Genomic DNA, 41,097 nt, shown 5'->3' with positions numbered 1-41,097 from the left:
GATTGTCGAAAATATGAAATCGATGCTAAATATCAAAAAATAATGCCCTTAGCGTCCAATGTTAAGGGCTTGCAATAATTAATTATTATATTTTCCTAAAAACACTATAGCGTTATTACCAGAAACAAATAATGAATAATATTTATTAGATGAAACAGGTTTGGCACCTTTGCTAGTCATGTTATTAAGTTGATCTTTGTTTTCGTTCTCATTATCATAACCATGTTTTGTTTGTGAGAGTCCTTTATTTATCAATTGGTAAGATGCTAAAAACTCAGTTGCTGGGGACAGGAAATGTTTTATTAATGGTTTGTTTTCTGCCAATAATTTTGCTCTTTCGCTCAGGTCCAACCCTCCTACGGTTCCAATGGTAGCGATGCTTTCATAACCGGCAATATCTTTAGCAATTATGCCGAAAATGTCATATTTATATTGTACATTCATAGCGTTGCTTAATTGAGCACTGAACGCCAATGAAGTTATAGCCGGAATCAATGCGAAATGTTTTAGGCGAGGGGCGAAATACATGATTGGTATGGCAATTATAACCATAAGGGCTGAAAATGAAACTAACGTTCGAGGTAGCACAGGTGCGTCCTGAAGTAAAATGGTTGGCCTCATAAGTGAAATAATGAATATAAAAAATGAGAAGGAACCATAGAGAATGAAAGATACTATATTTTTTACGTGTACGGTAGGAAACTAGCATACACACACAACCAATTATTATTGGGATTATGAAGTAAATATAAGTAAGGTGGCAAAAGAAAAAGTAAACTAATTTTTTTAAAGATATTAATGTTCTAGTGAGATGTTCTATTCCATCTCTATTAAAGTGAATTAACTCTGCACGAGCGTTGTGTTTTGGGGAAAAGAAAAGATAGTAAATGCAATAACATTATGAAAATAAAGCCGTTTTTTTGATTGTGAATGCTATTGATTCTTTGAGTGTTATATGTTGCTTTGCTGCAATGATGATGAAGTCAATAGCAAGCAAACCAATAAAAATATTAGTATATGGCTGATATAGAGTTAAAGAAAGTACACCTGTTATTATTTTTATTGATGTTTCCATTGTTAATTTGTTGTTTTTATATGTGTAAGCTATGATTCCAAGGAAAAAAGCAACTGACATGCCCAAACTATCGTATCTATATGCTATATTTTGCGGAATGAATGGGTTGAAAATTAAAAGTGTAGAAACTAGGTTCGCATTACTCAATAAGCGTTGATGGTTGCGACCAACTGGTGGTTATTTGAATATGAGAATACTGAATAGCTATCAGTTGTCGAAGATTCTGCATGTTTAACTTAACAGATGATATATTAAATCTTTAACTAACTAATCGTAAGACTCTTCAAATATTTATTCAATCAGACGACTCAATTGATCTTTTTCTTTTTTGACTCTATCACTGTTTGATACATTCACTTCCATCGACTTTACCTTACATTCTTTACTGTTTCAGTATGGAAAGTGGTATGAGGATTTTCTTACTATTATTATCATATTGAAAAATTCTGCAATGTGTTGTTTTTTTAATTTATGAATCAGAACCAATGAAATTAAGATGTTTGTCTTTATGCCTCGATTAGTTCAAAAAAAAATTTTAAGTTTCGTTATTATCCTGAAAAATAATTTTCAGGATAATATAATGAGTGATATTGATTTCGTTGTCTTATGGGTTGACTCTCTTGACCCAACCTGGCAGGCTAGTTTTGCCCAGTATAAAGGGGAGGCCAATGACTGTACAAGTACCACCCATCCGTCGCGATTCAGAGATATGGGCATATTTAACTATTGGTTCAGATGCGTGGAAAATTATGCGCCGTGGGTTAGAAAAATCCATCTGGTCACTTGTGGACAAATTCCGTCATGGTTGGATACTAGGCACGAGAAATTGAATATTGTTTACCACAGTGACTTTATTCCCGAAGAATATTTACCAACATTTAATTCTAATGCTATAGAGTTAAATCTGCATAGAATAAAGGATCTTAGTGAGAAATTTGTTTTATTTAATGATGATATGTTCATCACATCACCATTAGATGAGGGATTTTATTTTGAAAATAACTATCCTAATGATTTTCTTATTATAAAAAAGAACTTACCGAACAGCATAGATGATATAGTCATGTCTTCATCCGATTTTTTAAATTTGAGTGTTATTAATAGTTACTTCAACAAAAAAAAGGTGGTTCGAGAAAATAAAAACAAATACTACAGTTTGTGCTATGGTAGACGTATAATAAAAAATTTCTTAAATAGGAAAGAACGTTTATTTGAGGGGTTTTATAGTCGTCATCTTCCACAACCATTTTTGAAAAGTACTTTCGAAGAATTATGGGAGCATGAAGATACATTATTAAAAAATACTTCATGTGAAAAATTTAGAGCACCATTATGCGTAACCCAATATTTATTCAGATATTGGCAGTTGGTTAATGGGAAATTTAACCCTAAAAACCCAAAAGATAGAGGGGTCTATTTTAATTTATTATCTGAAAACATAAGCGATGCCGTTACCGCTTTATCGAATGGTACGGCACAGACATGCTTTAATGATACAGAGAAATTACAAGATTTTTATGGGGTTACAGCAGTTCTAAAAAACGCATTTGAACAAGAGTTAAGTCAAAAGTCAGGTTTTGAGCTTTAATCATGCCCGGTAGATCGAGTGGAAAACGAGACGCTAGGTAAGTTGATTCTATAGCATAAATTAGTTGTAAAGTTGCATAGTGATAGGCGTGCTAGTCAATATATTCAGCAATCTCAATCAGAGTATTACCTGAACGCAATCAAAAGGATATAATTCTTTAATCCGACACAATAATGAATAAAATTATATCATTGTGTCGGATTAAATAGGAATGCTATTTGCCGCGGAGCAAGATCTTAAATCTTAGCATGAAGGTCTGTAAATCTTTTTTTCCATACATTTTAAATAGATAGAACCATCTGTTTTTTCCAAGGTGGTTTAGTTGTACTAACTGCGGATTTAAGTAGTAGCACATTATGAAAATACCTTGATCATCATCTACAATATTATTTTGTAGTGTTTTTATTTGGCAGTAACGGACTAATTTATAGAATTCTTGCCATTTTGCTTGAGTCGCAACAATGGCCCCGCCAATGATAAATGAGCGATTATTGATCATATGCTCAAAAACATCGTCAATCGTTTTCGGATTAAGACCTCGTTTAATTGTAAAAAAGTTTACTTTGTTTTTATTAAATGGATAATCCCAGTGCGATAAACCTCGAGTAACCTCTGGGGTACGGCAATAACCGAAATCAATCCAGGCAATCATTTCATTGCTAACAAGATTCAGTTCTAAGGCTTTTTTTATAAAGTAGGCTTTTAGATTACAAACAAGTACATAGTCTGCAGACCAGTATTCAGGGTTAATTAGCTGACGTTTTTCGAGTTTGTCTCTAAAATCATCATCATGTTGGATTTTTTTAATTCTATCTTTGATGTTTTTAAATTTATTTTGAATGTCAAAGACAATGACAGTTGTTTTTTTTTCTGCTCTTATCTCTTCAATTTTAGGTTTAAGTTCACTGGATGTGAAAATGATCATTTCATTATCCAGAGTGGATAGGTTTTTAAAGTAATCAATATAAGTTTCAGCGGTTCTCTCTAAATGAGGGGAGTAACCTTTGCTGCTTGTCCAGGTTCCTCTCCCAATATCAAAAAAAGCCGTAACTATAGTGATCGATGAATTCATATTTTTCAATCCGTATACTTTATACTTGCTCACTAGGTATTTAAATTATAGAAATTTAATGTTTCTAGATGATTCTATTTTTTACATTGTATCAGTTACTGCCTAAGCCGGAAAGGTTAATATGTGTTTTACAAGAACGGGTGTTGCGTGGCAGCATTCAGATTCTGTATGCTCGGTAACCCCCCAAAGAGATTATGGAGGCATACCGGCTCAGGTAAGTAAGGCGTCGTTTATTACCGTGTAAGTTAGGTAAGTACAGGGCGCAAACAACTTTTATACAACTGATGATCAGCGTGCTGGGATGGGATAACAGGGCCAGAAAGCCCCGATAGTATGATGTGCAGATGCCGACATTATAGCGACGACTGTCAATCATTGAGGTCTGCTTATAGGCTGTAGTATAGATGAGATTCACATTGAATAATGTTATATAATCAGCCATTCGCGTAAAGCTCTTATTGAGATAATAGCGAGCACTCAACTCTACAAAGCATAGGCCTCAGTTGCTGTGGATTTTCCTATATCTAGTTAATTTCTACGGCAACTTGCTTTAGTCCACAATTCCAAATCATTGACAATGCTCCCGGACATCAAAAAGTTAGCCATACTGGATGGGAAATTACTCAAAGATAGCCCTCATATTCACCACTTTTCTGTTCGCTGTGCGTATGGGCATATTGATCTTACCCAGTAATAGTGGACACGAGATTATGTGAGTAACTCTCAACCAGAGGTGACTCACATGGCAAAACCAGTATCAACCATCAAAAAGATCCGCAAACAGCACTCGCCTGAATTCCGTCAGAAAGCCCTTAAACTGGCAGAGCGTATTGCTGTCGCTGCGGCCGCCCGCGAGTTCTCGTGTCCTGCAGACCTGGCGCAAGCCAGGGAAATGGTAAAAGAATCTGTGGCAATTTATAACCAGAGCAGCCGCATCTGGCCCTGAAATATAAAACGCCCGATAATGTTCATCAGGCATTTTACAGACAGAAAACAGTCAACTTATATAGGACTAGTCAAATAACCCTTACATAACGAACCGGGTTGCTGGTTCTAACCTGGTCAACATACGCGTGATAATTAGAACTGGTAGTTTAACGATACCCAGTAGTTACGACCCGGATTGACGTAGCCAGTCGTGGATTGTGCGGTCTGGAAATAGTCGCCCGCGTAGGTGCTGCTGCGGCCAACCTGATACAGTGTGACGTCGCTAAAGTCTTTATCCAGTATATTATTTACCGCCGTATTCAGCGTCAGTTCTTTGGTCAGTTTATAGGACATACCCATATCGAGAACTGTCCAGGCTTTTAAATTGGCCCCTTTATCGTCGTATACAGCTTTTTGGACTGCGCTGAGGTTGTCGTAATTTTCGGTAAAGCGCGGGGCTTTACCGCGATAGCGTGCGCTTAACCATGCATTCATATCCTCAGTAGCCTGCCAGTTCAAACGGGCGTTAGCCATGTGTTTGGGGGTATAGCTCAGCGGTGCGCCTTTGTTTTCGCCATCTTTTTGTTTGCTTTGTGTATAGGTGTAGTTGAGAGATAAGCTCAGCACGTCAGACCACAGCGGGAAGGTGCTGGCGAATTCAACGCCGTCTGTTCTCGCCTTGCCGCTGTTGGTATAGCTGTTGGTATTGTCATCGATGGAATACGAGACAATTTTATTTTTGTATTCGGTGTAGAAGCCAGTAACGTTGGCGTTCAGACCCGCGTCGTTCTCATAGTACAACCCGGTTTCATAGCTGGTGCTCTCTTCGGGCTTAAGGTCGGGGTTGCCGACCGTATTGACGGTTCCCTGAGCGGTCACACCGCTGATGCCGTTGTGCAGTTGGCTGAGTGACGGGGCTTTGTATCCGGTGGTGACACCGCCTTTCAGGGTCCATTCTTCCGATACGTCCCACACCATGTAAGCTCGTGGGCTAAGGTGTCCGCCAAAGACATCGTTATGCTCATAACGCGTGCCTGCGGTTAATGCCAGCGAGTCGAGAATATGCCATTCATCTTCCGCGTAGGTTGCCCAGGTTTTCTGGTGGAATGTCTCACCGGTATTGGCCAGCACCACCCCGTCTTTCATGCGGGCATCCCAGTATTCTCCGCCGAGAGTAAGTAGATGCGAATCGCCCAATGGCGTCAGCAGCACCGAGTCAAGGATGACGTTGGTATTCTTCAATTCACGAGCGTCACCGGCCCGGCCAGCGTTTTCCGGCGTGAGTGCGGATGAGACCAGTTGGCGGCCTTTGTTCTCAGTTTCATTCCAGCCCACAGATGACTTCCAGGTGCCAAATGTTAATGCGGTATCGTGACCTAACGTGAACTTATTACGTTCATAGCGCAGGGTTTTATCGTATCCGCCGGTGAGATTACCCAACTGCCCGTCATCATTGTCGTAGCGCTGTCTGGCGGAGTCGAGATCCAGCCACAACGTATTATTTGCGCCGGTTTTCCAGTCCAGACGGGTACCGATGTTGTAGTTTTCCGATTCTGTAGGGTAAGGCACGCGCGTTGATGCGGTATCGCTCAGAGAGGTGACGCTGGAGCCTTGTCGTTGTGTCGTGCTGCCGCGTACCTGCATGTCCAGCACGCCAGCAATTAGCGGGCCACTTGTCCAGAAGTTGGCGACCGTGCTGTTACCCCATTTATTGCTTTCTTGCAGGTTAACGCCGGTATTAATGGACGTGCTCCATTTGTCCGTACTTCTCTTGGTAATGATGTTAACGACACCGCCGATAGCATCTGAACCGTACAGCGTCGACATGGGACCGCGGATCACTTCAATATGATCGATGGCTGCCAGCGGAGGCATAAAACTGGTATTCATGGCAGAGAAGCCGTTGGGCGTCACGTCACTGCTGCCATTTTGACGAATACCGTCAATCAGTATCAGGGTATAGCTGGCGGGCATACCGCGAATGCTGACTTCCAGACCGCCGGTTTTACCGGTGCTACTTTCAACATCCACCCCTTCAACGGAGCGCAGGGCTTCACCTAAGTCATTATATTTATTGGTTTGTAATTCTTGTTGAGAAATAACCGACACGCTGGCAGCAGCGTTGGTGATCTTTTTTTCGTAACCCGACGCGGTCACGACCATGACGTCATCGGCGAATGCATAAGTACAGCTGAATCCAAGACAGGACAGAACGACAGAGGCAACAGGTTTTAAACGCATAGTCAAACTTCCTTTGTTAAAAATTCAAAGGCAGTAAGATAATTGATGAAAATGATAATACAAATAATTATCATTACAAATTTACATAACTTGTCACTCTCGGTATATTTCTTGAATAAACATACATAAATTGTCATTAATTTTAGATAAGGAATAGCGACAAAATGTGTATACCGTTTTCACGGTAACTATTAGTTTTCATTTAATATAAAGCTGAATAAATAGAAGAAGAGGATAAAAATCACTGACAGTGAATCAATGCATACCACTAACTGAGAAGTTGAGTGCCGTATGATGTTTTTTTAAATTCGTCATACTTTTCTGCGCTGTATCATTTTTTTAGCCTAAGCGGTCCGCCATAATCCCTTCCCCAGGAGACCTCACAATGGGTACGTGCTGTTGTGCGGTACAAAAATAACGTAGAAACGGGATAAGGTAATGATTAACGGCAAGCTGGCACGGCTGACGTGTGCACTGACCCTCGCATTTTCATCCTCCCTTTTCGCTGCACAACAGGCGGCGGAAGGGCAAACATTGAAACTGGCAATTGGACCAGAACCCACGGAGGGATTCGACCCGATGCTGGGCTGGAGTCACGGCAGCTATCTGCTCCTGCATGCGCCTTTGTTAAAACAAAATGCTGATATGAGCTGGGGAAACCTGCTGACGGAAAAGGTGGAGACCAGCGCTGACGGTAAAACCTGGACGTTAACCTTAAAACCCGATCTTAAATTCTCTGATGGCTCCCCGCTCACGGCCGAAGATGTAGTATTTACCTTCAACAAAGCTGCGACAAGCGGTGGGAAAATTGACATGGGGAACTTCACCCATGCCCGCCTGAAAGACAATCGTACGGTAGAAATGACGCTGCGCAGTCCGCAGAGTACGTTTGTGAATGTGCTGGGCTCGTTAGGCATTGTTCCGGCAAAAAAATACGATGAAAAAACGTTTGCCAGAAATCCAATTGGCGCAGGCCCTTATCGGCTGGTGAGTTTTCAGCCGGGTCAACAATTGATTGTCGAAGCGAATCCCTGGTATGCCGGTAAGAAAAATGATTTTAACCGGCTGGTGTTTGTCTTCCTCGACGAAGATAACGCTTACGCGGCCGCACGCAGTGGTCAACTGGGGCTGGTGCGTATTGCGCCATCAATGGCCGTTGCACCTCAGCAAGACAATTTGAAACTGTGGGTTCGCAACAGTGTAGAGAACCGGGGGATCGTGTTCCCGATGGTACCGGCGGGTAAAAAAGATGCTAACGGCTATCCGATCGGTAACGATATTACCGCCGACGTCGCCATCAGACGGGCCATCAACTACGCTATCGATCGTAAGCAGCTAGCTGAACAGGTTATGGAAGGCCACGCTATCCCGGCGTACAGCGCGGTGCAGGGGCTACCGTGGCAGGGACCGTCGGTTGCGTTTAAAGATGGCGACAGTGACAAAGCGCGCGCGCTTCTGGAACAGGCTGGCTGGAAAGTTGGCCCGGATGGTGTGCGTGTAAAAGGCGGCAAAGAAGCCCGTCTGACCTTATGGTATGCGAGCGGTGACAGTACGCGTCGCGATTTAGCCGAAGCGGTGCGTGCCATGCTCGAACCCGTAGGCATTGCGGTGTCTCTGCAATCCGGAAGCTGGGAAACCGTTGAGCGCCACATGCATTCAAATCCCACGCTGTTTGGCTGGGGGAGTTTAGATCCGATGGAGCTTTTCCATCACTATAGCGGGCAGGCCGCGGGCATTGAGTATTACAACCCCGGCTATTACAGCAATTCTGTGGTTGAACAGCATCTGAAACAGGCCATTGATGCACCGGACTGGCAAAAAGCGGTGCCTTTCTGGCAACAGGTGGAGTGGGATGGCAAGCAGGGCGCAGGCGTTCAGGGTGACGCCGCGTGGGCATGGTTGCTGAATATCCAGCACACTTATCTGGCTAATCCGTGCATTGACCTGGGTAAAGGCGCGCCGGAAATTCACGGCAGCTGGTCTCTGCTCAACAATCTTGATGAATGGACCTGGACCTGCCGCTGATGAAGTCTGTTGTGGGACATTTTCTGCGGCTGATCGTATTGTTGGTGCTGGTCGCTGCTGGCACCTTCATCTTGCTCAGCTTCTCGCCGGTCGATCCGATTCGCGCCTATATTGGTAATGATCTCCTGCATGTTCCGCCTGAACAGTATGCGCGTATCGCTGCACGCTGGGGGCTGGATCAGCCGCTGTGGGAGCGTTTCGGGCACTGGTTTGCACGCATCTTACAGGGCGATCTCGGGTATTCGATGCTGTTTAATGCCCCGGTCGCCAGCGTGATCAAAGAACGTTTTGCCACCTCGTTTGCTCTGCTCTGTGGCGCATGGTTGATGTCGGGGTTACTGGGTACAGCAATGGGGTTCGTTGCCGGGCGCTTCCTGAACCGCTGGCCGGATAAAATGATCTGCCGCCTCAGCTATCTGCTCTCATCATTGCCGACCTTCTGGATAGGTATGTTGTTGTTGGCCGTATTTGCGGTGCGCTGGCCGCTGCTCCCGGTCTGCTGCGCGTGGGAGCCAGGCAACAGTGGCGATATGGCCACTTTTACTGAGCGTCTGCGCCATTTGGTTCTCCCGGTATGTGCCCTCAGTTTATTGGGGTTAGGGCAAATCACTCTTCATACCCGACAAAGCATTGCCAGCGTGATGAAAAGTGACTTCATTCGTTTTGCTCGCTCGCAGGGAGACAAGGGATGGTCGCTGCTGCGCCACCAGGTTCTGCGTCACGCCGTTACTCCGGCGCTGTGCCTGCAGTTTGCTTCACTCGGCGAACTGTTTGGCGGGGCATTGCTGGCAGAAAAGGTTTTTGCGTATCCCGGACTGGGGCAGGCCACCATTGATGCCGGATTACGCGGCGATGTGCCGCTGCTGATGGGGATTGTCTTGTTCAGCACCGTTCTGGTGTTCATCGGTAACTCGCTCTCTTCCTGGTTAGTCCATGTGCTAAATCGCGCGGTGGAGCGTCCCGATGCTCTATAATCCGACCCCAACGTTGATTCGCCTTCTGCTGTCTGCGGGGGCTTTACTCTTCATCGCCATTTACGGCAACGCTACGCTGGATAGCGCACTGAGCGTCAATCTGCTGGCCCGCCATTTGCCGCCGGATGCGCTGCACTGGTTTGGCACTGACAACCTCGGGCGTGATTTATGGGTGCGTTGCTTTCAGGGGGCGTTAACCAGTCTGCAAATTGGCATTGGCGCGGCGGTGTGTAGCGGGGTAATTGCCTTATTGATGGCGGCGGTTTCGCGTTTGCATCCGCGCATGGATGTTCTGATGAGGTTGGTCACCGACGCGATGTTGTCGATGCCGCATCTGCTGCTACTGATTTTGATCTGTTTTACCCTCGGCGGCGGTAAAAGTGGGGTGGTGCTGGCGGTTGCGTTGACCCACTGGCCGCGTTTGGCCTTGATCTTGCGCGCGGAGGCGGAACGCGTCGTACACAGTGACTACCTGATGCTGACACGGCGACTGGGACACGGTCATTTTTACTGCTGGCGTCATCACTATTTACCTGCGCTATTGCCGCAATGGCTGACCGGGACGCTGTTGATGTTCCCGCACGCGGTGTTACACAGCGCGGCGTTAAGTTTTCTTGGATTTGGGTTGGCGCCGCATGAACCGTCGCTCGGGCTATTGCTGGCGGATGCGCTGCGTTTTATCAGCCACGGCAACTGGTGGCTGGTGCTGTTTCCGGGGGTAATGTTGTTCAGCCTGGTGATGTTATTTGATCAGTTTGCCCGGGCAGTACATCGTTTGTGGTTAAGAGGTGACGCATGTTGAGTTTACAGCAGGTCTCGCTGGACGTGGCGCGCTATCGCTGGTACGGCGCGAGGAAATGGTCATCGCTACTCCAGGATATTTCTTTTGATATTGCCCCCGGTCAGATGGTGGCATTAGTCGGCGGCAGCGGGGAAGGTAAGAGTCTGCTGTTGCAGTGTCTGCTTGACCTGTTACCAGACAATCTGCGCGTTCAGGGCGCGATAACCCTCGATGGAAAAACGTTGGACCGTAATGACATCCGTGCATGTCGCGGCAATACTTTTAGTTACGTACCACAAGGGGTTCAGGCGCTTAATCCACTGCTGACGATTGAAAAGCATTTGAAAAGAGCGAGTCAGCTCTCCGGTCATCCCTGGGACGCGGGGGAGATTATACAGCTGCTCCAGCGTAGCCAACTGGATGCCAGCGTATTAGGTGCTTTCCCGCGCCAACTTTCCGGTGGGATGGCCAAACGTGTTCTGGCGTGCCATGCGTCGCTTAGTCAGGCGCAGTATATCCTTGCTGACGAAATTACTGCCTGGCTCGATGCGCCTTTAGCTAATCAGTTGCTGGGGCATTTGCGTGGTCTTTGCGATCAGGGCCGTGGCGTTCTATGGGTGACGCACGATCTCACGCTGGCTGCACGCCATGCGGACCGGATTGTTGCCCTGCATCAGGGGCGGGTATCAGATAACGTAAGTCGGGAACAGCTGTTACGTGGCGATGTCAGCGAACATTTGCAACGGCAATGGCGGGCGTTACCAGAAAGAAATCAACTTTTTGGAGAGTTGAATGCTGTGCTGTCGTGAAGTTGTTATTTGCCAGGGTGATAAGGTGCTGTGGCAAAATCTGACGTTCTCGCTGGCTGTCGGGGAACGCATGGGGATTTGCGCGCCCAGTGGAACCGGGAAAACCACGTTGGGGCGCGTGCTTGCTGGCTGGCAAAAACCAACCTCCGGTGACATTTTAGTGGACGATAAACCGTTACCTGTCGGGCAATATTGCCCGGTACAGCTGGTGCCGCAACATCCGGAACTGACGTTCAATCCCTGGCGAAGTACCGGTGATGCGGTGCGGGATGCCTGGCAACCGGATGCCACAACGCTCGCCCGATTACACATCAACCCGGAATGGTTAACCCGCCGACCAGGGCAGCTTTCCGGTGGTGAACTGGCACGTATTGCGTTACTCCGCGCGCTCGATCCGCGCACGCGCTTTCTCATCGCCGATGAAATTACCGCCCAACTTGACCCTTCTATTCAACGAGATATATGGACGCTGCTTCTCGAAGAGTGCCAGCGTCGTCCGTTAGGTATGCTCATCATTAGTCATCAGCAGGCATTGCTTGATCAGATTTGTTCGCGAATGTTGCCCTGGCCGTAGTCGTACTTTCTCAGTGTGGCCGACTTATCGATGCGATTGAATTTTGCATAACCTCGTTGATTAAATTGATATGTTATATTATAACAACTCACTCGCAACCATATTGAGGGTGAAATTTTGGCTATTCGTTTGGAAAAACTGGCGGTTGTTTTGGGGATGCTGTTAGCCAGTGGTCAGGTGCTGGCGCATGGACACCACTCCCATGGGGCGCCGATGACCGAAATAGAGCAAAAAGCGTCAGAGGGCGTTTTTGATAATAGCAATGTGAAGGACAGGGCGCTGACCGACTGGGATGGAATGTGGCAATCTGTCTACCCTTATCTGCAGAGCGGTGAACTGGATCCAGTATTCAAGCAGAAGGCCGATAAGGATAAAAGTAAAACGGCGGAGGAGATTAAAGCCTATTACCGCAAAGGCTATGCCACTAACGTGGACACTATCGGCATCGAGAACGGTGTGATGGAGTTTCATACGGGTGATAAGGTTACGTCGTGTAAATACGACTACGCTGGATACAAAATATTGACCTATACGTCAGGTAAGAAAGGCGTGCGGTATCTGTTTGAGTGCAAAGAGGCAAATAGTCAGGCGCCGAAATACGTTCAATTTAGCGATCATATTATCGCGCCACGCAAATCGAGCCACTATCACATCTTTATGGGAAATACCTCACAGGCAGCGCTGCTTGAAGAGATGGACAACTGGCCAACCTATTATCCGTATCAGCTTAAAGCAGAAGCGGTGATTGACGAGATGCTGCATCATTAATTCCCATTCGACTGTATTTAAACCCGCCGATAACGGCGGGTTGATAAAAAGCAGAAATTATTTTCCGGAAGCCAGCGTGTTATAGCTGGTCATCAGGTTACGGTAGTCAGGAATATGGTTGGAGAACAGCGTGCCCAACCCTTCAACGTCATTACGCCAATCGCGGTGTAATTCACAAGCCAGACCGAACCAGGTCATCAACTGTACGCCGGCAGATGACATACGGTTCCATGCAGAGTCGCGGGTCAGTGGGTTAAAGGTACCGGAAGCATCTGTGACCACGAATACGTCGAACCCAGCCTCAATGGCCGATAGCGCAGGGAAGGCGACGCACACTTCGGTAACGACCCCGGCGATGATCAGCTGTTTTTTACCCGTCGCCTTAATCGCGTTGACAAAATCGTCGTTGTCCCAGGCGTTAATCTGCCCCGGACGTGCGATGTAAGGTGCGTCAGGAAACAGTGCTTTCAGCTCAGGTACCAGCGGGCCATTAGGACCGGTTTCAAAGCTGGTGGTCAGAATGGTGGGTAATTTGAAGTACTTCGCCAGATCCGCCAGCGCCAGCACGTTGTTTTTAAATTTGTCGGGATCAATGTCACGGACCAGCGACAGCAAACCCGCCTGGTGATCGACCAACAGTACGGCAGCCTGATCTTTATCCACACGTTTATAAGCAATAGTCATTTTTCTTTCTCCAGGTGATGGGAGGGGGCATTGAGGGCTAAACCTATTGATAAACAGTAGTGGCTATCAGGGGGATTGGGTAGTTGCAAAAATGAGTTTCATCGTTGCAAATCTGGAACGGGAAATGTTCTGCAACAGAGTGCGATATTCTTAAGCTTTTCTTTCCATCACCCTATGCATTCGTTAGCATATTGTCTCGCAGCAAGTGTATGTGTTTTATCAGGAAGAGGTTAACGTGTTCGCAGAGTATGGAGTTCTGAATTACTGGACGTATCTGGTGGGGGCTATTTTTATTGTGCTGGTACCGGGGCCCAATACGATATTTGTGCTGAAGAACAGCGTAGGGCGAGGGGTGAAAGGCGGCTACCTTGCAGCATGCGGGGTGTTTATTGGAGATGCCGTGCTGATGTTTTTGGCCTACGCCGGCGTGGCGGCATTGATCAAAACAACGCCCGTTTTGTTTAATATCGTACGTTATCTGGGGGCGTTTTATCTGCTGTATCTCGGTGCGAAGATCCTGTATGCCACGTTAAAATCGAAGGCCACGGATACCGCGACTGAAGAAACGCCTTTTGGCGCTATTTTTAAACGCGCGTTAATTTTGAGCCTGACCAATCCAAAAGCCATCTTGTTTTATGTGTCATTTTTCGTCCAGTTTATTGACGTCAATGCGTCACACTCAGGGCTGTCTTTCTTTATTTTGGCTATTACGCTTGAAGTGGTGAGTTTTTTCTACCTGAGTTTCCTTATTTTCTCAGGTGCTTTTGTCACACAGTATATTCGCACCAAGAAGAAGCTGGCAAAGGTGGGCAATTCCCTTATTGGCTTAATTTTTGTGGGTTTTGCTGCTCGTCTGGCAACGCTTCAGTCGTAACACCACTGGCCCGCTTATAGCGGCGGGCTTTCCGTGTTACCCCATTCATTTCATTGCTCATCAATAAGAATACTAACCAATAAATGGTATTTTAAATGTATATTTTGAAGAGTACCCTGTTCACAGCAGCGATTCAATAAGGCTCGCTGGTTGTCGACTGGAAAAGGGAAGAAAGATGCTTCAAATTCCACAGAACCACATTCATACACGCTCAACTCCGTTCTGGAACAAAGAAACTGCGCCTGCCGGAATTTTCGAACGCCACCTTGATAAAGGAACCCGAGCTGGGGTTTATCCTCGACTTTCGGTTATGCAGGGGGCGGTCAAATATCTCGGATTCGCAGATGAGCACAGCCCGGAGCCCGTAGAGGTGATGATTATTGAAGCCGGTCAGTTTGGCGTTTTTCCACCGGAAAAATGGCATAACATCGAAGTGATGACCGACGATACCTACTTTAATATCGATTTTTTCGTTGCGCCTGAAGTCCTGATGGAGAGTGCTAATCAGCGAAAAGTCGTGCGTACCGGCAAGGAGTAAATCATGGGTAAAGCAACCTATACCGTCACCGTGACCAATAACAGCAATGGTGTTTCTGTTGATTATGAAACAGAAGCACCAATGACACTGTTGGTGCCCGACGTGGCAGCCGAAGTGGTCAAAGATCTGGTGAATACCGTACGTTCGTATGATACTGAAAACGAGCACGAAGTCTGCGGCTGGTAACGCCAGACACACTATTACTCTATGATTTTTTAAAAAACCGCAGTGCGAAATGACAGCGTGTTGCGGTTTTTTTATTAGCTGAACATCTATGTTATGTGTTGCACATAGTCCGGAAAAAGATTTCTTAAGAAATCCTTAAGAACATCGCATTCATTGCTAATAGCCAACCATTCACTGGGGTTATGATCGCAAATCAGTTACTCTAAGAATATCGCGCTTATGAAATTTAATACCCAACTCACGTTACCCACACTCCTGCTTGGGCTGCTCGCTGTTGCTATCCCGTTTACCGCAAACTGGCATTTACCTTTGTTAGATGGTCTCGTTGTCAGGTGTATCGAAAATGGGCAAGCGCTCTGGCTGCTGTTCGGAGCGGTGTTCACCTTCTGCTACATACGACCTTTATCGTGCTCTGAAGGTAAGAAACAATTTTGGCTGTGGGCCGTGGTGTGGTGGCTGGTACTGTTGGGCAGAAGCACTAGCTGGGGTCGGGACTACTTCCCTGAGCACCCGAAACTGGTATTCAGAGCCATCTCTGTTGTGCTTATCGCCATGATTATCTTGCCGGTACTGATCTCGAAACCGCTGCGTCGGGAAATGGTGCGTCGCTTCCGTGAGGAACCACTGCCGCTGTGGCTGCTGGTGATTACGGTGTGTACGTTTTTGATCTCAGATACGGTGGAACACCACCGCCTGCTGGGCCCTCTGTTTTTACACAACGCCCATTACGGCGATCTTATTGAAGAGTTGTACGAAGTGCCGTTTATGGTGGGGCTATTCCTGATTAATTTCGGCATTATGCGCCGGGACAAGCACGAAGCGTATTCATCCGTTCATGTCGGCAAACCGCAACTGGTCGATTGATACAACACGCAGCCTGAGCCAGCAATAAAAGGCTCAGGCTGCGGTGGCAGTTGCTTACGCAATAGCCTCACATAAACGTGATTTCATCTCGCTGTACGATTGTGCGGCATATTTCTCCGCCCAACTTTGATCGGTGATGTGTTCGATATTCACCGCGCAGTACTTGGTTTCAGGTGTTTTCGAGATAGGATCAAGATTATCCTGAGTTAGCTCGTTACATGCGCCAATCCACCACTGATAAGTCATATACACCGTTCCGCTATTGATGCGCTCGGAGACATCGGCTCGGCTAATGACTTTCCCACGACGGGAACTCACCCACACCAGGTCACGATGACGGATCCCCTGTTTGGCGGCGTCCTGAGTATTGATTTGCACATAGCCCGGTTCATCTGCCAGCGCCTGCAGCGCCGCGCAGTTGCCAGTCATGGAACGACAGGAGTAATGTCCCACTTCGCGCACGGTACAGAGCACCATCGGGTATTTTTCATCCGGCACTTCGGCAGGGGCTCGCCACTGAGCGGCAAACAGCTTGCCTTTACCGTTGGCGGTATCAAACCGACTATTCTGATAGAGATACGGGGTGCCAGGGTGACCAAGATCCGGACAGGGCCACTGAATATGGCCCATCTCGCCCATTTTCTCATACGTTACCCCATAGAATAGCGGACAGAGTTCGCGCATCTCATCCCAGATTTGTTGGTTGTTTTGATACTGCATTGGGTAACCCATTTCGGTCGCCAGCAGACTGATAATTTCCCAGTCGCGCTTCACATCCCCGGTGGGTTCGATCGCCTTCTCAAAGCGCTGGAAGCCGCGATCGGCGCAGGTAAATACGCCACCGTGTTCGCCCCATGAGGTCGCAGGCAGGATAACGTCAGCCATTTCCGCCGTCTTGGTCATGAAGATGTCCTGCACCACGACAAAATCGAGCGCGTTGAACCCCTCACGAACCAGACCTAAATCAGCCTCAGTTTGCAGCGGGTCTTCCCCCATGATGTAGTAGGCTTTAACTTTGCCTTCAATCGCCAGATGCGGAACTTCGGTGATCCGTGTACCCACTTTGTCATCCATCAGGCTGACGTCGATCCCCCAGGCTTGCGCAAATTTCGCTCTCACAGCGGGATCTGTGACGTCCTGATAACCTGGAAACTGATTAGGAAGAACACCCATATCACATGCGCCCTGCACGTTATTCTGCCCGCGCACCGGGCCGACGCCGACGTTAGGTCGTCCCAGATTCCCGGTCAGTAGGGCCAGGCTCGACAAACCGCGCACGACGTCGACAGCCTGGCCGAACTGCGTCACGCCCATTCCCCACATTACCGTTGCTGACGGTGCGGCGGCGAATGTGCGCATTGCCTGGCGTACCTGCTGAGCGGGAACGCCGGTGAGGTGTTCAACGGCTTCAGGTGCATAGTCCTTCACAGTTTCCCAATAGATTTCCAGGCCTTCGACATGCTTTTGCACATATTCACGATCGTAGAGTTGTTCTTCGATCAACACGTGACCAAAGGCGTTGACCAGCGCCATGTTACAGCCATTTTTCAACTGCAGATGCTGGTCTGCAATACGCGCGGTTTCAATGCGGCGAGGATCGCAGACAATGATTTTCGCGCCGTTCTGACGGGCTTTGATGACCCGGCGGGCGACAATCGGATGAGAGTCTGCACAGTTGTAGCCGAAGATGAGCAGACATTTAGAGTTTTCAATATCACTGATGGAGTTGCTCATCGCGCCATTGCCTAAGGTTTCCTGTAATCCGGCAACGGAAGGACCATGACATACGCGAGCACAGCAGTCGACATTGTTGGTGTTGAGTACGCCACGTGCGAACTTTTGCATCACGTAGTTGGTCTCATTCCCTGTTCCCCGGGAAGATCCCGTGGTCATAATTGCGCGGGGACCATGAGCATTTTTGATGTCGGATAAGCGTTTTGCGGTGTAGCGAATGGCTTCATCCCAGCTGACGGGCGTGAACTTTCCCCCTTTTTCATATCGGATCAGCGGGCGAGTCAGACGGGGCGTCAGAAGGCGGGTATCGTTAAGGAAGTCCCAACCATAGTAGCCTTTCAGGCATAACTGATTTTGGTTGGTGACACCCTCTGCGGCTTCAGCGCGGATGATTTTGTTATTTTCAACAACAAGCTTGAGCTTGCACCCGGCCCCACAGTATGGGCATACACTGGTGATTTTTTTCATCAATAACAGACCTGTTAAATGCTGAAATAGCGCGAATTGTAGACGCAGTCGCGTGAATCAGTCACGGACTACGATGTGTCGTAGTGACGGGCAGTTAAAGCATAAAGCGTGCCAGAAGTGATAACGCAGTCACTGCTGGCCTTAGCGATAAAATTAGCGGCAAAGTGACTGACGAAACGACATTAATGACGATTAGCGACACTATTCCCAGGGGGATTAACCCCATGAAACATCGGAAAAAGACGAAAAAATCAGAGTGATGGTGATCACAAATTTTAATTTTTCAGGTCTATGCTATGCTTTTAAATAACGAGTTAATCGTTCACGTAAAAACATAAGTGAGGAAACAAATGGGCATACTTTCATGGATTATTTTCGGTCTTATCGCTGGGATTTTGGCAAAATGGATTATGCCAGGTAAAGATGGCGGCGGATTTTTTATGACCATTATTTTAGGGGTTATTGGTGCTGTCGTTGGCGGATGGATCAGTACATTGCTTGGCTTTGGTAAAGTTGATGGTTTCAACTTCGGTAGCTTTGCCGTGGCAATTATCGGTGCGCTTGTTGTTCTGTTTATCTACAGAAAAGTCAAAAGCTAGCTAAAAACGTATGCTGAAATAAAGGCCACTCCGAGTGGCCTTTATTTTTACCACCAACCCATTTTGGTTCCCAGCACCACAATAATGGCGACGCCAATCATAACAAGTGTTGTTTTTTTCACGATTATGCTCCCGGCGCGGCATAGCCGCCAATAAAGAACCAGGATAAGAAAACAACAGCGGAAATGAAGATAATGACAGGAAAAATAATACCAATCCGCATGGTTTCACCAGCCAACGTTATGTAATGATGAACCAGAATAGCAGGGCTTAATGTGTGACAAAAGCAGTTTTGTCCTGACGTTTTTTATCCTGATACATCGCACTGTCTGCGTCATGAAGCGCACAGTTTAAGTCTGTTTCTCGTGGGTCGACTTCAATAACACCCAGGCTGGCGCCAGGATAAAACAGACGAATAGCCCCTAACTGATAGTCGCCGCGTATTTGCTCTTGCAGCTGCTTTTTCATGCTTTGCAGGCGTGCTTGCAGATCAATGTCATGCTGTTGCGACAGGACGGCGACCAGAAACTCGTCGCCGCCCAGCCGGCCGAGAATATCATTTTCACTGCACTCACGGCGTAAACGTTGACCAATCTGGATCAGAAACTGGTCGCCAACTTCATGACCAAAACGGTCATTGATCAGCTTGAAATCATCTAAATCGATATAGGCGACAATGATTTTCTGTCGCATATGCCGGGCCAGTGAAAAGAGGGTTTCCATATTTTCAAAAATCGCCCGACGGTTCGGTAATCCGGTGAGTGCGTCAGTGTAGGAGTGTGCAATGAGTGCCGCATTCGCTTGACGTAATTGCGTCATCAGGGACTCTTTCTGGATAGACTGCGCAATCAGCCCTGCAAACAGATGCAGGACCTGCTCTCCACGTTGGCTCAATGTTTGTTGTTGCCGGCTGGTGGCACAAAGCGTGCCATAGAACGTCCCATCTGGAAGGTGAACAGGTGTGCTCAAAAAGGTAGTGATTTCCAGTGCGCGTGCGGCGGTGCAGTCTGGCCACCGTGCGGGGACGTTATCGCTGTACAAGCAGTTGTCTTCGATTGCGCGTTTGCATAAAGTTTCATCCCACGGTACAGAGAGACCTTCGGGGATCTGCATCTGCCGACTGTTACGTGCATACAGAATATGCTGCAATCGGGCATCTAAATCGACTTTAGTTAAATAAGTCGACTCCATGTCAGTCACCATTTCCAGCATCTCCAGAAGTTGCCGAACCAGACCCTCAACCGATTGCTCGGTGGCTAATGATTGTGAGACTCTGGCAAGGATCATGTCAGACATGAGAGGTAAATACTCCTGAGTGGTAACAACGATGGTGATGTCTGCATGATAAATCATCACTGTGAAAGATGAAACATAGCCGGCAGTTCAAAATGTAAGCGTGAAATAAAAACGTATCAGTAAAACATGGAGATACGCGGGCAGTCGGCGTAATCTGCCGCAATAACTTTATTATCAGGAGTAGCTATGAAGTCTGTGTTTATCGTGTTGTCAGGCATGCTGATGCTGGCAGGGTGTACGACGCAACCGGATGCGCCAACACCACCGAAAGTGGGCATGGCGAATCCGGCATCCGTCTATTGCCAGCAAAAAGGTGGCTCGCTGATTGCGGTGCAAACGCCGCAAGGGGTACGTTCTGACTGCAAGCTTCCCGGTGGGGAAGTGATTGATGAATGGACGCTTTGGCGCAGAGATCACCCGGTTAAAGCGCAGTGATGGGCTGTCACCATTGACGTAACCATTCAGCCAGCACGAGGGCGTGGTTTTGCTGTGTATTTTTTGCCGCATACAGCAGCGTGACGGTCTGCTGACGCGCGATGTCAGCAAGCCGTTTCCCTTCCTGCTGTTGCTGTACGAGTTCTGTGCGGTATTGTTCGGCGAAATGTTTGAAATCAATAAGCTCTGCGTGGAATGCTTTGCGTAGCTCGGCCGAGGGCGTGAGGGCTTTGTTCCACTCATCGAAATCCAGATCGGTTTTTTTTATCCCACGTGGCCACAGTCTGTCGACCAGAACGCGATAACCATCATTTTTATCAGCCGGGTCGTACACGCGTTTACACTGAATATTCATTTCTCAATCCGCTCCGTTCAGTCACCAAATGGGGACGTTTCATTAGCTTCATTACGGCTCAATAAGATCGCAAAACGTGACCATTATAGCATTTTGCCGCGACCGACTCCCAATTTAAGGGATTGTGAAAACAACAAAATATCGGTAGGGTGAGGCTCCTTATGTTGTCCCTTATTGTCAGGACATAAGGAAACTCTCATGGATATTTCCCCTGTAAAAAATACGCTTCGCATTGCGCTGGTTGGCGATTACAACCCAGAAATTGTTGCGCACCAGGCGATTCCCCTCGCCATCGATGATGCTGCCGCGGTGCTGGAATTAATGGCGGATTACGATTGGCTAACTACATCGGATATCAATAGCAGTGAGGATTTGGTCGGCTATGACGCCATCTGGGTGGTGCCCGGTAGCCCGTATCAGCACACTGACGGCGCGCTGACGGCAATTCGTTACGCTCGTGAAAACAGTATTCCTTTTCTCGGCACATGCGGTGGTTTTCAGCACGCCATCCTCGAATATGCCCGCAATGTGCTGGGTTGGTACGACGCCGCACATGCAGAAACGGATACCGCAGGCCGCATGGTGATTGCACCGCTGAGCTGCTCGCTGGTTGAAAAAACGGACGATATCGAACTGCGGGCGAATACGCTAATCGCCAAAGCCTACAATCAGGAGGTGATTTCTGAAGGCTATCACTGCAACTACGGCGTATCGCAAGCCTTTGCCTGCGAACTTGAGCGCGGTGATCTACGCGTGACGGGATGGGATGAGGCGGGAGATATTCGCGCCATTGAGCTGGTGACGCATCCTTTTTATGTTGGCACGCTTTTTCAGCATGAACGCGGGGCGTTGGCGGGAAAACCTGTTCCGCTAGTTCAGGCGATGCTGCGCGCGGCGCGCGGATAAAAAGTCGGGCAGGCCTGAAATGAGCCTGCCCGGGACGTTATGATGTGGTTATCTCACGGTTGCGCCCGGCATAAAGGCCAAACACGGCCATTAGCGTCGCTAACAGGGCAACGGCAACCAGCGGGATCTGCCAGTTCCCGTTGAAGTCGTGAATTTTACCCATCAACGGCGGTCCACATGCCGCCAGTAAATACCCGACGGACTGCGCCATACCTGACAGCGCGGCGGCCTGGTGCGCAGAACTGGCGCGAAGCCCAATGAACGTCAGTCCGAGGATCATCGTTGCACCAGAGCCAAAGCCAAATAAAATTGTCCACAGTATGGCCTGGTCGGGCAGCAGCCAGAAGCCCAGGGCTGCAATCGCGCACATCAATGAGACCAGTGCGGCGATGGCGCGCTGATCCTTCAATTTAAACAAAATTAAGGGGATCAGTAAGCCGGGTACGGCGGTGGCAAGCTGCAGTAAACCGTGCAGCGAACCGGCCTGCGCCTCGCTGTAGCCATGGCTAATCAAAATAGCGGGCAGCCAGCCAATAATCACGTAATAGACGAGTGAGTTGATCCCCAAAAACAGCGTCACCTGCCAGGCGAGGCTGGAGTGCCAGATCCCACGGGAATGTAACGCGCGCGAGTTACTCATCGTGGCATGGCTCGTCTGGCGATACTGCGGTAACCAGATAAACAGCGCCAGCAGCGGAAAGACCATCAACATCATTAGCGCACCGCGCCAGCCGAATCCGTTAAGCGCCAGCGGCACGACGATCGCTGAGCCAATAGCGGCCGCTGCCCCCATCGTCAGCGAGTATGCCCCGGTGAGTTTTGCCACATGTTGCGAAAAATCACGCTTAATCAACCCTGGAAGCAGCACGTTGCCTAATGCAATTCCACAGCCAATGAGGGTGGTTCCTGCAAACAAGAACGGCGGCGAGGGCAACGAACGTATGGCAATACCGGCGCAAATCAGCAGCATGGCGGCAAACAGGCTGCGCTCAATACCCCATCGACGGGCAACGCCCGCCGCCAGAGGGGAAACCAACGCAAAGGCCAGCAGCGGTAAGGTGGTTAAAAGACCAGTTTGGGCGGTCGTCAGTACGTAATCCGCGCGAATGGCATCCAGCAGCGGTGCTGCCCCTGTAAAGGTGACGCGTAGCGTGGTGGCGATCATCAGGATACCCGCAATCAGCAAAGCACCTTGTTTGCCGCGGGGGGAAGGGGAATAGGTCATCTTTTTCTCTTATTGTCAGGCGAGGCGATACCTTAGCGTTTTTACAGGATGGATGAATCAAGCTAAAATGACATATTATCGCTTAAATCGGACAATATGATGCTGGGACTGAGGCTGGATGGGTATGAACCGGATCGTTATCACGATGCCGCCGTGGCTTTTTGCATTCAGGCTCAGGAAGATGAACTCTTCAGTCCGCTGCATCAGCACCGTAAAGGCCAGCTGATTCTGGCACTGCATGGCGCCATTACTTGTGAAGTTGAACACGCCATGTGGATGGTGCCGCCCCAGTACGCGGTGTGGATCCCGGGTGAGATCCCTCACAGCAATCACGTCACCGTTGGCGCTGAGCTGTGTTTTTTATTTATTGAACCGCAGGCGGTAGTGATGCCCGAACGCTGCTGCACGCTGAAAATATCACCACTATGCCGGGAGCTGATTCTTTCACTGGCGACCAGAACAGATGCCCAACGGCTGGAGCCGTCGACGCAGCGGCTGACACAGGTCTTGTTTGATGAACTTCCTCAGCAGGCGCAAGAGCAAATGCAACTGCCAGTTTCCGATCATCCAAAAATTCGCAAGATGGTAACAACCATGGCCCAGGAGCCTGCGCAATGGCAGACTTTAGGCCAGTGGGCCAGCGTGTTTGCGATGAGTGAACGCAATCTTGCCCGGCTGGTGGTGAAAGAGACCGGGTTGAGTTTTCGCCGTTGGCGTCATCAGTTGCAGTTGATTCTGGCGCTACAGGCGTTGGTGGATGGCCGCAATGTACAGCAGGTTGCCCACATGTTGGGTTACGATTCAACAACCGCCTTTATCACCATGTTCAAAAAAGGCCTGGGTCAAACCCCAGGCCGTTATCTGACGGGGCTGGCTACTGTTTCCCCACAATCAGCGAAACCAGACCTGCGGCGATGAGCGGCCCCACAGGAACACCGCGAAACAGCGCGACGCCCAGCACCGTACCGACCAGCAACCCGGCGACCAACTGCGGCTGACTGCCCATCAGTGTGACGCCACGGCCCCCCAGCCAGGAGACGAACACGCCGATAGCAATGGCGACCAGTGACTTCCAGTTTACGAAGGAGTGAATGAGCGTGGAGGGCGGTAGCGTTCCGCTGGCGATCGGTGCCATTACACCAATCGTCAAGATAATAATCCCGACGGTCAGCCCCTGTTTTTCAATCCATGGGAAAAAAGTATTCAGCGGAGTAACACGGACAATAATCAGCACCAGAATTGAAACAGCGACAGTGGTGTTGTGGCTGACAAAGCCCAGAGCTGCCAGTCCGAGCAGGATCAGCAGAGTGACATCAAACATCGTAGTTTCCTTGCCAAAAAAGATAAGCCTGCTTACTGTACGCGCAAATGCGTGGTGGAACAGGCTTTTTTTAGTGATGTATACGCTATTTGGGCGAACGCATAACCGTGCGTTTCTGTGCCGGTAACGGGGTGTTATAGCGTGTTATTGTGTGCGGCGAAACGTGACTAACTCCGGTTGCGCAATGCGCAGGTAATCCTGAGTATCCATAATGACCGACTTTTCCAGTATTCCGGCGTTAAAGGCAATCTCATCGAAACGCTCGAACAACAGTGGATCGGCAACTAACTTGAGCTGAGGATGGAAGCTGAAAGGGGGAATAGCGCCAAAGACGCATCCCGTCAGTTGATCCACTTCAGCAGGACTGGCCAGGGAGGCCCTCAAACCGCCAAGATGGCCGGCAAGCTGACTCAGGTCGGCCTGCTGATCGGCAGAGAGAATGGCAAGAACATGCTGATTGACGCCATTGCCTTTCACTTTACACACCAGGGCTTTTGCTCCCTGACCCAAGGCCGTACCGCGAATCTCTGATACCGCCTCGCATTTGCCGACGGCTTCATGGCTGACCACGCGGTACGTTGCACCGTGTTCCACTAATAGCGCGATCAAACGTTGATGAGTGGCATTATCTTTATTCACTTCCGTCATTTCTTACTCCTGATACTACAATAAATATCCTGCGCAGAAAAATATCACGAACGAGGGTGCTTTTTCTGTTTGTTTAGATAGAGCCGGGCGTCAGAGGCTTTGTAGGCATCGTTAATTGTGTCCCCCGGGCGCATATTATATACGCCGGCAGAGAAACTAACGGATCTCTCTGGCGCAATAATATGCAAGTTTTCGTTGATTCGTTCCAGCAACGAAGAGGTGAGTTCAACAGGATAATCGATAAGGATAATACAGAACTCATCGCCACCGAGACGAATTGCATAATCACTTTTGCGGATCGAGGTTTGAATCGCTTTGGCCAGAATGGTGATAATACGATCGCCTTCCTGGTGTCCCAGTGTGTCATTAATGGTTTTCAGCTTGTCGCAATCGATAGAGATAAACGTCACTCGCGTTCCGGCGTTGACCAGCTGCTGCAAACGTTGTTCAAGTGTTGGCGTTAATATTTTACGGTTGTACAGTCCGGTCATGGCATCGCTGATATTTTCGCGCCGGACATTGTGATACAAACGAAAGTGGGTTCTAACCAAATTCAGTAGCAGCGCGGTTGCAAGCAGATAAAAAGCAAAAATCTTCCAGGAGGAGACAATAAAGTACATTAGATCAAGCGATAGTGTAATACGTATTCCACCTGGTATTTCATTTACATATTGCACATACTGGAACAGGTCTGACTTACTTTTGTTGATGACGATCTCTTTTCCCGAACTGACGTCAGATAGCGTTACGTTCAGATAACGCCAGACGAGGGGACGGTCGCTGGTATAAAAAATATGTTTCAGATTGTCCTTATTAACATCGACCATCACGACGCCTTTGAGTTTACCGGCATAATAGACTGGGGTGATAAAGCTCATAACCTTTTCTTGTGTCAGGTCATCCTCATAAATACTGGAAATGACGGTGCGACCGGTAAAAACATCGTCAATATCGTTCTGGTGAATTCCCAGCGTGCCTTTTTGTAAAAAAGACCAATGATTCATTGTGAATTGGTGCGAGTTAATCAAGTTGTAGAAATAGATATAGTTATTGTTTAAATCAATGTAGTAGCGAAATTTATATTCCAGCGTGGCTAATCCGTGGCCGTAATCGACCAGTTCACGATTGGCGTTGACCGCCTGGTCGAATGCTGGCAACAAAAATATGTCATCAAGTTGTTCAATACAGTTTGCTGAATGGGTCTGCAAGGTGCCGCGTAACGGAAGATAGCTATGTGAGGTGAGATTCAACCCGTATGTGCCGTTAATGCGTTCAAAAGCATGGCAAAGTTCTTTTCGTTGTTCAGCAGAAACAGGGGCTTTGGGCGATGAAAAACGGCGCATCAAATGGGCGGCAATACTCTGGTTAGTATACTTGTCATACAGAAAAGAGGAGTCTGCTTTCTCAATGACATAACGCATATAGGCGTTCATTGCTCGATCGCTGGCAATCATTTCATACACCAGAAAAGAAGAGGTCAAAACAATAACGCTTACGGAGATAAAGTGCCGGAGCGCTTTATGATGAAACTTCATAATGTTTTTCAGCCCTGTAAGTCCGATACTTCAGTTTATCACACGCCAAACGTCCGCTCTAACGGTATGGGAAATACCGAGCGTGGGCTATTTTTGTAATAAAAATCATTCGTGCTCTTCACCTTTAACCCTTAATGTTGTATTTATAATGCAACTTATAGCGAAGGAGACCGGCCAATGAGCACGACGGAAAAAGCGGGCCATACATTTTTAGCCAGCCTGGGGAAAACCCGCCTGCGTCCGGGCGGCGTAGAAGCCACTGAATGGTTGTTCGCTCAGTCGCAATTGACACCAGACAGCCAGGTGCTTGAAGTGGCGTGTAACATGGCAACTACGGCGATTGAACTGGTACAACGCTTTGGCTGCACTGTTTACGCTATCGACATGGATAAAGATGCGCTGGTTAATGCGAGAAATAATGTCGCTGTTCATGGTCTGGAAAATCACATCCATGTCATGGCCGCTAACGCGAATACCCTACCTTTTGCTGACAACAGTTTTGATGTCGTGGTTAATGAAGCCATGCTCACGATGTACGGTGATAAAGCTAAAGCGAAGCTGATTGCGGAATATCATCGGGTACTGAAACCTGGCGGGCGCTTGTTAACCCATGACATTATGTTCACGGCCCAAAAACTGGGCGAGGGCGATCAAACCCAGCTTCAACGGGTGGTGAAATCAAACGTGAGCCCACTGACACAACAAGGCTGGCGCGATCTGTTTCTCGGCACGGGATTTGAACAGGTTCTGCAGCAAAATGGCGAAATGTCGCTGATGTCGCCGCGGGGATTGATTCGCGATGAAGGATTTAATGGCGCACTGAAAATTGCTTATAACGGTTTACGTACGCATGAGAATCGCCAGCGTTTTCTTAAGATGTTCCGCTTTTTCCGTGCACAGCGTCACCAACTCAACTATATCGCCTGCTGTTCCGTAAAGGGAAAATAAAAAGGATAAAGGGATGAATCTGGATAAAATGAAACATCAGCACGTTGATATTCTCGAAAAAATATCTTTTCTACGTACGTTAAGCCAGTCTGGGGTGTCAAGCAATGCGCAGCAAATTGCTGCGGCGATCGTGAGCATGAGTGCGATCATTAAAACGCATCTGTCAGCGGAAGATCAGTTTCTTTACCCCCAAATTGAACAGGACGGGAATAGTAAACTCAGGCAGGTCAGTACTCAATTTCAACGCGAAATGGCGGATATCGTCGGTGAATATGACGCGTTTTCGCGCCGCTGGAATATTGCCAGTAAGCTGATGGGTAATGACGAGGCGTTCAGACGCGACGCCAATACCGTATTACGTAAAGTGTTTGAGCGTATGCAGCGGGAAAATAAAGATTTCTATCCGCTGGTAGAAAGGATGTAGCAAAAATATTCTGCAAAAAAAATCAGCCAGAAACGTTATGTAACTGGCTGATTGTCAATGACTCATCTCAACTTGTGGCACTCTGCTTATGAAACAGCTCCCGGAACACCGGATAGATATCATCCTGGTCACGGATATGCTGCATGGCAAAGTTATCAAAGGTCGATTGCAGATGCTCGTATTCACGCCATAAGGTCTGGTGCGCGCGACGGGTGATTTCGATATAGCTATAATATCGCACCACCGGCAGCAGTTTTTTCGCCAGAATCTCATGACACAGGGGCGAGTCATCCGCCCAGTTATCGCCGTCCGATGCCTGCGCTGCATAGATATTCCACTGGGCAGGGTCGTAGCGATCTTTCACCACCTCATCCATTAACTTCAGCGCGCTGGAGACAATGGTTCCCCCGGTTTCCTGAGAGTAGAAGAACTCATGTTCATCCACTTCTTTTGCCTGGGTATGATGGCGAATGTAAACCACTTCCACGTTCTTATAAGTGCGGCTTAAGAACAGATACAGCAGAATGTAAAACCGCTTGGCCATATCTTTAGTCGATTGATCCATCGAACCGGAAACGTCCATCAGACAGAACATCACTGCCTGGCTCGAAGGATCGGGGCGTTTTTCATAATTCTTGTAGCGCAAATCAAAGGTATCGATAAACGGGACGCGTTCGATTTTTGCCCGCAGCTCAGCAATCTCTTTACGTAACCGTTCTTCCTCCAGCAACTGCGCCGGTTCACTGTTGGCGATAGTTTCCAGGTCGGCTTCAAGTGCGTGCAGTTCCCGACGTTTGCCTGCCGTCATTGCCGTACGACGCGCCAGCGAGTTTTGCAGGGAACGCACCACGCTGATGTTGGCAGGGACCCCGTTGGAGGTGAAACCCGCACGGTGGGTTTTGTATTCCGTTAACTGGCGTTGCTGATTTTGCTTCAGATTCGGCAGTGCCAAATCCTCAAACAGTAGATCCAGATACTCATCTTTTGAAATCTGAAAGACAAACTCATCCTGGCCTTCTCCATCCTGACTGGCCTGGCCTTGCCCGCTTCCCGAACCCCCGCCGCCGCCCTGAGGGCGTTCAATACGGTCATTCTGAACAAAATGGTCGTTTCCCGGATGTACACGATGGCGTAGGCCTCCACGCCCCTGATGAAACATCGGTTCGCTAATATCATCGGTTGGGATAGAGACAGACTCGCCACTATCGACATCAGTCACCGAACGCTTATTAATGGCCTCGGAGATCGACTGTTTAATTTGTGATTTATAACGGCGCAAGAAGCGCTGGCGGTTAACTGTGCTCTTGTTTTTGCCGTTAAGACGTCGGTCTATGAACCAGGTCATATGCCCCCCGTACTGCCAACTGTTCGCCATGTCTGTAAGTGCCGGATGGCGCTGGCGCTTCTCCGGCCTACGGAACATTGTTTTGCATGCCCGGTAAGCGCATGCGCCACCGGGCACTTATGTTAAGACGATTTACGTACGCGCAAATACCATTCGCACAGTAAACGCACCTGCTTACGTGTGTAGCCTTTTTCCATCATACGGTCGACAAAATCGTCGTGCTTTTTCTGCTCGTCAGTCGAGGTTTTGGCATTAAACGAAATGACCGGCAGCAACTCTTCGGTATTCGAGAACATTTTCTTCTCAATAACCGTGCGCAGTTTTTCGTAACTGGTCCAGTTTGGATTACGACCGCTGTTATTCGCTCTGGCGCGCAGAACAAAGTTGACGATCTCGTTACGGAAATCTTTCGGGTTGCTGATACCCGCCGGTTTTTCAATTTTTTCCAGTTCTGAATTCAGCGACTCGCGATCGAACAGTTGACCGGTATCCGGGTCGCGATACTCCTGATCCTGGATCCAAAAATCCGCATAGGTGACATAACGGTCAAAAATGTTCTGTCCATACTCGGAGTAGGATTCCAGATAGGCGGTCTGGATCTCTTTGCCAATAAATTCGGCGTATTTCGGGATCAGGTAGCCTTTCAGGAACTCCAGGTAACGTTCGGACTGCTCCTGTGGGAACTGTTCACGCTCAATCTGCTGTTCCAGAACATAGAAAAGATGTACCGGGTTGGCCGCCACTTCTACATGGTCAAAGTTAAATACGCGGGAGAGGATCTTAAACGCAAAGCGCGTTGACAGACCGTTCATCCCCTCATCGACTCCGGCGTAATCACGATACTCCTGGTAAGACTTCGCTTTTGGGTCGGTATCTTTCAGGCTTTCACCATCGTAAACACGCATCTTCGAGTAGATGCTCGAGTTTTCTGGTTCTTTCAGGCGAGAAAGAATCGTGAAACGAGAAAGCGTCTCCAGTGTACCCGGTGCGCACGGCGCGTGGGTCAATTCACTGTGGTTAAGCAATTTCTCGTAGATCTTGATCTCTTCGGAAATGCGTAAGCAATACGGAACCTTCACGATGTATACGCGGTCAAGGAAGGCTTCGTTATTTTTGTTGTTACGGAACGTCACCCATTCGGATTCGTTCGAGTGGGCGAGAATAATGCCATTAAACGGCAGGGCGGAAATACCTTCTGTCCCGTTGTAGTTGCCTTCCTGAGTTGCGGTCAGCAGAGGATGCAGCACTTTAATCGGTGCTTTAAACATCTCCACGAACTCCATAATCCCCTGGTTAGCCCGGCACAGCGCACCAGAATAGCCGTAAGCATCCGGATCGTTCTGGGCGTGGTGCTCGAGTTTACGAATATCCACTTTCCCGACCAGCGCGGAAATGTCCTGGTTGTTCTCATCGCCCGGTTCTGTTTTGGCGATAGCGATTTGTTCCAGAATAGACGGCCACACTTTAACCACGCGGAATTTGGTGATGTCTCCACCAAAATCATGCAGACGCTTCGCGGCCCATGGCGACATAATTGTGCCAAGATAGCGACGTGGGATCCCGTACTCTTTTTCCAGTATTTGTGCATCTTCCTGTGGATTAAACAGACATAACGGGTGATCGTTAACCGGACTACGTTCACCGTTAGCGCTCAGGACATAAATGGGTACCCTCTGCATCAGCGATTTCAGTCGCTCAGCAAGAGAGGATTTTCCTCCCCCTACAGGCCCCAGCAGATACAGGATCTGCTTCTTCTCTTCCAGCCCCTGAGCCGCGTGTTTCAGATAAGAGACAATCTGCTCAATCGCGTCTTCCATGCCATAAAACTCTTCAAACGCGGGATAGCGTGCAATCACCCGGTTAGAGAAGAGACGAGAAAGTCGAGGTTCATGGGCAGTATCGACCATGACAGGCTCACCAATAGCCATTAATAGCCGCTCTGCCGCGTTGGCATAAGCACTGCGATCTTGCCGACAAGTGGTAAGAAACTCCTGCAGCGTGAACTCTTCGTCCTTGGCAGCTTCATAACGCTGGCGATAGTGATCGAATATATTCATGGTATGCCGTCCTTTCGTTTTTTAGCACATGTTAAGAGCCGTTCATATGAATAGTAGAGGCCCCTGAAGAGGTAAACTGAACGACGTTGCTGCTGGAGAAATAAGCAACTCTCATGCCATTTTGATGGTCAGAAGATCAACGTATTCGGTGATACACCTTCTAAAATTAAGCGTAGATGGCATTTGCAAAACTTGCCTGCGTGCGCAAATGAATTTCAATGGCATATCAATAACTCATCGGCAAAAAAGAGACATCTTATGTAAAGAAATGGGGGGAGATTCATGCCTTGTTCATCAGGCTGCAAGTAAAATGTCATCACTCGCTGAGAAATTAGGGGGTTACATTACGAGGCTAAAACGTAAAATAGTTGGGCTGTCACGCAATGACGGTTACACTTTGGGTGCTTTACATTTGAATAAGGAATTATGGATTGTGACCAAACTCAAACTTCTGGCACTTGGCGTGCTTATTGCCACCTCATCTAGCGTAGCACAAGCCGAAAGCAACCTGACGCTGGGCGCTGGCGTTGGTGTGGTTGAGAACGCTTATAAACAATACGATAATGACGTTTACCCGGTACCTGTTGTGACCTATGACAGCGAGAACTTCTGGTTCCGTGGTCTGGGCGGCGGTTACTACCTGTGGAATGACAACACCGATAAGCTCTCTGTCATGGCCTACTGGTCGCCGATGTACTTTAAACCGGGCGACAGCGATAACAGCCAACTACGTCGTCTTGATAAACGTAAGAGCACCATGATGGCCGGTCTGTCTTACGTCCACAATACGCAATACGGCTTCCTGCGTACCAGTCTTGCTGGAGACGCGCTGGACAACAGTAATGGTATTGTGTGGGATCTGGCGTGGTTGTACCGTTACACCAACGGTGGCCTGACGCTGACGCCGGGGATCGGCATCGAGTGGAACAGCGAAAACCAAAACGAATACTACTATGGTGTGTCGCATCACGAATCTTCTCGCAGCGGCCTGCGCAGCTATGATCCAAATAGTAGCTGGAACCCGTACCTGGAACTGAGCGCAAATTATAACTTTATCGGTAACTGGAGCGCGTACGCGACGGCACGTTATACCCACCTGTCTGACGAAGTGACCGACAGTCCGATGGTGGACAAGTCCTGGACGGGTTTGATCTCCACGGGTATTACCTACAAGTTCTGATAATCGACCATGCTGAACAGAAGCCCGCAATATTGCGGGCTTTTTTTGTGTCTGTTGGCATGCAGGGCAGTAATTACCCCAAACGATGATGGTGCAATTTGTGCACCATTACAGGACGCATGCGTGGGGTTTTGCTTTACTGTGGTGCAAAACACAGGAGACCGCGATGACAGATAAACAGGTAATGTTCACCGGGCAGGTCGCGCTTCCTGCTATCGGGCAGGGGACGTGGTATATGGGTGAAAATGCCCATTGTCGGGGGGCTGAAGTGGCGGCGCTGCGTGCTGGACTGGATCTGGGTTTACGCCTTATTGATACTGCAGAAATGTACGCTGATGGTGCAGCGGAAGAGATAGTGGGTGAGGCGCTGTTGGGGCGACGTGATGATGCCTTTCTGGTGTCAAAAGTTTATCCTTGGAATGCCGGAGGCCGGAAAGCCATCGCGGCCTGCGAAGCGAGTCTGCGGCGACTGAAAACCGATTATCTGGATCTCTACCTGTTGCACTGGACGGGTAATTTTTCATTTGCCGAGACTGTTGAGGCGATGCAAACGCTGATCGCTCAAGGGAAAATCCGCCGCTGGGGCGTTTCTAATCTCGACTACGCAGACATGCAGGCGCTATGGCAGGTGGCGGGAGGGCAGCAATGTGCGACTAACCAGGTGCTGTATCATTTAGCATCACGCGGTATTGAGTTTGATTTGCTGCCGTGGTGTCAGCAACAGCAGTTACCTGTCATGGCCTATAGCCCGCTGGCCCAGGCAGGGCGTTTACGCAGTGATTTGCTAACTAATGGGGTGGTGAATGAGATAGCGCATGCACACAATGCCAGCGCGGCGCAGATTTTACTGGCGTGGGTCATTCGGCAGCCGGGGGTGATAGCCATTCCGAAAGCGGCAAACGTCACGCATGTTGAGCAAAATGCTGCTGCACTGGACATTACGCTCTCGGCCAGTGAGCTGGCACGGCTGGATAAGGCTTATCCTGCTCCGGGCAGTAAAACGGCGTTGGATATGGCCTGATGTACCGGATAGCGATGCTCACGCGTCTTATCCGGCCTACGAACTGTTTTTGCAGTTTCCGTAGGCCTGATAAGGTGTAGCCGCCATCAGGTAATGGGCAAAATCTTAGCGCTTAGTCACGCGAATCGTTTGTGCCAGGCGAGAAGGTTTCTCAGCGGTGGTTTTCTGCGGAGCGGTCGCGTAAGCGGTTTCTACGCACACAAACGTTTTGTACCCGTCATCTGGCATATCACCCATGCTGACAGACAGGGCCGGGCCCGGGTTCCAGCCGACAACGTTCAGATGGTGATGGTGTACGACGTCGATGTTGCGGTTCAGTGAATCGTCATGGATGACGCTGCATGCTTCCGGGTTCAGATACACGCGGTCGGTGCGGTCCGGGAACGTCTGGATGCCATCAGCCAGGATATCTTCTTTCGCATCGTTAACTTTATCGATCAGACGGTCACCAAGGCCACTCACTTTCACCGCTGCAATGTCACCGACGTTAAAATAGGTGTGCAGCGCGGAGGTGGTTTCAAATTCACCGTGGGCTTCCAGTTCTATTTCGCAGGTAGCGCCCACTTTGAAACGCGCTAACAACGTAAACTCATGCGGCCAAAGCTGACGCGTTTCAGCGCTACTTTGCAGTTCAAACGTCAGAACCACACCGTTGTCATCTTCGTTGTGCGCTTTCAGCGTCCACGGCAGATTACGGGCAAAACCGTGCGAGGGAAGCCCTGGCTGTGCTGCCGGGCCAAACCATGGCCAGCAAATAGGGACGCCGCCACGCAGCGCTACACCCGTTTTAAACGGCGTATTGCTGCTTAACCACAGGATCTCATCTTCGCTGGTCGGTTTCCATGACAGAAGATGAGCGCCCTGTAGGGCGAAAGAGGCTTTAACCTGCGGGTGATCAACCACCACAACCTCCAGTTCATCAAACTGACGACGGGAGAGAACAGGGGAAATTTGTTCGATTATCGGAAGTGCAAAAATTTTATTAATCATTACGCAATCCTGTTTACCCTTAATAATTCGAGTTGCAGGACAAAACGGTTAACCGTTTTGAACAGCGCTTGCTGCAGCCAACACACCTGTAACTTGAAGTATGACGGGTATATCTTTGAGCAAAAAAAAGAGCGACCTGAGTCGCTCTTACAGATTACCGTTTCATCTCAACTTATTTGGAGATGTGAGCAATCAGATCCAGAACTTTGTTTGAGTAGCCGGTTTCGTTGTCGTACCAGGATACCAGTTTCACGAAGTTGTCGTTCAGTGCGATACCTGCTTTAGCATCGAACACGGAAGTGCAAACTTCACCGTTGAAATCGGTAGATACAACGTCGTCTTCGGTGTAACCCAGAACGCCTTTCATCGGGCCTTCGGAAGCAGCTTTGATTGCTTTCTTAATTTCTTCGTAAGAAGCAGCTTTTTCCAGACGAACGGTCAGGTCAACAACGGATACGTTCGGAGTAGGAACGCGGAACGCCATACCAGTCAGTTTGCCATTCAGTTCTGGCAGTACTTTACCTACTGCTTTAGCAGCACCGGTAGAGGACGGGATGATGTTCTGTGCTGCGCCACGGCCGCCGCGCCAGTCTTTGTGAGACGGGCCATCAACGGTTTTCTGAGTAGCGGTGGTCGCGTGAACGGTAGTCATCAGACCTTCGATAATACCGAAGTTGTCGTTGATAACTTTAGCCAGCGGAGCCAGGCAGTTAGTGGTGCAGGAAGCGTTAGAAACGATGTCCTGACCTTCGTATTTGTCAAAGTTAGCACCTTTAACAAACATCGGAGTGTTATCTTTGGACGGACCAGTCAGAACCACTTTTTTCGCGCCAGCAGTGATGTGCTTACGAGCGGTTTCGTCTGTCAGGAACAGGCCAGTAGCTTCAGCAACTACGTCAACACCAACTTCGTCCCATTTCAGGTTAGCCGGATCACGTTCAGCGGTAACACGGATTTTTTTACCGTTCACGATCAGATGACCGTCTTTCACTTCAACGGTACCGTTGAAACGGCCGTGAGTGGAGTCATATTTCAGCATGTAAGCCATGTAGTCAGCGTCTAACAGGTCGTTGATTGCAACGATCTCGATGTCAGAACGTTCTTGAGCAGCACGGAAAACAATGCGACCGATACGGCCAAAACCGTTGATACCTACTTTGATAGTCATATATTCCACCAGCTATTTGTTAGTGAATAAAAGGTTGCCTGTAAAATTACAAAAACCTTACGCAGCGTCAAGCGGAATCGTGTCAATCATTGCGACAAATCAATCTGCTGCCTAAGCTTTGCGCAACTGACTCGCCTCACTCTTCCTTTGGGCTTGAAACCACATGGGGGCGGCCGCCCGAATTTTAAAGGGCAATCAAGATAAAAACGTGATTGCTGTCACGATTTATAGGCTGCTATTTCGCAATGATCAAGTTTAGAACAAAAGTTCGCCCTGTGGTGTTAATGTTTTGTTAGAATCTGTCTCGCGATGTGAGTTTAGATAAAGTGAGATGTGAGCAAATGGCTAATCAACCTTCTCCAGAAGACCTAAAGAAAAATTTATCCGAAATGCAGTTCTACGTAACGCAGAATCATGGGACTGAACCGCCATTCACCGGGCGTTTGCTGCATAACAAACGGGACGGTGTTTACCACTGCCTGATCTGCGATAAAGCGCTGTTTCGTTCTGATACAAAATACGATTCTGGCTGCGGCTGGCCTAGCTTTTACGAGCCTGTCAGCGAAGAGGCGATCCGTTATATTAAGGATACGTCACACGGCATGCAGCGCATTGAAATTCGTTGCGGCAACTGCGATGCGCACCTCGGACATGTCTTCCCGGATGGTCCAAAACCTACCGGTGAACGCTACTGCGTTAACTCAGCGTCTTTGAACTTTACCGACGATGAAAACGGTGAGCAGATTAAAGGCTGAAGAAACGATTCAGCAAATTATTCTAAGGGAGTGAGGGTAAAATGAATCTTGATGAGATGATCAACAGCATGACGCCGGAAGTTTATCAGCGCTTATCGACGGCCGTTGAACTTGGAAAATGGCCGGATGGCGTCGCGCTGACAACCGAACAAAAAGAGAACAGCATGCAACTGGTGATGTTATGGCAGGCGCGTAACAATATCGATGCGCAACATATGACTATCGACACCAACGGTGAGATGGTCATGAAGAGTAAGCAGCAGCTAAAAGTTGAATTTGGGATAACGCCTGAGCCGATTGCGACGTTCAAATCCTGATTGTGGAAACAACATGAATTCGCAGGCCCGGCACGGTTTACCGTAACGGACCTGCAAGGTCTTACTTCTTGTTCATCATTGCCTTAAGGTCGGCAAACGGGTTGTATTTGGCCTCACCGACGTCTTTCTGCGCATCTTCGCCCGCCACCACGGTGGAACCATACTGATCTACCTCGGTGTATTTCGAGTGTTCATGATCGTGGCAATACAGGCACAACATCTCCCAGTTACTGCCATCTTCCGGGTTATTGGCGTGATCGTGATCGATATGGTGTACTGTCAGCTCGCGCAGGTTGGAATACACGAACTCACGCGAACAACGCCCGCAGACCCAGGGGAACAGTTTAAGCGCCTTTTCCCGGTATCCGACTTCCAGACGGGCGTAATTTTTAGGGATAAAAGCCATAAAACCTCGTGCTCCTGTAGAATATGAAAAGCTGCACCCACATCAGGCGCAGCGGATAGCGATAATCATAACCTATTGTGCACGACGTGGGGATCAGTGTTTAATCCCTAACGACTCAGCCAGCTGCTTAGCCAGTTGGTTTTTATCGTCCGCGCCATACTCCCAGAACATAGCCCCGCCCAGCCCCTTGCTCTTGATGTAGTCCGCTTTGATGGCGACTGAACGTGGGTTCTCGTAAGAGAGGGCAAACAGCGTTTTGCCGTCAGCCGATTGCACCGACAGCCACGGCACTTTCGCTTCATCATCCCAGTGCTGGCTAAAGCGCTTTTGCGGATCGTTAATCAGCTTCGCTACGATGTCGTTGTACTTCACATAGGTATCTTTGGTCAGGTCAACGTCCAGTGATTTGAACAATTCAATTTGCTGTGGTTCGAAGTAGGGTTGGGTGGCTGGATTTTTTTGTGCATCCGGCTTGCTCCAGTCAATCCCCGGCTCGATGGCGCGTTTTGGTACCCGCCCATAGAAACCAATCCCGAGGTTCATCTGACCTGGTTTTAATCCAGCTGCGAGATAGTTATTAACTACAAAATCGGCGCTGTATTTATCTGCAGCGGCCACCGTTGGCCATTGCGTCGAATCATAAAGATTGGAGTTGAAGTACTGAGTACCGTAGGCCATGTCGTAGGTCATCAGGTTGATGTAGTCGAGCAGCGGGGCAATTGCTTTGACATCCACCCAGCTTTTCGGGCTGTCCGCGTTCGCACCTACGGCGATGGTGACCAGTTTTTGCGGACCCATCGCGCTACGCAGTTCTTTCAGCAGCGCGGTAAAATTATCACGATCGGCAGGCTGGCTTTCGACCAGCCCCCATGCGCCGTTTACCGGATACTCCCAGTCGAGGTCGATGCCATCCAGGTTGTATTTCTTCACAATCTCCTGCACGGATTGAATAAACACCGCGCGGGATCCTTTGGTTGCTGCTGCACCTGAGAACCCACGCGCCCCCCAGCCGCCCACAGAAAGCAGCACTTTCAGGTTAGGGTTCTGTTTACGCAATGTGGGGATCTTCTGCAAATCAGCCTGTACTTTCGGCGACAGCCAAATTTGATGCAGTTTGCTGGGGTCTTTTAACGCATCGTTGGTTTCGTCTTTTTCGTTGTTGTAGACCAGGCCAAAGGAGTAGTTGAGATGGGTAATCTGGCGTACGTCCAGTTTATTGATATCGCCACCAGGACCGGCAGTGACATCGCCGCCGCCGTTAAAGTAACCGACAGACATCAGGGTGTTAGCGGAAACAACGCTCGCGCAGAGCAGGGGTAATGCTGCCAACAAAGGCAAAAGTTTCATCGGTGTTCCTCTTTGACATTTAAATAAGCAAACACGCCACGGTAATCGCGTGGCGAAAAAAACAGCTCTCGCAGACTAGCAGTTTACAAAAAGGAAAAATGCGAAGGGGTTCACGCCATGTTTAGCGAAGCGGCTTCCATGGCCCTTTGAAATTTAGGGCATGTTTACTTCTATTTGTGATCTAAGTTGTGAAATACAGATCATTATCTGTGTTTTAAAGATTTTGTGTTGACCTTGAAGATGGAGTGGTTAAGTATTGGTGCCACTGATGCAAAACTAAACACAAAGGAAGACGCAATGAAAGCACTGGCAAGATTTGGTAAGGCCTTTGGCGGCTATAAGATGATTGACGTGCCGGAACCGGTATGCGGCCCGGATGACGTAGTGATTGAAATCAAAGCGGCAGCTATCTGCGGCGCGGACATGAAACATTACAACGTTGACAGCGGTTCCGATCAGTTCAACTCCGTTCGTGGTCACGAATTTGCCGGCAACATTGTGCGAGTGGGGGAAAAGGTCAAGGACTGGAAAGTGGGTCAGCGGGTGGTCTCTGACAATAGCGGGCACGTCTGCGGTGTCTGTCCAGCCTGTGAACAAGGCGATTTTCTGTGTTGTACAGAAAAAGTAAATTTGGGTCTGGATAACAATACCTGGGGCGGTGGATTTTCGAAATACTGTCTGGTGCCGGGCGAGATCCTCAAAATTCACCGTCACGCGCTGTGGGAAATCCCGCAGGGCGTTGATTATGAAGAAGCCGCGGTACTTGACCCCATCTGCAACGCCTATAAATCCATCGCTCAGCAATCTAAATTTCTGCCAGGCCAGGATGTGGTGGTTTTCGGTACCGGCCCATTGGGTCTCTTTTCAGTACAGATGGCGCGCATTATGGGGGCTGTCAATATCGTGATGGTTGGGCTGGAAGAGGACGTAGCGGTGCGTTTCCCGATCGCCAAAGAACTGGGCGCGACGGCGGTAGTGAATGGCTCGACCGACGATGTGGTTGCGCGCTGCCAGGAAATCTGCGGTAAAGACAATCTGGGACTGGTTATCGAATGTTCCGGGGCCAATATTGCGCTTAAACAATCGATTGAAATGCTCCGTCCAAACGGTGAAGTCGTCCGCGTGGGTATGGGCTTTAAACCACTCGATTTCTCCATCAACGACATTACCGCGTGGAATAAAAGCATCATTGGTCATATGGCCTATGACTCCACGTCCTGGCGCAACGCTATCCGCCTGCTGGCCAGCGGCGCGATCAATGTTAAACCAATGATTACTCACCGTATTGGCCTCTCACAATGGCGCGAAGGGTTTGATGCTATGGTCGATAAAACCGCGATTAAAGTCATCATGACTTACGACTTTGATGAATAACCTATTTATTAAAGGAACGTTATCGCATGGAACAAATAACAAAACCGCACTGCGGCGCCCGGTTGGACAGGTTGCCTGACTGCCGCTGGCATTCATCAATGTTTGCCATGGTAGCCTTTGGATTATTAGTGTGCTGGAGCAATGCCGTCGGCGGATTAATTCTCGCGCAATTAAAAGAATTCGGCTGGACAGATAATTCCACCACTGCCACATTTTCCGCAATTACTACGGCAGGCATGTTTCTCGGCGCGCTTGCCGGGGGAATTATCGGGGATAAAACCGGGCGCAAAAATGCCTTTATCCTGTATGAAGCGATTCATATTATCGCCATGGTTGTGGGGGCCTTTTCGCCGAATATGGCCTTCCTGATTGCCTGCCGTTTTGTGATGGGGGTGGGATTAGGTGCGCTACTGGTGACCTTATTTGCCGGATTCACCGAATATATGCCCGGCAGAAATCGTGGCACCTGGTCCAGTCGGGTCTCGTTTATCGGTAACTGGTCTTATCCGCTGTGCTCGTTGATTGCGATGGGGCTGACGCCATTAATCAGCGCGGAGTGGAACTGGCGCGTACAGCTGCTGATCCCGGCGGTGCTGTCGCTGATTGCAACCGTGATTGCCTGGCGCTGGTTCCCTGAGTCGCCTCGCTGGCTGGAGTCTCGCGGACGCTATCAGGAAGCTGAAAAGGTGATGCGGGCAATAGAAGAAGGTGTGGTTCAGCAGACGGGTAAGCCATTGCCGCCGGTGGTGATAGAAGATGACGGCAAACCACCGCGCTCTGTTCCGTATTCGGCTTTATTAACCGGCGTATTACTGAAGCGCGTTATTTTAGGTTCCTTTGTTCTTATCGCCATGAACGTCGTGCAGTACACCTTAATTAACTGGCTGCCGACGATATTTATGACCCAGGGCATTAACCTGAAAGATTCCATCGTCTTAAATACCATGAGTATGTTTGGCGCGCCGTTTGGCATATTTATCGCCATGCTGGTGATGGATAAAATACCCAGGAAGACAATGGGTGTGGGATTGTTAATATTAATTGCTGTGCTGGGATATATCTACTCATTGCAAACCAGCATGCTATTGATTACGTTAATTGGTTTTTTCCTGATTACCTTCGTGTATATGTATGTTTGCTATGCCTCGGCGGTATATGTACCAGAAATATGGCCAACCGAAGCGAAACTTCGTGGCTCCGGACTGGCAAATGCGGTAGGGCGTATCAGCGGAATAGCCGCACCTTACGCGGTAGCCGTACTGC

The 41,097-nt window shown here is 48.7% G+C and carries 41 protein-coding genes and 2 pseudogenes; 24 read left to right on the top strand and 19 right to left on the bottom strand.

Annotated features, from left to right (window positions below; translation table 11 throughout):
- Positions 1-78: 78 nt before the first annotated feature.
- Both IMQ48_RS23095 and IMQ48_RS23090 read right to left on the bottom strand, forming a co-directional pair.
- Positions 79-588 carry a hypothetical protein gene (locus IMQ48_RS23095; RefSeq protein ID WP_230326433.1) on the bottom strand — a complete coding sequence of 170 codons (510 nt, stop codon included), beginning with the start codon at positions 586-588 and terminating at the stop codon, positions 79-81.
- A gap of 310 nt (positions 589-898) precedes the next feature.
- Entirely contained in the window at positions 899-1,222 is a 324-nt protein-coding gene (locus tag IMQ48_RS23090) for a glucosyltransferase domain-containing protein (RefSeq protein ID WP_230326432.1), read from the bottom strand.
- 433 nt (positions 1,223-1,655) lie between these two features.
- Here IMQ48_RS23090 and IMQ48_RS15475 point away from each other — a divergent pair, with 433 nt between their 5' ends.
- Positions 1,656-2,663: a stealth family protein gene (locus IMQ48_RS15475; protein ID WP_196209749.1), complete on the top strand. Its 1,008-nt coding sequence runs from the start codon at positions 1,656-1,658 to the stop codon at positions 2,661-2,663.
- Between the two features lie 214 nt (positions 2,664-2,877).
- On the opposite strand, the gene yibB is transcribed toward IMQ48_RS15475, so the two are convergent.
- Positions 2,878-3,735, bottom strand: coding sequence for a protein YibB (gene yibB / locus IMQ48_RS15470; RefSeq protein ID WP_196209748.1), 858 nt, complete (start codon positions 3,733-3,735; stop codon positions 2,878-2,880).
- Positions 3,736-4,477: 742 nt separating this feature from the next.
- Here yibB and IMQ48_RS15465 point away from each other — a divergent pair.
- A pseudogene (locus IMQ48_RS15465) lies at positions 4,478-4,597 on the top strand (IS3 family transposase); the annotation flags it as partial.
- Positions 4,598-4,815: 218 nt separating this feature from the next.
- On the opposite strand, the gene IMQ48_RS15455 reads toward IMQ48_RS15465, so the two are convergent.
- Complete coding sequence (locus tag IMQ48_RS15455; protein ID WP_196209747.1) at positions 4,816-6,903, bottom strand: TonB-dependent receptor; 2,088 nt, start codon at positions 6,901-6,903, stop codon at positions 4,816-4,818.
- Between the two features lie 438 nt (positions 6,904-7,341).
- Between IMQ48_RS15455 and IMQ48_RS15450 the strand changes: the two genes are divergently transcribed.
- From IMQ48_RS15450 to zinT, 6 genes are all read left to right on the top strand, one after another.
- Complete coding sequence (locus IMQ48_RS15450) at positions 7,342-8,928, top strand: ABC transporter substrate-binding protein (protein ID WP_196209746.1); 1,587 nt, start codon at positions 7,342-7,344, stop codon at positions 8,926-8,928.
- Positions 8,928-9,902 carry an ABC transporter permease gene (locus IMQ48_RS15445; protein WP_196209745.1) on the top strand — a complete coding sequence of 325 codons (975 nt, stop codon included), beginning with the start codon at positions 8,928-8,930 and terminating at the stop codon, positions 9,900-9,902. The genes IMQ48_RS15450 and IMQ48_RS15445 overlap by 1 nt, the downstream gene beginning before the upstream one ends.
- On the top strand, positions 9,892-10,704 hold the full coding sequence (locus IMQ48_RS15440) for an ABC transporter permease (protein WP_196209744.1): 813 nt from the start codon (positions 9,892-9,894) through the stop codon (positions 10,702-10,704). The genes IMQ48_RS15445 and IMQ48_RS15440 overlap by 11 nt, the downstream gene beginning before the upstream one ends.
- Positions 10,698-11,492, top strand: a complete 795-nt coding sequence (locus tag IMQ48_RS15435; protein WP_196209743.1) for an ATP-binding cassette domain-containing protein — start codon at positions 10,698-10,700, stop codon at positions 11,490-11,492. The genes IMQ48_RS15440 and IMQ48_RS15435 overlap by 7 nt, the downstream gene beginning before the upstream one ends.
- A complete protein-coding gene (locus tag IMQ48_RS15430; protein WP_196209742.1) occupies positions 11,476-12,066 on the top strand; it encodes an ATP-binding cassette domain-containing protein in 591 nt (196 codons plus the stop codon). The genes IMQ48_RS15435 and IMQ48_RS15430 overlap by 17 nt, the downstream gene beginning before the upstream one ends.
- 117 nt (positions 12,067-12,183) lie before the next feature.
- Positions 12,184-12,834, top strand: a complete 651-nt coding sequence (zinT, locus tag IMQ48_RS15425; RefSeq protein WP_196209741.1) for a metal-binding protein ZinT — start codon at positions 12,184-12,186, stop codon at positions 12,832-12,834.
- A 57-nt stretch (positions 12,835-12,891) separates the two neighbouring features.
- Here the strand turns inward: zinT and ycaC are convergent, their stop codons facing one another.
- Complete coding sequence (gene ycaC / locus IMQ48_RS15420) at positions 12,892-13,518, bottom strand: isochorismate family cysteine hydrolase YcaC (protein WP_196209740.1); 627 nt, start codon at positions 13,516-13,518, stop codon at positions 12,892-12,894.
- A 235-nt stretch (positions 13,519-13,753) separates the two neighbouring features.
- On the opposite strand from ycaC, the gene leuE reads away from it, so the two are divergent.
- The 4 genes from leuE (at position 13,754) to IMQ48_RS15400 (ending at position 15,980) form a co-directional block, all read left to right on the top strand.
- On the top strand, positions 13,754-14,392 hold the full coding sequence (leuE, locus tag IMQ48_RS15415; RefSeq protein WP_196209739.1) for a leucine efflux protein LeuE: 639 nt from the start codon (positions 13,754-13,756) through the stop codon (positions 14,390-14,392).
- A 175-nt stretch (positions 14,393-14,567) separates the two neighbouring features.
- A complete protein-coding gene (gene yeaR, locus IMQ48_RS15410) occupies positions 14,568-14,930 on the top strand; it encodes a DUF1971 domain-containing protein YeaR (protein ID WP_196209738.1) in 363 nt (120 codons plus the stop codon).
- A gap of 3 nt (positions 14,931-14,933) precedes the next feature.
- Complete coding sequence (locus tag IMQ48_RS15405) at positions 14,934-15,116, top strand: DUF1869 domain-containing protein (RefSeq protein ID WP_003832433.1); 183 nt, start codon at positions 14,934-14,936, stop codon at positions 15,114-15,116.
- Between the two features lie 219 nt (positions 15,117-15,335).
- Positions 15,336-15,980 (top strand): hypothetical protein, encoded by a 645-nt coding sequence (locus IMQ48_RS15400; RefSeq protein WP_196209737.1) that lies wholly within the window; start codon positions 15,336-15,338, stop codon positions 15,978-15,980.
- A gap of 54 nt (positions 15,981-16,034) precedes the next feature.
- Here IMQ48_RS15400 and fdhF read toward each other — a convergent pair whose 3' ends face one another.
- The gene (fdhF, locus tag IMQ48_RS15395) at positions 16,035-18,182 is read right to left on the bottom strand and encodes a formate dehydrogenase subunit alpha (RefSeq protein WP_196209736.1); all 2,148 of its coding nucleotides are present in this window, start codon (positions 18,180-18,182) and stop codon (positions 16,035-16,037) included.
- Positions 18,183-18,532: 350 nt separating this feature from the next.
- On the opposite strand from fdhF, the gene IMQ48_RS15390 reads away from it, so the two are divergent.
- On the top strand, positions 18,533-18,781 hold the full coding sequence (locus tag IMQ48_RS15390; RefSeq protein WP_115258707.1) for a GlsB/YeaQ/YmgE family stress response membrane protein: 249 nt from the start codon (positions 18,533-18,535) through the stop codon (positions 18,779-18,781).
- Positions 18,782-18,905: 124 nt separating this feature from the next.
- Here IMQ48_RS15390 and IMQ48_RS15385 read toward each other — a convergent pair whose 3' ends face one another.
- Together IMQ48_RS15385 and IMQ48_RS15380 are read right to left on the bottom strand one after the other, a co-directional pair.
- Positions 18,906-19,004 (bottom strand): YoaK family small membrane protein, encoded by a 99-nt coding sequence (locus tag IMQ48_RS15385; RefSeq protein ID WP_096757327.1) that lies wholly within the window; start codon positions 19,002-19,004, stop codon positions 18,906-18,908.
- 47 nt (positions 19,005-19,051) lie between these two features.
- Positions 19,052-20,077 (bottom strand): sensor domain-containing diguanylate cyclase, encoded by a 1,026-nt coding sequence (locus tag IMQ48_RS15380; protein WP_196209735.1) that lies wholly within the window; start codon positions 20,075-20,077, stop codon positions 19,052-19,054.
- A 186-nt stretch (positions 20,078-20,263) separates the two neighbouring features.
- Between IMQ48_RS15380 and IMQ48_RS15375 the strand changes: the two genes are divergently transcribed.
- The gene (locus tag IMQ48_RS15375) at positions 20,264-20,512 is read left to right on the top strand and encodes a DUF333 domain-containing protein (RefSeq protein WP_196209734.1); all 249 of its coding nucleotides are present in this window, start codon (positions 20,264-20,266) and stop codon (positions 20,510-20,512) included.
- A 7-nt stretch (positions 20,513-20,519) separates the two neighbouring features.
- On the opposite strand, the gene IMQ48_RS15370 is transcribed toward IMQ48_RS15375, so the two are convergent.
- Positions 20,520-20,867 carry a DUF488 domain-containing protein gene (locus tag IMQ48_RS15370; RefSeq protein ID WP_196209733.1) on the bottom strand — a complete coding sequence of 116 codons (348 nt, stop codon included), beginning with the start codon at positions 20,865-20,867 and terminating at the stop codon, positions 20,520-20,522.
- A 198-nt stretch (positions 20,868-21,065) separates the two neighbouring features.
- On the opposite strand from IMQ48_RS15370, the gene IMQ48_RS15365 reads away from it, so the two are divergent.
- Positions 21,066-21,773: a CTP synthase gene (locus tag IMQ48_RS15365; RefSeq protein WP_196209732.1), complete on the top strand. Its 708-nt coding sequence runs from the start codon at positions 21,066-21,068 to the stop codon at positions 21,771-21,773.
- Positions 21,774-21,810: 37 nt separating this feature from the next.
- Here IMQ48_RS15365 and IMQ48_RS15360 read toward each other — a convergent pair whose 3' ends face one another.
- Positions 21,811-22,998 carry a CynX/NimT family MFS transporter gene (locus IMQ48_RS15360; RefSeq protein ID WP_196209731.1) on the bottom strand — a complete coding sequence of 396 codons (1,188 nt, stop codon included), beginning with the start codon at positions 22,996-22,998 and terminating at the stop codon, positions 21,811-21,813.
- 99 nt (positions 22,999-23,097) lie between these two features.
- On the opposite strand from IMQ48_RS15360, the pseudogene IMQ48_RS15355 reads away from it, so the two are divergent.
- Positions 23,098-23,890, top strand: a pseudogene (locus IMQ48_RS15355) (helix-turn-helix transcriptional regulator); the annotation flags it as partial.
- Here IMQ48_RS15355 and IMQ48_RS15350 read toward each other — a convergent pair.
- The 3 genes from IMQ48_RS15350 to dgcJ form a co-directional block, all read right to left on the bottom strand.
- A complete protein-coding gene (locus tag IMQ48_RS15350) occupies positions 23,873-24,319 on the bottom strand; it encodes a DUF441 domain-containing protein (protein ID WP_016152803.1) in 447 nt (148 codons plus the stop codon). The pseudogene IMQ48_RS15355 and the gene IMQ48_RS15350 sit on opposite strands and share 18 nt — an antisense overlap.
- Positions 24,320-24,463: 144 nt before the next feature.
- The gene (locus IMQ48_RS15345; RefSeq protein ID WP_196209729.1) at positions 24,464-24,967 is read right to left on the bottom strand and encodes a YbaK/prolyl-tRNA synthetase associated domain-containing protein; all 504 of its coding nucleotides are present in this window, start codon (positions 24,965-24,967) and stop codon (positions 24,464-24,466) included.
- A 44-nt stretch (positions 24,968-25,011) separates the two neighbouring features.
- Positions 25,012-26,502: a diguanylate cyclase DgcJ gene (dgcJ, locus tag IMQ48_RS15340; RefSeq protein ID WP_196209728.1), complete on the bottom strand. Its 1,491-nt coding sequence runs from the start codon at positions 26,500-26,502 to the stop codon at positions 25,012-25,014.
- Positions 26,503-26,679: 177 nt separating this feature from the next.
- Between dgcJ and IMQ48_RS15335 the strand changes: the two genes are divergently transcribed.
- On the top strand, positions 26,680-27,450 hold the full coding sequence (locus IMQ48_RS15335) for a class I SAM-dependent methyltransferase (protein WP_196209727.1): 771 nt from the start codon (positions 26,680-26,682) through the stop codon (positions 27,448-27,450).
- Between the two features lie 13 nt (positions 27,451-27,463).
- Positions 27,464-27,874, top strand: a complete 411-nt coding sequence (locus tag IMQ48_RS15330) for a hemerythrin domain-containing protein (protein WP_117342968.1) — start codon at positions 27,464-27,466, stop codon at positions 27,872-27,874.
- A gap of 67 nt (positions 27,875-27,941) precedes the next feature.
- Here the strand turns inward: IMQ48_RS15330 and IMQ48_RS15325 are convergent, their stop codons facing one another.
- Both IMQ48_RS15325 and yeaG read right to left on the bottom strand, forming a co-directional pair.
- A complete protein-coding gene (locus tag IMQ48_RS15325) occupies positions 27,942-29,219 on the bottom strand; it encodes a YeaH/YhbH family protein (protein WP_196209726.1) in 1,278 nt (425 codons plus the stop codon).
- Between the two features lie 122 nt (positions 29,220-29,341).
- On the bottom strand, positions 29,342-31,276 hold the full coding sequence (yeaG, locus tag IMQ48_RS15320) for a protein kinase YeaG (RefSeq protein ID WP_096757315.1): 1,935 nt from the start codon (positions 31,274-31,276) through the stop codon (positions 29,342-29,344).
- A 433-nt stretch (positions 31,277-31,709) separates the two neighbouring features.
- Here yeaG and IMQ48_RS15315 point away from each other — a divergent pair, with 433 nt between their 5' ends.
- Both IMQ48_RS15315 and IMQ48_RS15310 read left to right on the top strand, forming a co-directional pair.
- Entirely contained in the window at positions 31,710-32,456 is a 747-nt protein-coding gene (locus IMQ48_RS15315; RefSeq protein WP_196209725.1) for a MipA/OmpV family protein, read from the top strand.
- A gap of 166 nt (positions 32,457-32,622) precedes the next feature.
- Positions 32,623-33,477 carry an aldo/keto reductase gene (locus IMQ48_RS15310; protein WP_196209724.1) on the top strand — a complete coding sequence of 285 codons (855 nt, stop codon included), beginning with the start codon at positions 32,623-32,625 and terminating at the stop codon, positions 33,475-33,477.
- Between the two features lie 105 nt (positions 33,478-33,582).
- Here IMQ48_RS15310 and IMQ48_RS15305 read toward each other — a convergent pair whose 3' ends face one another.
- Together IMQ48_RS15305 and gapA are read right to left on the bottom strand one after the other, a co-directional pair.
- A complete protein-coding gene (locus IMQ48_RS15305) occupies positions 33,583-34,467 on the bottom strand; it encodes a D-hexose-6-phosphate mutarotase (protein WP_196209723.1) in 885 nt (294 codons plus the stop codon).
- A gap of 172 nt (positions 34,468-34,639) precedes the next feature.
- The gene (gene gapA, locus IMQ48_RS15300) at positions 34,640-35,635 is read right to left on the bottom strand and encodes a glyceraldehyde-3-phosphate dehydrogenase (RefSeq protein WP_096757311.1); all 996 of its coding nucleotides are present in this window, start codon (positions 35,633-35,635) and stop codon (positions 34,640-34,642) included.
- Positions 35,636-35,976: 341 nt separating this feature from the next.
- On the opposite strand from gapA, the gene msrB reads away from it, so the two are divergent.
- Both msrB and IMQ48_RS15290 read left to right on the top strand, forming a co-directional pair.
- Complete coding sequence (msrB, locus tag IMQ48_RS15295) at positions 35,977-36,390, top strand: peptide-methionine (R)-S-oxide reductase MsrB (RefSeq protein WP_196209722.1); 414 nt, start codon at positions 35,977-35,979, stop codon at positions 36,388-36,390.
- A 41-nt stretch (positions 36,391-36,431) separates the two neighbouring features.
- Positions 36,432-36,707 (top strand): YeaC family protein, encoded by a 276-nt coding sequence (locus IMQ48_RS15290; RefSeq protein ID WP_135321564.1) that lies wholly within the window; start codon positions 36,432-36,434, stop codon positions 36,705-36,707.
- A gap of 61 nt (positions 36,708-36,768) precedes the next feature.
- Here the strand turns inward: IMQ48_RS15290 and yajD are convergent, their stop codons facing one another.
- On the bottom strand, positions 36,769-37,113 hold the full coding sequence (gene yajD, locus IMQ48_RS15285; RefSeq protein WP_196209721.1) for an HNH nuclease YajD: 345 nt from the start codon (positions 37,111-37,113) through the stop codon (positions 36,769-36,771).
- Positions 37,114-37,206: 93 nt separating this feature from the next.
- Entirely contained in the window at positions 37,207-38,460 is a 1,254-nt protein-coding gene (locus IMQ48_RS15280) for a glycoside hydrolase family 18 protein (RefSeq protein ID WP_196209720.1), read from the bottom strand.
- A gap of 297 nt (positions 38,461-38,757) precedes the next feature.
- Between IMQ48_RS15280 and IMQ48_RS15275 the strand changes: the two genes are divergently transcribed.
- Both IMQ48_RS15275 and IMQ48_RS15270 read left to right on the top strand, forming a co-directional pair.
- On the top strand, positions 38,758-39,834 hold the full coding sequence (locus tag IMQ48_RS15275; RefSeq protein ID WP_196209719.1) for a zinc-binding dehydrogenase: 1,077 nt from the start codon (positions 38,758-38,760) through the stop codon (positions 39,832-39,834).
- A gap of 26 nt (positions 39,835-39,860) precedes the next feature.
- On the top strand, positions 39,861-41,097 hold a 1,237-nt coding region (locus IMQ48_RS15270; RefSeq protein ID WP_196209718.1), incomplete at its 3' end, for an MFS transporter.

The sequence above is a fragment of the Citrobacter sp. Res13-Sevr-PEB04-36 genome (assembly GCF_015672735.1).
Taxonomy (GTDB): Bacteria; Pseudomonadota; Gammaproteobacteria; order Enterobacterales; family Enterobacteriaceae; genus Citrobacter.
This window is presented reverse-complemented; position numbering and strand designations above follow the sequence as displayed.

What these genes read in the sequence shown, in the direction of transcription:
- IMQ48_RS15400 (WP_196209737.1), top strand. Translation starts at nt 15,336, where the DNA reads ATGAAATTTAATACCCAACTCACGTTACCCACACTCCTGCTTGGGCTG.
- IMQ48_RS15365 (WP_196209732.1), top strand. Translation starts at nt 21,066, where the DNA reads ATGGATATTTCCCCTGTAAAAAATACGCTTCGCATTGCGCTGGTTGGC.
- IMQ48_RS15370 (WP_196209733.1), bottom strand. Translation starts at nt 20,867, where the DNA reads ATGAATATTCAGTGTAAACGCGTGTACGACCCGGCTGATAAAAATGAT.
- IMQ48_RS15430 (WP_196209742.1), top strand. Translation starts at nt 11,476, where the DNA reads ATGCTGTGCTGTCGTGAAGTTGTTATTTGCCAGGGTGATAAGGTGCTG.
- IMQ48_RS15330 (WP_117342968.1), top strand. Translation starts at nt 27,464, where the DNA reads ATGAATCTGGATAAAATGAAACATCAGCACGTTGATATTCTCGAAAAA.
- IMQ48_RS15390 (WP_115258707.1), top strand. Translation starts at nt 18,533, where the DNA reads ATGGGCATACTTTCATGGATTATTTTCGGTCTTATCGCTGGGATTTTG.
- IMQ48_RS15335 (WP_196209727.1), top strand. Translation starts at nt 26,680, where the DNA reads ATGAGCACGACGGAAAAAGCGGGCCATACATTTTTAGCCAGCCTGGGG.
- yajD (WP_196209721.1), bottom strand. Translation starts at nt 37,113, where the DNA reads ATGGCTTTTATCCCTAAAAATTACGCCCGTCTGGAAGTCGGATACCGG.
- IMQ48_RS15450 (WP_196209746.1), top strand. Translation starts at nt 7,342, where the DNA reads ATGATTAACGGCAAGCTGGCACGGCTGACGTGTGCACTGACCCTCGCA.
- IMQ48_RS15385 (WP_096757327.1), bottom strand. Translation starts at nt 19,004, where the DNA reads ATGCGGATTGGTATTATTTTTCCTGTCATTATCTTCATTTCCGCTGTT.
- IMQ48_RS15375 (WP_196209734.1), top strand. Translation starts at nt 20,264, where the DNA reads ATGAAGTCTGTGTTTATCGTGTTGTCAGGCATGCTGATGCTGGCAGGG.
- IMQ48_RS15325 (WP_196209726.1), bottom strand. Translation starts at nt 29,219, where the DNA reads ATGACCTGGTTCATAGACCGACGTCTTAACGGCAAAAACAAGAGCACA.
- IMQ48_RS15440 (WP_196209744.1), top strand. Translation starts at nt 9,892, where the DNA reads ATGCTCTATAATCCGACCCCAACGTTGATTCGCCTTCTGCTGTCTGCG.
- IMQ48_RS15360 (WP_196209731.1), bottom strand. Translation starts at nt 22,998, where the DNA reads ATGACCTATTCCCCTTCCCCCCGCGGCAAACAAGGTGCTTTGCTGATT.
- IMQ48_RS15310 (WP_196209724.1), top strand. Translation starts at nt 32,623, where the DNA reads ATGACAGATAAACAGGTAATGTTCACCGGGCAGGTCGCGCTTCCTGCT.
- IMQ48_RS15290 (WP_135321564.1), top strand. Translation starts at nt 36,432, where the DNA reads ATGAATCTTGATGAGATGATCAACAGCATGACGCCGGAAGTTTATCAG.
- IMQ48_RS15455 (WP_196209747.1), bottom strand. Translation starts at nt 6,903, where the DNA reads ATGCGTTTAAAACCTGTTGCCTCTGTCGTTCTGTCCTGTCTTGGATTC.
- IMQ48_RS15405 (WP_003832433.1), top strand. Translation starts at nt 14,934, where the DNA reads ATGGGTAAAGCAACCTATACCGTCACCGTGACCAATAACAGCAATGGT.
- yeaR (WP_196209738.1), top strand. Translation starts at nt 14,568, where the DNA reads ATGCTTCAAATTCCACAGAACCACATTCATACACGCTCAACTCCGTTC.
- IMQ48_RS15435 (WP_196209743.1), top strand. Translation starts at nt 10,698, where the DNA reads ATGTTGAGTTTACAGCAGGTCTCGCTGGACGTGGCGCGCTATCGCTGG.
- ycaC (WP_196209740.1), bottom strand. Translation starts at nt 13,518, where the DNA reads ATGACTATTGCTTATAAACGTGTGGATAAAGATCAGGCTGCCGTACTG.
- yibB (WP_196209748.1), bottom strand. Translation starts at nt 3,735, where the DNA reads ATGAATTCATCGATCACTATAGTTACGGCTTTTTTTGATATTGGGAGA.
- yeaG (WP_096757315.1), bottom strand. Translation starts at nt 31,276, where the DNA reads ATGAATATATTCGATCACTATCGCCAGCGTTATGAAGCTGCCAAGGAC.
- IMQ48_RS15345 (WP_196209729.1), bottom strand. Translation starts at nt 24,967, where the DNA reads ATGACGGAAGTGAATAAAGATAATGCCACTCATCAACGTTTGATCGCG.
- IMQ48_RS15445 (WP_196209745.1), top strand. Translation starts at nt 8,928, where the DNA reads ATGAAGTCTGTTGTGGGACATTTTCTGCGGCTGATCGTATTGTTGGTG.
- fdhF (WP_196209736.1), bottom strand. Translation starts at nt 18,182, where the DNA reads ATGAAAAAAATCACCAGTGTATGCCCATACTGTGGGGCCGGGTGCAAG.
- gapA (WP_096757311.1), bottom strand. Translation starts at nt 35,635, where the DNA reads ATGACTATCAAAGTAGGTATCAACGGTTTTGGCCGTATCGGTCGCATT.
- msrB (WP_196209722.1), top strand. Translation starts at nt 35,977, where the DNA reads ATGGCTAATCAACCTTCTCCAGAAGACCTAAAGAAAAATTTATCCGAA.
- IMQ48_RS15475 (WP_196209749.1), top strand. Translation starts at nt 1,656, where the DNA reads ATGAGTGATATTGATTTCGTTGTCTTATGGGTTGACTCTCTTGACCCA.
- IMQ48_RS15380 (WP_196209735.1), bottom strand. Translation starts at nt 20,077, where the DNA reads ATGTCTGACATGATCCTTGCCAGAGTCTCACAATCATTAGCCACCGAG.
- IMQ48_RS15305 (WP_196209723.1), bottom strand. Translation starts at nt 34,467, where the DNA reads ATGATTAATAAAATTTTTGCACTTCCGATAATCGAACAAATTTCCCCT.
- IMQ48_RS15275 (WP_196209719.1), top strand. Translation starts at nt 38,758, where the DNA reads ATGAAAGCACTGGCAAGATTTGGTAAGGCCTTTGGCGGCTATAAGATG.
- dgcJ (WP_196209728.1), bottom strand. Translation starts at nt 26,502, where the DNA reads ATGAAGTTTCATCATAAAGCGCTCCGGCACTTTATCTCCGTAAGCGTT.
- IMQ48_RS15350 (WP_016152803.1), bottom strand. Translation starts at nt 24,319, where the DNA reads ATGTTTGATGTCACTCTGCTGATCCTGCTCGGACTGGCAGCTCTGGGC.
- IMQ48_RS15280 (WP_196209720.1), bottom strand. Translation starts at nt 38,460, where the DNA reads ATGAAACTTTTGCCTTTGTTGGCAGCATTACCCCTGCTCTGCGCGAGC.